Origin of the sequence: Aeromonas sp. s7(2024) (genome assembly GCF_040907825.1) — a bacterium.
GTDB classification, from domain to species: domain Bacteria; phylum Pseudomonadota; class Gammaproteobacteria; order Enterobacterales; family Aeromonadaceae; genus Aeromonas; species Aeromonas veronii.
This window is the reverse complement of record NZ_JBFOCM010000025.1, coordinates 56,183-113,853: the sequence shown is the minus strand read 5'-3', so window position 1 is coordinate 113,853 and position 57,671 is coordinate 56,183. Positions and strand designations below refer to the sequence as shown.

At 59.4% G+C, this 57,671-nt stretch carries 49 protein-coding genes and 1 riboswitch; of the genes, 41 read left to right on the top strand and 8 right to left on the bottom strand.

From position 1 onward, the window contains the following. Positions 1 to 20 precede the first annotated feature (20 nt). From mshL to tldD, 22 genes are all read left to right on the top strand, one after another. Complete coding sequence (mshL, locus tag AB5Y73_RS11830) at positions 21 to 1,760, top strand: pilus (MSHA type) biogenesis protein MshL (RefSeq protein WP_107682233.1); 1,740 nt, start codon at positions 21 to 23, stop codon at positions 1,758 to 1,760. 92 nt (positions 1,761 to 1,852) lie between these two features. Next, on the top strand, positions 1,853 to 2,743 hold the full coding sequence (locus tag AB5Y73_RS11825) for an ExeA family protein (RefSeq protein WP_107682232.1): 891 nt from the start codon (positions 1,853 to 1,855) through the stop codon (positions 2,741 to 2,743). Next, positions 2,740 to 3,834 carry a tetratricopeptide repeat protein gene (locus tag AB5Y73_RS11820; RefSeq protein WP_162895413.1) on the top strand — a complete coding sequence of 365 codons (1,095 nt, stop codon included), beginning with the start codon at positions 2,740 to 2,742 and terminating at the stop codon, positions 3,832 to 3,834. Before AB5Y73_RS11825 ends, AB5Y73_RS11820 begins: the two co-directional genes overlap by 4 nt. Before the next feature lie 74 nt (positions 3,835 to 3,908). Then, positions 3,909 to 5,618 carry an MSHA fimbrial ATPase MshE gene (gene mshE, locus AB5Y73_RS11815; protein WP_005340025.1) on the top strand — a complete coding sequence of 570 codons (1,710 nt, stop codon included), beginning with the start codon at positions 3,909 to 3,911 and terminating at the stop codon, positions 5,616 to 5,618. A 3-nt stretch (positions 5,619 to 5,621) separates the two neighbouring features. Continuing rightward, on the top strand, positions 5,622 to 6,842 hold the full coding sequence (locus tag AB5Y73_RS11810) for a type II secretion system F family protein (RefSeq protein ID WP_107682231.1): 1,221 nt from the start codon (positions 5,622 to 5,624) through the stop codon (positions 6,840 to 6,842). Between the two features lie 88 nt (positions 6,843 to 6,930). Further along, positions 6,931 to 7,392 carry a hypothetical protein gene (locus AB5Y73_RS11805; protein WP_107682230.1) on the top strand — a complete coding sequence of 154 codons (462 nt, stop codon included), beginning with the start codon at positions 6,931 to 6,933 and terminating at the stop codon, positions 7,390 to 7,392. A 77-nt stretch (positions 7,393 to 7,469) separates the two neighbouring features. Continuing rightward, a complete protein-coding gene (locus tag AB5Y73_RS11800; RefSeq protein WP_005348617.1) occupies positions 7,470 to 8,141 on the top strand; it encodes a prepilin-type N-terminal cleavage/methylation domain-containing protein in 672 nt (223 codons plus the stop codon). Between the two features lie 14 nt (positions 8,142 to 8,155). After that, on the top strand, positions 8,156 to 8,656 hold the full coding sequence (locus tag AB5Y73_RS11795; protein ID WP_107682229.1) for a prepilin-type N-terminal cleavage/methylation domain-containing protein: 501 nt from the start codon (positions 8,156 to 8,158) through the stop codon (positions 8,654 to 8,656). A gap of 48 nt (positions 8,657 to 8,704) precedes the next feature. Then, entirely contained in the window at positions 8,705 to 9,205 is a 501-nt protein-coding gene (locus AB5Y73_RS11790; protein ID WP_107682228.1) for a prepilin-type N-terminal cleavage/methylation domain-containing protein, read from the top strand. After that, complete coding sequence (locus AB5Y73_RS11785) at positions 9,192 to 9,752, top strand: prepilin-type N-terminal cleavage/methylation domain-containing protein (RefSeq protein WP_107682227.1); 561 nt, start codon at positions 9,192 to 9,194, stop codon at positions 9,750 to 9,752. Before AB5Y73_RS11790 ends, AB5Y73_RS11785 begins: the two co-directional genes overlap by 14 nt. Beyond that, positions 9,752 to 10,681 carry a PilW family protein gene (locus AB5Y73_RS11780; protein ID WP_181294840.1) on the top strand — a complete coding sequence of 310 codons (930 nt, stop codon included), beginning with the start codon at positions 9,752 to 9,754 and terminating at the stop codon, positions 10,679 to 10,681. Before AB5Y73_RS11785 ends, AB5Y73_RS11780 begins: the two co-directional genes overlap by 1 nt. A 37-nt stretch (positions 10,682 to 10,718) precedes the next feature. Continuing rightward, positions 10,719 to 11,144 (top strand): MSHA biogenesis protein MshP, encoded by a 426-nt coding sequence (locus AB5Y73_RS11775; protein ID WP_107682265.1) that lies wholly within the window; start codon positions 10,719 to 10,721, stop codon positions 11,142 to 11,144. Positions 11,145 to 11,281: 137 nt separating this feature from the next. Then, entirely contained in the window at positions 11,282 to 15,703 is a 4,422-nt protein-coding gene (locus AB5Y73_RS11770; protein WP_185900091.1) for a DUF6701 domain-containing protein, read from the top strand. Positions 15,704 to 15,907: 204 nt separating this feature from the next. Beyond that, on the top strand, positions 15,908 to 16,948 hold the full coding sequence (locus AB5Y73_RS11765) for a rod shape-determining protein (RefSeq protein ID WP_005340051.1): 1,041 nt from the start codon (positions 15,908 to 15,910) through the stop codon (positions 16,946 to 16,948). 42 nt (positions 16,949 to 16,990) lie between these two features. After that, positions 16,991 to 17,881 carry a rod shape-determining protein MreC gene (gene mreC, locus AB5Y73_RS11760; protein WP_005340053.1) on the top strand — a complete coding sequence of 297 codons (891 nt, stop codon included), beginning with the start codon at positions 16,991 to 16,993 and terminating at the stop codon, positions 17,879 to 17,881. Beyond that, positions 17,881 to 18,366: a rod shape-determining protein MreD gene (mreD, locus tag AB5Y73_RS11755; RefSeq protein WP_005340054.1), complete on the top strand. Its 486-nt coding sequence runs from the start codon at positions 17,881 to 17,883 to the stop codon at positions 18,364 to 18,366. Before mreC ends, mreD begins: the two co-directional genes overlap by 1 nt. Before the next feature lie 2 nt (positions 18,367 to 18,368). After that, positions 18,369 to 18,956 (top strand): nucleoside triphosphate pyrophosphatase, encoded by a 588-nt coding sequence (locus AB5Y73_RS11750; RefSeq protein ID WP_005340055.1) that lies wholly within the window; start codon positions 18,369 to 18,371, stop codon positions 18,954 to 18,956. A gap of 95 nt (positions 18,957 to 19,051) precedes the next feature. Beyond that, complete coding sequence (gene rng / locus AB5Y73_RS11745; protein WP_005340056.1) at positions 19,052 to 20,521, top strand: ribonuclease G; 1,470 nt, start codon at positions 19,052 to 19,054, stop codon at positions 20,519 to 20,521. Beyond that, on the top strand, positions 20,522 to 24,415 hold the full coding sequence (locus AB5Y73_RS11740; RefSeq protein ID WP_162895412.1) for a YhdP family protein: 3,894 nt from the start codon (positions 20,522 to 20,524) through the stop codon (positions 24,413 to 24,415). Positions 24,416 to 24,449: 34 nt separating this feature from the next. Continuing rightward, a complete protein-coding gene (locus AB5Y73_RS11735) occupies positions 24,450 to 24,770 on the top strand; it encodes a Dabb family protein (protein WP_107682225.1) in 321 nt (106 codons plus the stop codon). A gap of 25 nt (positions 24,771 to 24,795) precedes the next feature. After that, positions 24,796 to 25,602, top strand: a complete 807-nt coding sequence (locus tag AB5Y73_RS11730; protein ID WP_107682224.1) for a carbon-nitrogen hydrolase family protein — start codon at positions 24,796 to 24,798, stop codon at positions 25,600 to 25,602. A gap of 133 nt (positions 25,603 to 25,735) precedes the next feature. Next, complete coding sequence (gene tldD, locus AB5Y73_RS11725) at positions 25,736 to 27,184, top strand: metalloprotease TldD (protein WP_026035085.1); 1,449 nt, start codon at positions 25,736 to 25,738, stop codon at positions 27,182 to 27,184. A 132-nt stretch (positions 27,185 to 27,316) separates the two neighbouring features. On the opposite strand, the gene AB5Y73_RS11720 is transcribed toward tldD, so the two are convergent. The 3 genes from AB5Y73_RS11720 to AB5Y73_RS11710 all read right to left on the bottom strand — a co-directional run bounded on the left by AB5Y73_RS11720 (position 27,317) and on the right by AB5Y73_RS11710 (position 29,860). Then, positions 27,317 to 27,520 carry a hypothetical protein gene (locus tag AB5Y73_RS11720; RefSeq protein ID WP_005340062.1) on the bottom strand — a complete coding sequence of 68 codons (204 nt, stop codon included), beginning with the start codon at positions 27,518 to 27,520 and terminating at the stop codon, positions 27,317 to 27,319. A gap of 159 nt (positions 27,521 to 27,679) precedes the next feature. Next, a complete protein-coding gene (locus AB5Y73_RS11715) occupies positions 27,680 to 28,402 on the bottom strand; it encodes a MarC family NAAT transporter (RefSeq protein ID WP_040069466.1) in 723 nt (240 codons plus the stop codon). Positions 28,403 to 28,540: 138 nt separating this feature from the next. Next, a complete protein-coding gene (locus AB5Y73_RS11710; protein ID WP_101531384.1) occupies positions 28,541 to 29,860 on the bottom strand; it encodes an MFS transporter in 1,320 nt (439 codons plus the stop codon). A gap of 166 nt (positions 29,861 to 30,026) precedes the next feature. Here AB5Y73_RS11710 and AB5Y73_RS11705 point away from each other — a divergent pair, with 166 nt between their 5' ends. Together AB5Y73_RS11705 and aphA are read left to right on the top strand one after the other, a co-directional pair. After that, the gene (locus tag AB5Y73_RS11705) at positions 30,027 to 30,701 is read left to right on the top strand and encodes an ATP-binding protein (protein ID WP_107682223.1); all 675 of its coding nucleotides are present in this window, start codon (positions 30,027 to 30,029) and stop codon (positions 30,699 to 30,701) included. A 106-nt stretch (positions 30,702 to 30,807) separates the two neighbouring features. Then, entirely contained in the window at positions 30,808 to 31,527 is a 720-nt protein-coding gene (aphA, locus tag AB5Y73_RS11700; RefSeq protein WP_005348672.1) for an acid phosphatase AphA, read from the top strand. 72 nt (positions 31,528 to 31,599) lie between these two features. Here aphA and AB5Y73_RS11695 read toward each other — a convergent pair whose 3' ends face one another. After that, entirely contained in the window at positions 31,600 to 31,866 is a 267-nt protein-coding gene (locus AB5Y73_RS11695) for a hypothetical protein (protein WP_005348674.1), read from the bottom strand. A gap of 169 nt (positions 31,867 to 32,035) precedes the next feature. Here AB5Y73_RS11695 and AB5Y73_RS11690 point away from each other — a divergent pair, with 169 nt between their 5' ends. Further along, entirely contained in the window at positions 32,036 to 32,857 is an 822-nt protein-coding gene (locus AB5Y73_RS11690; RefSeq protein ID WP_019446506.1) for an HDOD domain-containing protein, read from the top strand. 128 nt (positions 32,858 to 32,985) lie between these two features. Continuing rightward, positions 32,986 to 33,483: a GNAT family N-acetyltransferase gene (locus AB5Y73_RS11685; protein ID WP_107682222.1), complete on the top strand. Its 498-nt coding sequence runs from the start codon at positions 32,986 to 32,988 to the stop codon at positions 33,481 to 33,483. 156 nt (positions 33,484 to 33,639) lie between these two features. Here AB5Y73_RS11685 and AB5Y73_RS11680 read toward each other — a convergent pair whose 3' ends face one another. Beyond that, positions 33,640 to 33,816, bottom strand: coding sequence for a hypothetical protein (locus AB5Y73_RS11680; protein WP_005340085.1), 177 nt, complete (start codon positions 33,814 to 33,816; stop codon positions 33,640 to 33,642). Positions 33,817 to 34,322: 506 nt separating this feature from the next. Next, a complete protein-coding gene (locus tag AB5Y73_RS11675) occupies positions 34,323 to 35,600 on the bottom strand; it encodes a sodium:proton antiporter (protein ID WP_118854341.1) in 1,278 nt (425 codons plus the stop codon). A gap of 216 nt (positions 35,601 to 35,816) precedes the next feature. Between AB5Y73_RS11675 and metH the strand changes: the two genes are divergently transcribed. Further along, positions 35,817 to 39,512, top strand: a complete 3,696-nt coding sequence (gene metH, locus AB5Y73_RS11670; protein ID WP_118854340.1) for a methionine synthase — start codon at positions 35,817 to 35,819, stop codon at positions 39,510 to 39,512. A gap of 231 nt (positions 39,513 to 39,743) precedes the next feature. After that, positions 39,744 to 40,640, top strand: a complete 897-nt coding sequence (rimK, locus tag AB5Y73_RS11665) for a 30S ribosomal protein S6--L-glutamate ligase (RefSeq protein ID WP_005340088.1) — start codon at positions 39,744 to 39,746, stop codon at positions 40,638 to 40,640. Positions 40,641 to 40,735: 95 nt separating this feature from the next. Here the strand turns inward: rimK and AB5Y73_RS11660 are convergent, their stop codons facing one another. After that, on the bottom strand, positions 40,736 to 41,980 hold the full coding sequence (locus AB5Y73_RS11660) for a HAMP domain-containing sensor histidine kinase (RefSeq protein WP_107682220.1): 1,245 nt from the start codon (positions 41,978 to 41,980) through the stop codon (positions 40,736 to 40,738). Next, complete coding sequence (locus AB5Y73_RS11655; protein ID WP_005340090.1) at positions 41,977 to 42,645, bottom strand: response regulator transcription factor; 669 nt, start codon at positions 42,643 to 42,645, stop codon at positions 41,977 to 41,979. Before AB5Y73_RS11655 ends, AB5Y73_RS11660 begins: the two co-directional genes overlap by 4 nt. Before the next feature lie 88 nt (positions 42,646 to 42,733). Here AB5Y73_RS11655 and AB5Y73_RS11650 point away from each other — a divergent pair, with 88 nt between their 5' ends. From AB5Y73_RS11650 to AB5Y73_RS11590, 13 genes are all read left to right on the top strand, one after another. Then, entirely contained in the window at positions 42,734 to 43,156 is a 423-nt protein-coding gene (locus tag AB5Y73_RS11650) for a hypothetical protein (protein ID WP_005340092.1), read from the top strand. An 86-nt stretch (positions 43,157 to 43,242) separates the two neighbouring features. After that, on the top strand, positions 43,243 to 43,728 hold the full coding sequence (locus AB5Y73_RS11645) for a hypothetical protein (RefSeq protein ID WP_107682218.1): 486 nt from the start codon (positions 43,243 to 43,245) through the stop codon (positions 43,726 to 43,728). A gap of 260 nt (positions 43,729 to 43,988) precedes the next feature. Continuing rightward, a complete protein-coding gene (aerA, locus tag AB5Y73_RS11640) occupies positions 43,989 to 45,452 on the top strand; it encodes an aerolysin AerA (RefSeq protein ID WP_162850489.1) in 1,464 nt (487 codons plus the stop codon). A 124-nt stretch (positions 45,453 to 45,576) separates the two neighbouring features. Beyond that, positions 45,577 to 45,990, top strand: a complete 414-nt coding sequence (locus tag AB5Y73_RS11635) for a DUF350 domain-containing protein (protein ID WP_088870288.1) — start codon at positions 45,577 to 45,579, stop codon at positions 45,988 to 45,990. A 7-nt stretch (positions 45,991 to 45,997) separates the two neighbouring features. Further along, positions 45,998 to 46,546: a DUF1190 domain-containing protein gene (locus tag AB5Y73_RS11630; protein ID WP_107682217.1), complete on the top strand. Its 549-nt coding sequence runs from the start codon at positions 45,998 to 46,000 to the stop codon at positions 46,544 to 46,546. A gap of 2 nt (positions 46,547 to 46,548) precedes the next feature. Beyond that, positions 46,549 to 47,703: a glutathionylspermidine synthase family protein gene (locus AB5Y73_RS11625; RefSeq protein WP_069529740.1), complete on the top strand. Its 1,155-nt coding sequence runs from the start codon at positions 46,549 to 46,551 to the stop codon at positions 47,701 to 47,703. Positions 47,704 to 47,777: 74 nt separating this feature from the next. After that, positions 47,778 to 47,890, top strand: a riboswitch (TPP riboswitch). Positions 47,891 to 48,169: 279 nt separating this feature from the next. Further along, complete coding sequence (thiC, locus tag AB5Y73_RS11620) at positions 48,170 to 50,161, top strand: phosphomethylpyrimidine synthase ThiC (protein ID WP_107682216.1); 1,992 nt, start codon at positions 48,170 to 48,172, stop codon at positions 50,159 to 50,161. After that, entirely contained in the window at positions 50,158 to 51,765 is a 1,608-nt protein-coding gene (gene thiE, locus AB5Y73_RS11615; RefSeq protein WP_118854338.1) for a thiamine phosphate synthase, read from the top strand. The genes thiC and thiE overlap by 4 nt, the downstream gene beginning before the upstream one ends. Then, positions 51,755 to 52,531, top strand: a complete 777-nt coding sequence (locus AB5Y73_RS11610) for a HesA/MoeB/ThiF family protein (RefSeq protein ID WP_118854337.1) — start codon at positions 51,755 to 51,757, stop codon at positions 52,529 to 52,531. The genes thiE and AB5Y73_RS11610 overlap by 11 nt, the downstream gene beginning before the upstream one ends. Beyond that, positions 52,528 to 52,734: a sulfur carrier protein ThiS gene (gene thiS, locus AB5Y73_RS11605; protein ID WP_005357774.1), complete on the top strand. Its 207-nt coding sequence runs from the start codon at positions 52,528 to 52,530 to the stop codon at positions 52,732 to 52,734. The genes AB5Y73_RS11610 and thiS overlap by 4 nt, the downstream gene beginning before the upstream one ends. Position 52,735: 1 nt before the next feature. Beyond that, a complete protein-coding gene (locus tag AB5Y73_RS11600) occupies positions 52,736 to 53,503 on the top strand; it encodes a thiazole synthase (RefSeq protein WP_118854336.1) in 768 nt (255 codons plus the stop codon). A gap of 20 nt (positions 53,504 to 53,523) precedes the next feature. Then, entirely contained in the window at positions 53,524 to 54,744 is a 1,221-nt protein-coding gene (gene thiH / locus AB5Y73_RS11595) for a 2-iminoacetate synthase ThiH (RefSeq protein ID WP_162895474.1), read from the top strand. Between the two features lie 1,085 nt (positions 54,745 to 55,829). Then, on the top strand, positions 55,830 to 56,243 hold the full coding sequence (locus tag AB5Y73_RS11590) for a hypothetical protein (protein ID WP_107682212.1): 414 nt from the start codon (positions 55,830 to 55,832) through the stop codon (positions 56,241 to 56,243). Positions 56,244 to 57,671 lie beyond the last annotated feature (1,428 nt).

Genomic DNA, 57,671 nt, shown 5'->3' with positions numbered 1-57,671 from the left:
AGTCAGGGTGCCCTAATTACATGAAAAAACACCGTCTCTGTCTGATCACCGTGGCCATGATGGCTGCAGGCTGTACCACGTATCAGCACCCCGAGCCGACCCAGGCGAAGGATGCCCTCAAACAGGCCATGAACGAACAGCAGAAACAGGCTGCCCCTCTGACCGCGTTGCCCAAATCGGTGCAAAGTGAATTGCTGCAGCTGAACCGGCCGCAGATGCCGGTCGGCATGCCGGAGAAGCGGCTGCGTATCGCGGCTCACGACGTGGAGGCGGTGGAGTTTTTCGGTTCCCTGTTCAAGGGCTCCCGCTACAGCGTGGCGGTTCACCCCGGGGTGGCCGGGCTGGTCTCCGTCGAGCTCAAGGATGTGACTCTGCCAGAGGTGCTGGCGGTGGTGGGCGACATGTACGGCTTCGACGTGCAGCGCAAGGGCAATGTCTTCCATATCTATCCGGCGGGTCTGCGCACCGAAACCATCCCGGTCAATTACCTGATGATGTCCCGTCGTGGCCTCTCCCGCACCTCGGTCAGCACCGGCGGGGTGACTTCTAGTGAGAACAACTCAAACAACAGCGGGTTGAATTCCAACAGCAATACCGAAATATCATCTAGCCAGAATGGCACAGGTATTTCGAGTAATACCAATACTCAAACCACATCGAATGGTACCCAGATTGAGACTGATACCAACAGTGATTATTGGACCGACCTACGTGACACTTTGCAAACACTGATTGGAAATGGTGATGGTCGGGCTGTCATTACCAGCCCACAGGCAGGCTTGGTCACTATTCGTGCCTATCCGAAAGAGCTAAAAGCAGTCCGTGAATTCCTGACTCAATCCGAAAGCCATTTAAAACGTCAGGTCGTACTCGAAGCGCGAATTATGGAAGTAGCTCTTAGTGAAGGTTATGAGCAGGGGGTAGATTGGAGCGGTTTGACAGCTAGTTGGGATGGAAATAAAGGTATTCCCAAGGTTGCTCAACCTAAGCTGGTGGCTCCGGGGGCTACTCCAGAGTACAACTTGCTGAATGGAGGAGGATCCCTTGGCGAGAGTCTGGTTGGTGCAGTAAATCCCATCTTTAACGCAATTGGTGGAGGGGCTGGTTTCACTATTACTGACGGCAACTTTAACGTGGCGGTCAACTTGCTCAAGACTCAGGGGGATGTGAATACCCTCTCCAGCCCCCGCGTCACTGCGACCAACAACCAGAAGGCTGTGATCAAGGTCGGGACGGACGAGTACTTCGTCACCAATGCGACGACGACGATTACCTCAACCACAACAGGGACTGAGCGGACGCCAAATGTTGAGTTGACCCCCTTCTTCTCAGGTATCGCGCTGGACGTAACGCCACAGATCGATGAAGAGGGCAAGGTGTTGCTTCATATCCATCCGTCAGTGATTGATACCGAAGAACAAAACAAAACCATCGATCTGGGCACCACGGGAGGCAAGATGACCCTGCCGCTCGCCAAGAGCTCGATCCGCGAGTCGGATACCGTGGTGCAGGCCAATAACGGTGACATCATCGTTATCGGCGGCCTGATGAAGACCGACAAGCAGGAGATCGTCAGCAAGGTGCCGTTGCTGGGGGATATTCCCTGGGTGGGCGAAGCCTTTACCAACCGTCGCGAGAGCACCAAGAAGGTGGAGCTGGTGATCATGCTCAAACCGACCGTGGTGGAGAAAGATACCTGGCAAAACGAGCTGCAACGCTCCTCCGAGCTGCTCGACAAGTGGTATCCGGCCAAGGGCTGACCCATGACACCAGATGCGGTCACCCTTATCCCGAACGGCCTGTGCTGCCTTGCCAGCACAAGCTGCTTGCTTGCCGTGGCAGGTGAGGTCTCATGTACCTGACCCACTTCGGCCTGCAGGAGGCACCGTTCAGCCTCACTCCCAATACCGGCTTCTACTACGGCCTGCCGCCTCACGAAGAGGCGCTGCAGGTGCTCAACTGGGCGCTGGCGCAGGGGGAGGGCTTTATCAAGGTGACCGGCGAGGTGGGTACCGGCAAGACCCTGCTCTGCCGCAAGTTGCTCAGCGAGCTGGGTTCGGAAGCGCGTCCGGTGCGGCTTGCCTGGTTGCCCAATCCCCATCTCACTCCGGCCGAGCTGCGCATCGCGCTGGCGCTGGAGTTGGGGTTGGCGGTACAGGATCAGAGCGAGCTGGATCTGACCGATCGTATCCATCGTCACCTGATCAGCCTGCACCAGCAGGGCAGCAGGGTGGTGGTGCTGATCGACGAGGCGCAAGCGCTGCCGGACGAGACGCTGGAGGCGATCCGCCTGTTCGGCAATCTCGAGACCGAATCGAGCAAGCTGCTGCAGATCGTGCTGTTCGGCCAGCCGGAGCTGGATACCAGACTGGCCAAGCCGCATCTGCGCCAATTGCGCCAGCGGATTGGCTTCTCCTACTGCCTGCGGCCGCTGCGTTTTGACGAGACTCGCGCCTATCTGGAGCACAGATTGCAGGTCTCCGGTTACCGCGGGGCACCGCTGTTTGCTGGTCGCGCCATGCGTCTGTTGTGGCGCGCATCGCGAGGGATCCCGAGACTTATCAATATCCTGGCGCAGAAGTGCCTGATGCTGGCCTATGGTCAGGGTGTGCGTCAGGTCGATAGCCGTCTGGTACGGCTCGCCATTCGCGATACCGACGATGCCAGCCGCTTTGCGCCACGGCGCTGGTGGCCCCTGTTACTGTTGCTGGGGTGCGCCCTGGCTTATGGAGTCTGGCCATGAGCGTTATCAACCAGATGCTGAAAGATCTGGATCGGCGCCAGCAAGGATCCGAAGGTGCTGCCGTCTATATTGCCCCTGCGCGCCAGCAGGGATGGTGGATGTTGCTGCTGACCCTGATCTGCGGTCTGGCACTGGGGATCCTCGGTTGGCGAACCTGGATCTACTGGCAGCAGACCCATACCGTGACGGCTGCCAGTGAAGTGCTAGCTCCCGATGCGGTGACTCCCGATGTGGTGGCAAGGGCCGCCGCACCAGTCAGCCCGCCCGAGCCGGTCGAGGTGGCGGCAGCACTGCCGCTGCCAAGTCAGGATGAGGTGAATGATGAGGCAGGCGAGAGTGACTCGGATGGCATGGCCGACGGTGCGCCCTTTGATGCCTCCAGCGAGGTCGATGAGCGGACCCCTAGCGATGAAGAGCTGCAGCCCGAGCTCTACGCCGAACTGGCGGCAGAGCAGCAGGCCGTCGCCAGCGCGCCTCGCAAACCGAGCGTATTGAAGATCGAGACGGTGGAGCTTTCGGCCAAGGAGCTGGCGGCGCTGGCGGAGCGCAAGGCGACTACCGCCATGGCCAAGGGAAGCCTGCGGGATGCGCAGGACAACTACTATCAGGTGCTGGCCCACGATCCCTACAATCAGGGGGCGCGCGAGCAGCTGGCGGGGCTGCTCTACGGCGAGGGCCGTCTGACCGAGGCGCGTCAGCTGCTGGAGGAGGGGATCCGGCTCGATCCCCAGCAGGCCGATTTTCGTCTGCTACTGGCCCGCCTTGCCATCAGCGAGGGGCAGCAGCAGCAGGCGCTTGGCTGGCTGTCCGGCTATCAGCCGGATCTCGCCAGCAACATGGACTACTACGCCACCTGGGCCGGACTGACTCAGGAGCTGGGCCAGAATGCCGATGCTGCGGCGCTCTATGTGAAGCTGCTGCGTCAGCAGCCGGATCAGGGCCGCTGGTGGCTTGGCCTCGGCGTGGCCGAGGATGGTCAGGGTCACAGCCAGCGGGCGCTCGATGCCTATCGCAACGCCCTGCTGCACGGCAATCTCGGCGAGGCATCGACCAACTGGCTGGAACAACGAATTGGCCAACTAACCCCTTGATAAACCGCAGGTTCGATTAGCGAAGCGGAATCGGATGCGGCAACGGGTGTGAAGTAACAGAGATCGGAGCAAACATGGCACAACCCAGACTGAAAATGCGCCTCGGCGACCTGCTGGTACAAGAGCAGATCATCTCTGATGATCAGCTGCAGCTTGCCCTGCAGCAGCAGCGTCAGACCGGCCGCAAGCTGGGCACCACTCTCATCGACCTCGGCTTTATCAGCGAGGTGCAGTTGTTGCAGTTCCTCGCCCGCCAGCTGGATGTGCCCTTCTTCGATCTTAACAACCTCACCATCGACGCCGCCGCGGTGCCGCTGCTGCCTGAAGTGCAGGCGCGCCGCTATCGGGCGCTGGCGGTCAACCTCACCGACGACAAGGTGACGGTGGCGATGTCGGATCCTGCCGATCTGAGCGCACTGGATGCCATCGCTGCTCTCCTCAGCCCGCGCATCATGGTGCTGGCGGTGGCGCGGGAAGGGCAGCTGCTGGAGTATTTCGACCGCCTCTATCGCCGTACCCGCGAGATTGAGAGCTTCGCCGAACAGCTGCAAGAGGAGTATCAGGACTCCGGCTTCGAGCTGGGCTCCAGCAATCTGGGGGCCAATGACGAGGGGGAGGCGACGGTGGCCAAGTTGCTGCGCTCCCTGTTCGAGGATGCGGTGCAGGTGGGGGCGTCAGATATCCACATCGAGCCGGACGAGAAGGTGCTGCGCATTCGCCAGCGGATCGACGGCATCCTCCACGAGAACATCCTCAACGAGGTGCGGATCGCCCAGGCGTTGGTGCTGCGCCTCAAGCTGGTGGCGGGGCTCGATATCTCCGAGAAGCGCTTGCCGCAGGATGGCCGTTTCAACATGAAGGTGCGTGGTCGCGATGTGGATGTGCGGATGTCCACCATGCCGGTGCAGTATGGCGAGTCGGTGGTGATGCGTCTGCTGGATCAATCCTCCGGCATCCTGTCGCTGACCGAGACCGGGATGCCGCCTGAGATCCTGACCCGTTTCCGTCGTCAGCTCAAACGGCCACACGGGATGATCCTGGTGACCGGTCCGACCGGTAGCGGCAAGACCACCACCCTTTATGGCGCACTCTCCGAGCTCAACCAGTCCAGCAACAAGATCATCACGGTAGAAGACCCGGTGGAGTATCGTCTCTCCCGCGTCAATCAGGTGCAGGTCAACCCAAAGATCGGCCTCACCTTCTCCAACGTGTTGCGCTCCACCCTGCGTCAGGATCCGGACATCCTGCTGGTGGGTGAGATGCGGGACAACGAAACGGTGGAGATCGGTCTGCGTGGCGCCATCACAGGCCACCTGGTGCTGACCACCTTGCACACCAACGATGCGGTGACCAGTGCCTTGCGTCTTATCGACATGGGGGCGCCCGGCTATCTGGTGGCGAGCGCTCTGCGAGCGGTGGTCGCCCAGCGGCTGGTGCGGCGGGTATGTGAGCACTGCGTCGAGGAGAAGGCGCCGGACGAAGGGCAGGCCACCTGGCTTACCGTGCTCTCCGGCGAGGCGCCTGGCCAACACACCTATCACAAGGGCCGAGGTTGCCAGAGCTGCAACTTTACCGGTTATTCCGGCCGGATCGGGGTCTACGAGCTGCTTGAGCTGGATCAACCGATGATGGATGCCCTGCGCCGCAACGATGCGGAAGGGTTCGCCAAGGCGGCCCGTCAACACGAACACTACCGGCCGCTTGCCCTCACTGCCCTCGATTATGCCCGTCAGGGGATCACCTCGGTGGATGAGGTGCTGCGACTGGCCGAGGATCTGGGGTAAGCGATGGCTAACTTTGCCTACAAGGGGCGTGACAGCCAGGGTAACGCGACCAGTGGCGTGGTCGAAGCGGCCAACGAGATGGCGGCCGCCGAGCAGCTGATGCGCCGCGGCGTGATGCCCACCGAGCTCAAACCGGGCAAGGCCAAATCCGCTGCCATCGACTGGTCACTGTTGCTGGAAGGGGGCGTCAAGCTGGACGAGCTGGTGATCTTCAGCCGCCAGATGTATGCCCTGACCCGGGCCGGGATCCCGATCCTGCGCGCCATCGCCGGGCTGGAGGAGAGCACTCACAGCAAGCCGCTCAAGCGGGCGCTGCACTCGCTGGGGGAAGATCTCGGCAATGGTCGCCCGCTCTCCAGCTCGATGCAGGCGCACCCCAAGGTATTCAGCAGCCTGTTTGTCGCCATCATCCATGTGGGTGAGAACACAGGTCAGCTGGAAGAGGCTTTTTTGCAGCTCGCCAACTATTTCGAGCTGGAGCTGGAGACTCGCAAGCGGATCAAGACCGCGATGCGCTACCCCAGCTTCGTGATGATCGCCATCGGTATCGCCATGGTGATCCTCAATATCATGGTGATCCCGGTGTTTGCCGGCATGTTCGCCAAATTCGGGGTGGAGTTGCCGCTGGCGACCCGCATTCTGCTCGCTACCTCACACTTTTTTGTCAACTATTGGTGGCTGCTGCTCGCTATTCTGGCGGGGATGGTGTTCGGTTGGCGCCGCTGGGTTGCCACCACCAAGGGCAAGCTGACCTGGCACCGTTGGCAGCTCAAGTTGCCGATCGTCGGCACTATCATAGAGCGCTCCCTGCTGGCCCGTTTTGCTCGCAGTTTTTCCATGATGCTCAAGGCCGGCGTGCCGCTGAACACGGCGCTGACCCTGGTGGCCGATGCGGTGGATAACGCCTATATGGCGGGGCGGGTACGGGATATGCGCGCCGGTATCGAGCGGGGCGAGAGCCTGCTTCGCACAGCCAGCAGCAGCGGCCTGTTTACCCCGCTGGTGACGCAGATGATCGCTGTGGGTGAGGAGACCGGTCAGGTCGATGACCTGCTACACGAAGCGGCCGAGTATTACGAGCGGGAGGTGGATTATGACCTCAAGAGTCTCACCGCCCGCATCGAGCCGATTCTGATCGGGATCGTGGCAGTAATGGTGTTGATCCTGGCGCTGGGTATCTTCACGCCTATGTGGGACATGATGCGCGCAGTTCGCGGCAAGTAATCTTGCTGGAACTGGATATCTTCACGCCTGGGTGGTGGGACATGATGCAAGCCGTAAGAGACAAGTGAGCGGTGGAGTCGAGGGCTGGATGAACAGACAGACGCAGCAGGATGATCGCTGGCTGACCGGATATCGGCGGATCGCCGTGATCATCCTGTTGATGGTGATTGTGGCGACCCTGGTGCGCAGCTATCAGGGCCACCGGGAAGAGGCGCAGCAGCTCACTCTCACCTTGCTGGGGGAACAATTTGCCGAGCGGGCACAGCGTTTGCACGGCATTTGGCTCGATGAGCGGCGCCCGCAGACACTGCATGCCGCCGGCAAGGGGTGGCAGTTTGATGCCCGAGGGTGGCCCTTGGGGCTGGTGCCGCTGCAATCTCCTTCGGAAAATTGCCGTCAGTTGTGGCTGGCACTGATGGGTGAGACGAAGGGGGGCATGCCTCCCCTGCAGGTTCTGGCCCGCCCCGATGGCAGTGGTTGCGAGATGGGGTGGGATGGTTATTGGCTGATTTATCAGTTTTCTGACGGGCGGGTGATGAAAAAGCCTTGAATGAAACTAATCATATGACCCAACTACATGATTTTTTTGGGCCTGCATGAAATAATGTGGGGCATTACGGAGGGAGCATGACAATGAAACCAATGGCACCAACAATGCCGGAAAACGGGATGAGAAGACGGTCTGCCGGCTTTTCCCTCATTGAGCTGGTGATCGTTATCGTGATCCTAGGGATCCTGGCGGTGACTGCACTGCCGCGCTTTCTCGATGTGACTGACGAAGCGAAGAAGGCCAGCGTGGAAGGGGTCTCTGGCGGTTTTGCTACCGGCGTTTCGCTGGTGCGGGCGCAATGGGAGGCGGAAGGTCGCGCCAAACAGGACAGCCTCAATACCGTGCTCTATGACGGCAGCCGCTTCTATCTGACCACTCCGACCGATACCCAGATCAGCAACGGCGAGCTGTCGCCTGGCTATCCCATGGATACCGTTGCAAGCGGTAATCCCGATGTGGATCCCGCTAATCTGACCGCCGAACGTTGTCTCAATATTTGGGAGGGGTTACTGCAAAACCCGCCCAAGGCTACGGCCAGCTTCAATGAAGTGCGCGGTAGCGGCAATGACCTGAAATACTATGCCACAGTGAGCAGTAATGGACTGGATTCGGTCTGCCGTTACTATTTGGTCAATAGTTTGAGTAAGGGCAGTGATGGCAAGTATCAGGATCCGCAAGGCAAGACTGATGCATTTATGAGTTTCAGTTACCGTCCGGCGTCCGGTCAGGTGACCACAAATATTAATTAACAGAGGAAAGTGAAATGAAAAAACAGGCGGGTTTTACCCTGATCGAACTGGTTATCGTGATCATCATTCTGGGTATTCTGGCGGTCACCGCTGCACCCAAGTTCCTGAATCTGCAGGATGATGCCAAGAAGGCCGCTGCAGATGGTGTACTTTCGGGTATCAGTAGTGCAATGCAACTGGTTTACAGTAAATCTGCTCTTGAAGGGGAAGAGAAGGCTGAGAAAACAGATAATCCAGCGCCTTCAGTAGAATCTGCAGGGGGAGTTGTCGCCACTCACTTTGGGTATCCGACTGCAGCCTCGGCTGGCATTGAAAAGGCAATTAGCCTTGATGGAGCTTGGAAAGGTGAGATTCTTGATGATAAATCTACACCACCTACCTATCAATTCTATTCAACAGATAAGGATGGTAATGCAGTTAATAGTTCCCCTTGTGTAATCTACACCGAGGCCAGTAGTGCAACGGCTGCTGCCATGGTCAAAAAAGGTGAGGTTACTGGCGGTAAGTGTGCTTAAGCGGTTGATCAAAAGCGAGGCTTAAGCCTCGCTTTTACTATGACGGGCATGAATAATCCAAAACCTGCCACCAAAGGCTTTACCCTGATTGAACTGGTACTGGTGATCCTGTTACTCGGGATTCTGGCCGCCTTTGCCGTGCCCAAATGGCTGGGCAAAGGCGGCTTTGAAACTCAAACCGTACGTGACGAGCTGCTGACCCGCTTGCGGCTGGTGCAGACCGTCAATATGCATGAGCCCGCCAACCGCTGCACCCAGCTGGTGCTTGCCTCCCCCCATTTTGCCCACCGTACTTATGCAGCGTGTCCCGCCAGCGATGATCTGAGCAGTGGCTGGACCGACAATCTGCGCAGCCGTGGTCGGCTGGTGACCCCCTCTGCCGGTATGTCTATCTCCCTCAAGAACAGCAACAACTTCGTGTTGCGCTTCGATCAGATGGGCAGACCGCTAGGCAGCTGCGCCACCGGTTGTACCTTGCTGGTGAGTGATGGTCGCGAAACCAGCCGTATCCAGATTGAGTCAGAGGGATATATCCATGAGATCCCTTAAGCGTGGTTTCACCCTGATTGAGCTGATCGTTGGCATCGTGCTGCTGGCGGTGGCCTTGACCGGCATTTTGGGGTTGCTTATTAATCAGGCGCCGCAGGCGGTAGACCCGGTGCAGCAGGTACGCGCCGCCCAGCTGGCCCAGCGCCTCTCCGGCGAGATCTTGCAAAAGTCGTTTGATGAACATTCGGATCATAACGGTGGTCGTTATCGTTGTGGCGAGCAGGTGGCAGGGGTGACCATCTCTTCCTGCTCCACCAGTTATGGTCCGGATGGCGAGCCCGCATCCTATGCCTATAACGATGTGGATGATTTCGATACCGTAGGTAACTGGGTGGATGCCAACACGCTGACTCAGACTGCGATGGGAGTCAGCAGCGAGGAGTATCGCAACTATCAGGTGAAAATTGCGGTGAGTGGAGCCGATTTCAGCGACGGCACCTTCAAGAGTTGTGTCGCCCCCTGCTCTGTGGGCAAGCGTATTGATCTGCAGATCAAGCTACCGGATCAGAGTGTGTTCGACTTCTCCTTCTACCGGGGGAACTACTGATGGATCGCTCTGCTGTTGGGGGTTGCCTCTCTACCAGAATATCCGCGCCCCTAGCCAACTCCGGCGCCAGATTAAGCCTGGCGGCCAATCGAACCGACCGCAAACCTCGGGGTAACCGTGGCTTTACCCTGGTCGAGCTGGTGATGGTCATCCTGCTGCTCGGGATTATGGCGACCTTTACCAGCCAGTTTATCGGTATCGGTACCCAGATTTATGGCGATGCCAGCAGCCGTGAGCAACTGATGAGCGATGCCCGCTTCGCCATGGAGCGGCTTAACCGCGAATTGCGTGATGCGGTGCCGGGCTCGGAGCGGATCGAGACTACTGGCGGGACATGGGACGACACCGGTGCCTGTTTGCGGTTCTGGCCCATCAGCACCTCCAGCCGCTATCTGGCACTTAACCGCGCCATGTCTGGGAGCACGGCCACCCTTGAGCTGGTAATGGCGACCCCGGCTTCTGCTGCCAATCCGCTGGATGTGGATGCCACCGCCGTTAAAAAAGACGATCAGCTGATTGTATTCCCCGTGCCGGACAAAAATGTCAGTTCTCTTACGGCAGGCTGCGATTATGGCCGTTGTGTAGCCAGGGTTACCGATGTTCTGACACCCGTATCCGGAGCACAAACTATCCGCTATACCAGCACCGAGAGTCTGACTGGCCTCTCTCCCGGCAGCCGGGTCTACTTTGCCAACCAGCAGGTTCGCTACTGTGTGGAAGGAAACACGCTGACCCGTGCCACAGCCCCCATTGGAGCACCCTTACCTGCACAGGGCGTGTTGATGGCGGATTCCCTTCGTATTGGCACCTTCTATCGGGAAACCTCGGCGTTTAACGCCGAAGGGGAGTTTGGCATGCGCTTTGTCTTCGAGCGCAAGGGGGAGTCGGTCACCTTCAACCACAAGATAGAGGTGTTCAATGTGCCCTGATCCACAGGCTTTCGGACGGATGCGAGGCAGTGCCTTGATGATCGCCCTGTTTGTGATTGTGGTGATGGCACTGCTGGCGGCTGCCATGGGCCGTTTTCTGGTCGATAGCGGCGAGAAAAATACGGTGGAGGTGCGCAGCGTGCGGGCTCTGCTGGCCGCCCAGAGCGGGCTGGAAGTGGCTCTCTATCGGTTGTTCCCCAAGCGCACGCTTGCCCAACCGATCCCACCTGCGGTCTGTCTGGCAAGCAGCCCACTGAGCTTTGCCGGCAATCCAGGGCTGACCAACTGTCAGGCTGTGGTTCGTTGCGCCACGGTGCCGGTGACCTATAACGGATCTGTGACCAATGGCTATCGTCTCGAGAGTGTCGGAACCTGTGGCAGCTCGGACCTTAACAGTGCCAACCCGGATTTTGCCGTGAGCCGAACCCTGATGGTCGAAGCTTATGATGGAGGAGCGCCATGAATCGTGATGGCGATGATGTCGGTTGTGTTAGTCACTTCTGGCTGGAGTGGTTATCGCTGTTTCAGTGCAAGTCATTCGCCTGCACTTTGTACTGACGATCGATATTGCGGCAGATGATACAAGTGGAGAGGAAAGTGATGGATTTTAAATGGCTGGTTGGTTTATTACTTTTCTGCGGTACAGCTGTGGCGCAACAATATAATTTATCCATCAATCAATACCCACCATGTAATACCACATGGCAAAAGTCAGGAAATGTTTACACCTGTACTGGTGGTAATGGTCAGGTAACATTAAACGACGGTGATGTGATTGTCGCTAGTCAAGATTCAACGCTGAGTGCAGATGCCGGGATTTCTCTCACGAATAACAAGATTGGCAGTGCCTCAAGTAGAATAAACCTTAAGGCTAGTTTTGGTGGAATTGTATCCCAAGGATATCAAAACACCATATATGGTGATGTTTTAGCTGGTAGCTCAAATATTACACTGAACAATATCTACTTATACGGAAGTATTACTACCAGTGGGAACGTGTCACTAAACTCTGGAGTTGTTCAGGGAGATATCACCAGTAGTAGTAACTCTGTCAGTGTGACTAATGTGCAGTTATCAGGAGATATCAGTGCAAATAGTTCGTTGACGATATCTGGCGGAACTTATAGTGGTAATATTACCATGCGCTCAAATAATCCAGTGACGTTCAACTCAGTTAATATGACTAGTGGAAGTGTCTCTGGGGCTAGCTCTTTTAATGCAACAGGTAGCCAACTGGGATCTCAGGGAAGTCCTGTCATTATCTCGACCACATCAAATAATATCACTGTTACCAATTCTACGGTTTATGGCAATCTGACTGCTGCAACAAATAATGCCGGTGGGGTGGTGAATGTCAACAATAGCTCTGTGACCGGTACTTGCCTACCAGTGTCAAATCCGGTAAATGCTTGTGTCCCGGCACCTGTTGCCTTGTATCAGCTTGAAGAGAGTAAGTGGACTGGTGTTGCAGGAGAAGTCAAAAACGCTGTTGCTGATGTGCTACATGGTCGCGCCATGAGGGGCGCGAAAACCAATACTGTGTCGCCTGCATTACCTGCAAACGCGAATAATCTTGGCACTTGTGGTTATGGTGAGTTTACTGGCAGCAGTAATCAATATATTGAAGTGCCACATGACGCTCGCCTGTCATTTTTAAATCAGTTAACTGTTTCTGCTTGGGTATATCCGGTAAGTCTGCCATCGGCTGGAAATTTGTATTCTATCGTGTCAAAAGATGGCAACTATGAGTTTCATCTAGATAGTCAAGGCAGAGTGTTCTGGTATTGGGAAAGAAGTTCTGGCGTGAACCAGACACTGACAACAAACACCAGAATACCGTTAAATACATGGTCCCATATAGTCATTCGCTATGATGCAATGGCTGCTAACAATCAACGTCAAAAAATATATATCAATGGCGTCGCTGATACGGTTAAAGGTAATGATGCAAACTCATTAAGAACAAATACACAAAATTTGGAGATTGGCCGCGATTATATCGATAGTCGCAGCTTTAATGGACGAATTGATGAGGTTGCTATTTATGGTTTGGCCTTGTCTGACTCTCAGATAGCTGAGTTATATAGTCAACGTCATCCCTGTGGTGGCTCGACATTGATTTGTGAGACCGATAACTTCTCCCAGCCGCTCGGTGATAGGTGGGCCGTCAAGCAGAGTGCTGGCGGATTTATACCATCCATTACGGCAGACCGACGTTTACGGATGACCCAAGCCAGCACGGGACAAGCAACCTCCGCGACTTATCAGCGGTTATTTCCTGCTGCTGGCAATCTGGTGACGCTGACATTTAATCACTACGCCTATGGTGGCACGAGCACTGGTGCAGATGGCATGACAGTTGTGCTTTCTGACGCGTCGGTGACGCCACAGCCAGGTGCTGCTGGGGGGCCCTTGGGTTATGGCCATTATCAACCGAGTAACTCACCTGGATTTGCTGGTGGTTGGCTCGGATTTGGTTTGGATGAATATGGCAACTTCTCATCCTTTGGGGGGGGGGGAAGTGTGGGCTATCGCCCGCAATCGGTTGTCGTGCGTGGCTCGGGATCCAATTTTTCCGGATATAACTATCTGCGAGGCACCTGTAATAACGGAACTACCAATGTTAATACCAGTTGCTTGAGTCCAAAGGTAGATGGTAACGGTAGCGCCAACCATCGTTACCGTCTGACGATTGATTCACGAACCAGTGGGCGAGCGATGGTCAAAGTAGAGCGTGATACGGGAAACGGGTTTACCTCTCTTATCGATTCGTTTGATGCGCTGGATCCTGCATTGGGCCAAAGTCCATTACCGCAAGACTTTTATGTGTCATTGACAGGTTCTACAGGTGCCCTGACCAATATTCACGAACTCGATAACGTAGAAATATGTGCGCTGAAATCAAGAGAGGTAGGCGTTCAGGTAGATCATTTCGAGTTGCAGTACTCGGGTCAACCTCTGACCTGCAATCCGGAAGAGATCACTATCAAGGCGTGTGCAAATCCAGATTGCAGTCTGCTGATTACCGAACAAGTTGCTGTTTCCTTGTTGCCACAGAGTCTCCAGGATGGTGGTTGGTACCCATTGTCTGGTGCCAGCAATGTGAATGGCAATACGGTGACCTTTACCGGTGGAACGGGCAAAGTTTTGTTGCGTAACAATACTCAGACCCAAGTGACGTTGGGCGTGAACAATTCCGTTCCTGCTGTCAAACCACTGAGTGAAACCTTGTGCAAAGCTGGGGCCGGGACTCCCAGTACCGCAGCCTGTACCCTGAACTTTGCCGATAGCGGTTTCTTCTTTGATGTGCCTGATACTTATTCCAACCAGCCTCAGGATGTGACTATCAGTGCGGTCAAAAAAGACGACATTACCAAGCAATGTGTGCCCGGATTTACCGGCGTGAGGTCTGTCGGCTTTTGGGGAACGTACAACAATCCAAATACCAATAGCTTTGGTAGCAAGATCTCCATCGATGGCAACGCCATTGCAACTTATGCCGGCAGTGTTTCTTCACCAACACCAACCACCCTCAACCTGACTTTTGATACTCAGGGTAAAGCGACCTTGAAAAAAGTGACCTACCCGGATGCGGGTCAGATGCAGCTTTCAGCCAGTCATAATGGCAGTGGTGAGACGGCAGGTCTGGTTATGACGGGGTCCGACACGTTTGTGACACGTCCTGTCGGCTTGTGTATAACCCCTCCGCAAGGGGTCTGCGCGGCTGGTGACAGCAGTTGTCCAGTATTCAAAAAAGCAGGGGAAACGTTCCTGGTAGATATCAAGGCGATGGCCTGGGAGTCGGCCAATGATGGGGATATCTGCGTAGGGAATCAGACTACGCCCAACTTTGCCCTGCCCAATATTGCTCTGGGCAGTACGCTGGTGGCACCCAATCCGGGCACCAATGCAACGCTGGGTACTACCACCTATAGCCATGTGGCTGCGGCCAACAGTGCCAATAACGTTAGCCAGACTGTGAGCGAGGTGGGAGTGTTCCGGATGACGGCGACGCCACCAGCCAATGGCTACTTCAATTACACCATCCCATCAGCCCAGAGCCAGCCGGTGGGTCGCTTCATACCCTGGGATTACAGTTTGAGTAATGGTTTTATCACGCCTGCCTGCAATGCCTTTACATACATGAGCCAGCCCTTTGCCAGCGGTTTTGTCCTCACTGCACGCAATCTGCAGAAAGGGACGACACAGAACTATAAGGGGGCATTCGCTAAAGGTGTGGCTGAGATGGTGGCGGCTAATGCTTTGGATGGCATCGCGCGTGACAAGCGTATTACACTATCTCCCTCGCTCAGCTGGGCAAGTGGTATTGCGAGCGTTAATCAGCAGTCACCTTTCGGGCTGAATACCCGCTTTGATCGTGCAGCGAGTCCAGAAGCACCTTTCGCCACGTTGAGCTTTGGTATCAAAGTCGATGATAAGGATGGCGGCAATACACTGTTGGCTAATCCAAATATGAATACTGCTGTCGCTGGGACATGTTCCGGATCGGGATGTAATGCGGTGCTGCTGGGTACTCAAAAGCTGTTGTACGGCCGCCTGCAGGCTGGTACGGCGGCCGGCCTGGCCTCGGCGCCGCTGGCCATTCCACTGCAGATGCAATATTACGAAGGGGGCAACTGGCTGCAAAACAAGGAAGATAAATGTACCCAGCTCTCTTTGGCCAATCAGGGGTTCATTTTCCTCAATCCGAGTCACACCTTTGATGCGGCGACTCGCGAGCTGAATCTGGGAGCAGGTCGCAAGATAAAGCTGGGGTTGGGCAGTTCGGCACCGGGTGGGGATGCTGCACTGGCGAAAGATGGGGAGATCCTGTTCCACTTTGCCAAGCCGGACATCTCGGTGCGCATCCCCTACAAGGTCGAATTGGCAAAACAGCCGTCGCAGCCCCTCTGGTTGTCTGACCCAACGAGTGCCAATGACGGCAACCTGCAAGGTGAGGCCATTTTCGGCTCCAGCCGGGGTAATGACAGAATTATTTATCGGCGCGAAGTATTGCAGTAATTGATGTGTAAGGGGGGTTGGCTCAACAGCATCCCCCTAAATCCTTGTTTATTAGTGTTTGCAAGCGTGTGCGAGTGAGTGATGACTCGCATTTTTGTCGCGCCTGATTGATTGGCGACAGTTTGAGCGCTTGCCCATTGGGGTGGGCATTGGTAAAGTTAGCCGGTTTTCTGCACCTCCAAATTCTTAGGATTTCCCGTAGCCATGTTCAAAAAGCTCAGAGGCGTCTTTTCCAACGATCTGTCGATCGATTTGGGAACTGCCAACACCCTGATCTATGTAAAAGATCAAGGGATCGTCCTTAACGAACCCTCAGTTGTCGCCATTCGCCAAGAGCGCGGGAACGCCAAATCGGTCGCTGCTGTCGGTCATGCCGCCAAGCAGATGCTGGGCCGTACCCCGGGCAACATTTCCGCAATCCGCCCGATGAAAGATGGCGTGATCGCCGATTTCTACGTGACCGAGAAGATGCTGCAGCACTTCATCAAGCAGGTTCACGACAACAACTATTTCCGCCCCAGCCCGCGCGTGCTGGTGTGTGTACCGTGCGGTTCAACCCAGGTTGAGCGTCGCGCCATCAAGGAGTCCGCACTGGGCGCCGGTGCCCGTGAGGTCTACCTGATCGACGAGCCTATGGCTGCTGCCATCGGTGCCGGCCTGCCGGTGTCCGAAGCGACCGGCTCCATGGTGGTTGATATCGGTGGTGGTACCACTGAAGTGGCCATCATCTCCCTGAACGGTGTGGTCTACTCCCAGTCCGTCCGTATCGGTGGCGACAAGTTTGACGAGGCGATCATCAGCTACGTTCGTCGCAACTACGGCAGCCTGATCGGTGAAGCCACTGCCGAGCGCATCAAGCACGAGATCGGCTCCGCCTATCCGGGCGAAGAGGTGCGCGAGATTGAAGTCCGTGGCCGCAACCTGGCTGAAGGTGTACCGCGCAGCTTCACTCTCAACTCCAACGAAATCCTGGAAGCGCTGCAAGAGCCGCTGTCCGGTATCGTGGCTGCCGTCATGGTGGCGCTGGAGCAGTCTCCGCCGGAGCTGGCTTCCGACATCTCCGAGCGCGGCATGGTGCTGACCGGTGGTGGCGCACTGCTGAAAGATATCGACCGTCTGCTGATGGAAGAGACCGGCATTCCTGTCGTCGTGGCCGAAGATCCCCTCACCTGTGTGGCCCGTGGCGGCGGCAAGGCGCTGGAGCTGATCGATATGCACGGTGGCGATCTGTTCCACTACGAATAAGACCCAAAGCCGGCCAGCGTGCCGGCTCTTTTTTGACGACCCATGAAACCCATTTTTGGTAGAGGCCCTTCGCTTCAGTTACGGTTGTTTCTCGCCGTCATCATCTCCATCGCTGCCATCGTCGCGGATTCCCGCTTCGGTGTGTTTACCCACGTCCGCGTCTACCTCAGTTCGTTAGTCAGTCCCCTGCAATACATGGCCAATGCGCCGGGTACCCTGCTCGACACCATGTCGACCCAGGTGCAGACCCGCGCCGATCTCATCGAGCAGACCAAACAGCAGGAGCAACAGCTGTTTACCCTGCGTGCCCGTCTGCTCAAAATGGATCAGCTGGAACACGAGAACCAGCGGCTGCGTGAGCTGCTGGGTTCGCCGGTGCACAAGGAGTCCCGCAAGATGGTAGCCGAGCTGCTGTCGGTGGATTCCGACCCCTTCAGCCATCAGGTGCTGATCAACAAGGGGGCGCTGGATGGCGTCTACAACGGTCAGGCGGTGATCAACGATCAGGGTGTGATTGGTCAGGTGCTCCACGTGGGCTCCACCACCAGTCGCGTGCTGCTGATCACCGACTCCAGCCACGGCATTCCGGTGCGGGTACTGCGCAACGACTTGCGCGCCATTGCCTCCGGCAGTGGCGAGCTCGACAAGCTTGAGCTGCGCAACCTGCCGCGCAACACCGATATTCAGGTGGGTGACCTGCTGGTTACCTCGGGTCTGGGTGGCCGTTTCCCGGAAGGCTATCCGGTGGCGACTGTGACCCGCTCCGAGTATGTGGAAGGCAAGCCCTTCGCCCAGGTCGAGGCCAAGCCGCTGGTGGAGCTGGACAGACTGCGTTATCTGCTGCTGCTGTGGACCGACAAGAAGCCTGAGGTACATGATGAGGATGGCGAACGGGCGGCTCCCGCTGCGTCCGCCGCAGGAGCCACCCGCTAATGCTAGAACCCGCCAGCGGCAGGATCTGGATCTGGATCTCGATCCTGCTGGCCTTGAGCCTGTCGATCCTGCCGCTTCCTTTTGAATTTGACCCCTTCCGCCCGGACTGGCTGGCCATGGTGCTCATCTACTGGGCGCTGGCCTTGCCGCACCGGACCAACGTCGGCACCGCCTGGGTGGCGGGCCTGCTGCTGGATGTGCTGCTTGGCAGCACCCTCGGCGTGCGGGCGATGGCGATGGCCATCACCACCTATCTGGCGGCCTTCCAGTTCCAGAAGATCCGCAACTTCTCCCTCTGGCAGCAGGCGCTGATCATCGGTGGCCTCTCGCTGGTGGGTAAAATGACGGTATTCTGGGCCGAGCATCTGTTCAGCCAGGCCAGTCTCAACTTCTCCTACTTTTGGTCGACGTTGACGACGATGCTAATATGGCCCTGGGTGTTTCTGGTGCTGCGCAAGGTGCGGCGCCGCTTCAATATCAGGTAAATATGAACAAAAACAACGAACCACAACTCTATCTCGCCTCGGCTTCTCCCCGTCGCCGTGAACTGCTGACCCAGATTGGCTACCGCTTCGAGGTGCTGAAACTGGATGTGCCCGAGCAGCGGGAAGAGGGTGAAAAGGCGCAGGATTATGTCTGCCGCCTCGCCCGTGACAAGGCGATGGCGGGCGTGGCGTGTGCGCCGACGGCGTTGCCGGTGCTGGGTGCCGACACCATAGTGGTGCTGGGCGACCGGGTACTGGAGAAACCGTCCGACCTGCTGGATGCCAAAGATATGCTGGAGTCCCTCTCCGGCAAAGTGCATCAGGTGATGACGGCGGTGGCGCTGGCCAGCAAGGATCGTTGTGACGTGCGTCTGGTCACCACCAACGTGGCGTTTCGCAAGCTGGACGAGGCCGAGATCGAGGCCTACTGGCAGACCGGTGAGCCCTGTGACAAGGCCGGGGCTTATGGCATTCAGGGTATTGCCGGCAAGTTTGTCAGCCGCATCGAAGGGAGCTATAGCGCCGTGGTCGGCCTGCCCCTGCTGGAGACAGACTTGCTGATCAAGCATCATCTGGAACAGCTCAAATAATTTCCCGTCAGCTGTGCTCTGCTGCGTTTCTCCCTTGCGCGCGTTGTACCGGATTGGCTCTATAGAATTCAAAACTGGAACAGGCAAGGTTACTTATGTCGGTAGAACTGCTGGTTAACGTTACCCCCTCCGAAACCCGGGTCGCTCTGGTCGAAAACGGTCTGCTGCAGGAAGTGCATGTAGAGCGTCAGGCCAAACGCGGCATCGTGGGCAATATCTACAAAGGCAAGATCAGCCGGGTACTCCCGGGCATGCAGGCGGCCTTCGTCGATATCGGCATGGACAAGGCGGCCTTTTTGCATGCCTCCGATATCGTCCCCCACACCGAGTGTGTGGCGGTGAAGGAGAAGGAGCAGTTCCAGGTCGGCAACATCGCCGAGCTGGTGCGTCAGGGGCAGGACATCATGGTGCAGGTGGTGAAAGATCCGCTGGGCACCAAGGGGGCCCGTCTCACCACCGACATCACCCTGCCATCCCGCTATCTGGTCTTTATGCCGGGCAGTGCCCACGTCGGCGTCTCCCAGCGTATCGAGTCGGAAGCCGAGCGCGAGCGCCTCAAGCGCACCGTGGCCGGTTATGTGGACGAGCTGGGTGGCTACATCATTCGCACCGCCGCCGAAGGGGTGGGGGAGCAGGAGCTGGAGCAGGATGCAGCCTTCCTTAAGCGTCTGTGGCGCAAGATCCTCGAGCGCAAGCAGAAGTATCCACCCTGCAAGATCCTCTACGAGGATCCCAGCCTGGCATTCCGGGTGGTGCGCGACTTCGTCGGTGCCGAGCTCGACAAGATCCGCGTTGACTCCCGCCAGAGCTTCGATCAGCTCAAGCGCTTCACCGAAGAGTACGTGCCGGAGCTGGCCAGCAAGCTGGAGTACTACCCCGGCGAGTCGCCCATCTTCGATCTTTACGACGTGGAGAACGAGATCCAGCGGGCGCTGGAGCGCAAGGTGGAGCTGAAATCCGGCGGCTACCTCATCATCGACCAGACTGAAGCCATGACCACGGTGGATATCAACACCGGCGCCTTTGTCGGCCATCGCAATCTGGAAGAGACCATCTTCAACACCAACGTCGAGGCGACGGCGGCCATCGCCCGCCATCTGCGCCTGCGCAACCTCGGTGGCATCATCATCATCGACTTCATCGACATGCAGTCGGAAGATCACCGCCGTCGGGTGCTGCACAGCCTGGAGCAGGCGTTGTCCAAGGATCGCGCCAAGACCAACGTTAATGGCTTCTCCCAGCTCGGCCTGGTGGAGATGACCCGCAAGCGCACCCGCGAGAGTCTGGAGCATGTGCTCTGCTCCGAGTGCCCCGAGTGCAAGGGGCGCGGCCGGGTCAAGACGGTGGAGTCGGTCTGCTTCGAGATCCTGCGGGAGATCATCCGGGTCAATCGTGCCTATGATGCGGATCAGTTCACCGTCTACGCAGCCCCGGCCGTGGCCGACTACCTCCATGGCGAGGAGTCCCACAGTCTGGCTGAGCTGGAAGTGTTCATCGGCAAGCAGGTGCGGGTAGTGAGCGAACCCCTCTGCGGTCAGGAGCAGTTCGACGTGGTGATGATGTAATTGGTCTATCGCTGGCTGAGTCGGGGCTGGTTGGCCCTGGGGGTCCTGTTCGTACTGATGGCCATGCTGGTCACCTTGGTACGGGTCGGGGGCCCTTTGCTGAATCAATACCGGGAGAGTCTGATCCACACTCTGCTGGGCAATTCACAACTCAAGGTCAGCGTGGAGCAAGTGGGGCTGGACTGGACACAGTCCGGGCCCGCCCTCGAACTGCAGCAACTCGCCATCGCCCCGGATTCGGGGCGTTTTGCCGTACAGCTCGGCAAAGCCTGGGTGCATCTCGACTTCTGGCGCACCATTAACGAGCTCAAGCCGGTGTTTGGCGAGCTGATCCTGAGCGATGGCGATATCACCATCGACTTGCGCCAACCGGCTGACGAGAGCCCCTCCGGCGATCCCCAGCAGGGCGCCCTGCTGCGCTTTCTGCTGACCCAGCTCTCTACCTTCGATGTGCACAACACCCGTCTCAGCGTCACCACGGCGTTAGGCGACATGCGGGCGCTCGATATCGCCCAACTGCGCTGGCAGAACCGTGGCAAGCGCCATCAGGGGGTCGGCAAGGCTTACCTCATCAACGGGGTGGGCGAGAGCACCCTCGATCTGATTCTGGATGTGGACGCCCCGACTGCCCGGCTCGATCGCCTCAAGGGGCAACTCTATCTGGGGGCCCGCCAGCTCGATATCACCCCGACCCTGGCCAAAATCCATGCGGGCGAACCCAAGGTTGCCGGTCAGCTCGACTTCCAGCTCTGGAGCGAGTTTGACAGCGGCAAGCTGGGCAATACCCTGCTGGCGTTTGGCAACAATTACCTGATCTGGAAGGATCCCAAGAAAGGGGAGATGCACCGCTTCGGCCTCGATGGCGGCAAGATCCAGCTGCGCCGTGAGGGCACCGACTGGCAACTGGCGAGCCATAACGTCACCTTCAAGCTGGATGGCAAGCCCTGGTTGCAGAGCCGCTTGCAGCTGGAGCGGATCGGGGATCGGGTGCAGGGCTATCTGCCCAGCATAGAGTTCGACAAGATCACCCAGATCAGTCAGCTGGTCTCGGCGCTCTACCCCACACTCTGCGAGACCCTGCGCCAGACCAATCCGCAGGGTTCGGTGCAGGAGCTGACGCTGCTGGCCAATGCCGATTGGCAGGATCTCTCCCTCAGTGGCCGCTTCAGCAAGGTGCGCCTCAAGGCGTGGCAGGATATACCCGGGATGCAGGATCTCAACGGCGAGTTCTGGCTTACCCCGACCGGCGGTAGCGCCAGATTGGCGCTGGCGAACGACAAGGTGGATCCCGCCCGTCACTTCAAGGAGCCAATCCCGGTCGACCACTTCTCGGCCCGCCTCGACTGGTGGCGCGAGGAACAGGGCTGGGTGCTCTACGGGCAGGATATCGCGCTGGATAACCCGGATCTGACCCTGGCCAGCCGTTTCCGCCTCGATTTGTTCGAGCACCCTTTCCTGGCCCTGACCGGCCGCATCGATGTGAAGAACGCGGGCCATGCGGATCGCTACTTCCCGCTGCAGGCGATGGACAAGGGGCTGGTGGATTACCTGAGCGGCGCCATCAAGGGGGGCAAGGCCAAGGGGGCCGACCTGCTCTGGTATGGCGAGTTCAGGGACTTTCCCTACGACAACGGCAAGGGCATCTTCCAGGTGGCTGTGCCCCTCGAGCGGGCCACCTACGAGTTCTTCCCCGGTTGGCAACCGCTCACCGACCTGCAGATCGACCTGTTGTTCCAGAATGCCGGTCTCGATATGCGCAGCCGATCCACCAAACTCGGCAAGGCGAGCTCCGACTCGGTGCATGCCTGGATCCCGGATCTCTCCCCCGGTGCCCACCTCTATGTGGATGCCAAGGTGCAGGGGGAGGGCAAGGCCATCAGCGACTACCTGCAGGACTCTCCGCTGGGCAGTTCGGTAGGTCAGGCGCTGCGAGAGATCGAGATCCGCGGCCCGATGGCAGGATCGGTCAAGCTCGATATTCCTCTCGATGGCGAGAGCGAGGTCAAGGCGAGCGGCGATGCCACCTTCAGCAACAACAAGGTGCGGGTCGCCAGTCTGGATCTGCCGCTGGAGAAGGTGCAGGGGCGGCTTGAATATGACAACCAGCAGACCCGTTTCAACAACCTCAAGGCGAGCCTGTGGAACCAGCCGCTGACCCTCGACTATCAGGGGCGCCAGCATCCGGATCACTATCAGGTCGACCTCGATTTCAAGGGGCAGTGGGATAGTCGCCGCCAACCCGCCGCCATCTCTTCATTCGGCATTCTCAACGGCCGCAGTAACTGGGGCGGCAAGCTCGGGTTGACCCTGCCCGACAGCAAGCCGTTCAGTTTCCAGCTGGCGCTCGACTCCAACCTGCAGGGGATGGCGCTGGATCTGCCGCTGCCGCTGGCCAAGAGTAGCGCCAGCCGGCTGCCGCTCAAGGTGATTGCCCGTGGCCGGGATGGCAGCGCCGACATTCGCGCCGTACTGGGGGCTGATGTGGATATGCAGACCCGGCTGGTCTACGGCGAAGGGGTGCCTTATCTCAGCCGGGTGCGGGTCGATGTGGGTCAGCCGGGCGCCCGGGTGCTGCGCGATGCCCCCATGCTGCTTGCCATCAACCAGCAGGAGGCCGATGTCGGCGGCTGGCTGGCGCGACTCAAGCAGTGGCTGCCAGCGCAGAACCAGACCGGCAATGCGGTGGTCGGCCCCGCCTTCCTGCCACAGGAGTGGTGGGTGGATGGGCAGCTGGCTCGCGCCTATATCGGCAGTGCCACCCTCAAGGCGGCGCGTTTCACCGTGGGGCCGACCAATCAGGCGACCGAGGTGATGATCGATAGCCCCGATGTGATGGGGGTGATCCGCCTGCCCGTAGTGGCCAATCGGCCGGTGGATGCCAAGTTTGCCCGCATCTACTGGTCCGGCAAGAGTTCGGATCTCAGCCCGGATCCCGATGCGAAGCAGGATAATGCCATCATGGCCTCCATCCCCTGGCTGACATTCAGCTGTGTCGATTGCCGCTTTGGCGCATTGCCGCTCGGCGAAGTGAAAGGGGAGCTGGTGCCCGGCGCCAACAAGGTGACCCTCAAGGGGCTGGATGTGCGGCTGGCGGGGAGTCAGCTCACCGGCAGCGTCGACTGGCTGGCCGATGGCAACCGGATGCAGACCCGCACCCGTGGCAAGCTGACCAGCAACAACAGCGAGCTGCTGCTCAAGCGGCTCGGCTACACCTCGCCCATCGGCGATGCCCCCGGCTCCCTCGCTTTTGATCTGAACTGGCAGGATGTGCCCTATCGCCCGAGCCTGCCGACTCTGGGGGGAAGTGCCAACTATCAGCTGGAGGGTGGCACCCTGCGGGAGGTCAACGACAAGGGAGCACGGCTGCTCTCCCTGCTCAGTCTCGACTCCCTGCTGCGCAAGCTGCGGCTCGATTTTCGCGATGTGTTCGACAAGGGCTTCTACTTCGAATCCATGTCCGCCTCTGCCACCATCAAGCAGGGGCAGGTCAGCAACGATGATTTCTATATGAAGGGGGCGGCAGGCAACCTGCGCGGCGAGGGGATCGCCGATCTGGTGCGCTGGCGGCTCGACTACGAGCTGAGTTTTTCCCCCAATCTGGGGGGCACCCTGCCGGTGGTGGCGGCTTTCTCCATCACGCCGGTCACGGGTCTCTATGTGCTGGCCCTCTCCAAACTGCTGGAGCCGGTAGTGGATGTGGTGACCCGCATCGATTTTCGCATCTCGGGCCCGCTCGACGCACCCAAGCTGATCGAGGCGGGGCGAGATCGCGCACGCATCAAGCTCAACCAGCAGCAGAAAGAGGCGGTTGACGCCGTTGCCCCCGGCCTGCCGACTCAAGAGGTGACCCCTTTCCTGCTGAGCCCCAAACACGCGGGGCCCGCTCAGCGCTGAACGAGCGGCACGACACCATCACAAGGAGTGAGCCATGATCCGACATATCCTGCTGATCGCCTTCAAGCCGGGCACCCAGCCTGCCCAGATAGATGCGGTGCGTAACGCTTTTCTCGCCATTCCCCATCAGGTCAGCGGCGTGACCGCCGTGGAGTGGGGGGAGAATGACAGCCCGGAGGGGAGGGATGGTGGCTTTACCCACAGCGTACTGATGACCTTCGCCGACGAAGCGGCCCGCCAGCGCTATCTGCCCCACCCGGATCACGATGCCCTCAAGGCCATCTTCCGCCCGGTGCTGGAGCGCATCATAGTGCTGGATTACACCCTGCAGCCCGGGGATGCTGTCACCGTCTGATGGCCCAAGCGACAAGGAGAACGTCATGTGGTTAGCCGCAATACAGTTGGTATCAGGTCGTCACTGGCAGGATAACCGGGAGCAGATCGTCGCCGAGCTGGCGGCCTTGCCCAAAGAGCGGCCGCTACTGGTGCTGTTGCCTGAGAACTTTGCCCTGTTTGGCGAACGGCAGGGTTATCTGGATGGGGCCGAGGCCATAGGTGAGGGCCCGCTCCAGCAGCAACTGGCTGAATGGGCCCGCGATTATGGCATCTGGCTGGTGGCCGGGGCTATGCCGACCACCATCGCAGATTCCGATCATATCCACACCAGCTCGCTGGTGTTTGACCCCAGCGGTGAGCTCAGGGGCCACTACCACAAGATCCACCTGTTCGACGTGGATGTGGCGGATAATCACGGTCGCTACCGTGAGTCCGAGACCTTCAGCCCGGGGGAGGCGCCTGTGTTGGTGGACTCTCCCTTTGGTCCCCTCGGCCTCTCGATCTGTTATGATTTGCGCTTTCCCGAGCTCTACCGCCAGTTGGCCCGTGCCGGTGCCCGCGTGCTGCTGGTACCCGCCGCCTTTACCGCCGTGACCGGCGAGGCGCACTGGGAGCCGCTGCTGCGGGCTCGCGCTATCGAAAACCAGTGCTACGTAGTCGCTGCCAATCAGGGCGGCACTCACGAGACAGGGCGCCAGACCTGGGGCCACAGCATGGTGATCGACCCCTGGGGTCGGGTGCTGGCGAGCAAAGAGTCTGGGCGCGGCACTGTGCTGGCGCAGATGGAGCCCGGGCTTATCGATGAATTGAAATGTACCATGCCAGTGCTGCAACACGCCCGTTTGCTCTGATGGTGTGGTGAAAAATTGAAACGCAGCCGTTTGCCCGTGCTGGAGCATGCCCGTTTGTTGTGATGGTGCGGCTTGTTGCCAACCCGTCGGCAAGACGATTTAAAACAGCTCGTTACGAGAGTGGAGAAAAAGATTGAGTCTATTGAGCCAGGTTAGTGCCTCCCTGTTGGCCCCGAACGACCTCGACGAAGGGCGCCTGCAGCAGCTGCTCGGCAGCCTGATGAGCCATCAGGTCGAGTTCGGCGATCTCTATTTCCAGCGCAGCTGGCACGAGTCCTGGATGCTGGAAGATGGCATCGTCAAGGATGGCAGCTACAACATCGATCAGGGGGTCGGGGTGCGTGCCGTCAGCGGCGAGAAGACCGGCTTCGCCTACTCGGACGAGCTGAGCCTGCTGGCGCTGCAACAGTCGGTGACTGCCGCTCGCGGCATCGCCGCTGCCGGTGCTCACGGCAAGGTGAAGGCATGGGCCCGCACCGAAGCGAACCTGCTCTATCCGGCCATGGATCCGCTGCAGACCCTCGACAAGCACCAGAAGATCGCCCTGCTGGAGCAGATGGACAAGTTCGCCAGAAGTCTGGATCCCGCTATCAATCAGGTGATGGCCTCCATCAGCGGCGTTTACGAAGAGGTGCTGGTGGCAGCCACCGACGGCACCCTGGCCGCGGATGTGCGCCCGCTGGTGCGTCTGTCGGTGACCGTGATCGCCGAGAAGGGTGATCGCCGCGAGCGTGGCAGTGCCGGTGGCGGCGGCCGCTTTGGTTACGACTGGTTCCTCGAACTGGACGGGCTGGAGAGCCGCGCCTTTGGCTATGTGCGTGAAGCTGTGCGTCAGGCGCTGGTCAATCTGGAAGCCATCGACGCGCCAGCCGGTACCATGCCGGTGGTGCTGGGCTCCGGCTGGCCCGGCGTGCTGCTGCACGAGGCGGTGGGCCACGGTCTGGAGGGGGATTTCAACCGCAAGGGATCTTCCGCATTTGCTGGCCGCATCGGCGAGCAGGTGGCCTCCAAGCACTGTACCATCGTCGATGATGGCACCCTGCCGGGTCGGCGCGGCTCCGTCTCCATCGATGACGAGGGGACACCGGGTGGCTACAACGTGCTGATCGAGAACGGTATCCTCAAGGGGTATCTGCAGGACAAGCAGAACGCCCGTCTGATGGGGGTGCCGCTGACCGGCAATGGGCGCCGCGAATCCTACGCCGCCATGCCGATGCCGCGCATGACCAACACCTACATGCTGGCGGGTCAGTACGATCCGGCCGAGATCATCGCCTCGGTGAAGAAGGGCATTTATGCCCCCAACTTCGGCGGCGGTCAGGTGGACATCACCTCCGGCAAGTTTGTCTTCTCCGCCTCCGAGGCCTACCTCATCGAGGATGGCAAGATCACCGCTCCCATCAAGGGGGCGACCCTGATCGGCAACGGCCCCGAAGCGATGAGCCAGGTCTCCATGGTGGGCAGCGATCTTGCGCTGGATCGCGGTGTCGGCATCTGCGGCAAGGAGGGACAGAGCGTGCCGGTCGGTGTCGGCCAGCCCACCCTCAAACTGGACCAGCTCACCGTGGGTGGCACTTCGTAGGTTTTGGTTAGCCGCGCAACGGCGTAACCCGACGCATTCAAACCCCGGCCCTTGCCGGGGTTTTGCTATTCAGGGGATCGCAGACAACAAAAAGCCCCGGTCGTTGGACCGGGGCTGGCGGGTTATTCGGTATCAGTTGACGGATATGGCGCGGGCGTCGATGAAATAGCGAGCGTTACCCTGTTTGTCGATCTGGATTTTGGCAACCAGCTGCTCTTGATCTTTATATTCCCAGCGTTGCTCGATCTTGGCGAGGGATGGGCTCGCAATCCCAACCACGTTCAGGTACTCGTGAAACAGGCTATGGCTCCCTATTTCGGTCAGCATCTTGTCCATCTGCATACTCTCCTGAAGTTGAGTGGGTATTCATCAACAAACCTATCAGCGTCCATCTGAATACAGTCTGTATGAAAAACAAACTAACTCATTTGTGTGTCAATAACATGATCAGGGACAAGATCAGTGCAGATCGTCAGGGACTTTTTGATACCGTTTTCAATCAGAGCCGGTGGGCTTCTGCGGCAACTGATCAAACGTGCCGGAAGCCTTCGGTAGCGCCGGTGCGGTTTGCACGGCTTGGCCGTTGTGGAAGACCGGATCCTGCGCCACTTCCTTGATGCCGTTGATGCAAAACTGCATACCCATGCAGACCAGCAGGAAGCCCATGATGCGGGTCATGGCATCGATGCCGGTGGCGCCCAGGATCTTGCAGACCGGATCCGCCAGCTTCAATACCCCCCAGCTGATCAGGCTCATCAGGGCAAACGCCGTTACTACACCGGCGTAGATGGTGAGGCGGTTGTACTCGTCAGGCAGCTCGGCAATCTGGGCTGCCCCGCTTATTACCAGTGCCATGGTACCTGGCCCGCACATGCTGGGCATGGTGAGCGGTACGAAGGCAATGCTCTGGTTGATATCGACCCCGCTCTGCTGGCTGGGGGCGGGGAACAGCATGCGAAAGCCGATAAAGCCGATGATGAGGCCACCGGCCAGACGCAAGCCCGGAATGGAGATCCCGAACAGATCCAGGATCGAGGATCCGATAAAGAAGGTGATGCAGAGGGTGCAGAACAGATAGATGGCGGCCAGATTGACCTGACGGCGCACGTGTTCGCGCGACATCCCCTTGCTCAGTCCCAGCAGCAGGGTGGCCGTGGTGGGCGGGTTGACCATGGGCAGCAGCGCCAGCAAGGTGAGTAATACGACCTGAAAGAACATCTTGAGCCTCGGATAAAGAGTTGGAAGCCATGGGGCGATGCGGGTGGCAGGCCCCAGAGGGAGGCTATCTTATGCTGGCGAAACTGAACATAAGCAGTACAAAAAAGCCCCGGCAGATGCCGGGGCGTGTTGTTCGGGTCAGGCCGCTTGCGGTGCTTGCTGTTGCCGGATGGCCCGTTGCTGGAACCAGAGCCAGAGACCGATGGCGAAACCCAGCACCGACAGGCTCACTACATAGTGGGAGGGGGCCAGCATGTCGCTCTTCATCCAGAGGGTCACCGCCATCGGGGTGAGGCCGCCGAAGATGGCGTAGGCCACGTTGTAGGAGAATGACAGACCGGAGAAGCGCACCACCGGCGGGAAGGCGTTGACCATCACGTAAGGCACGGCGCCGACAATCCCGACCGCAAAGCCCGCCAGCATATAGAGCGGCACCAGCTGGCTCGTACCGGCCGCCAGACCGTGATAGAAGGCGTAGCTGGAGCCCGCCAGCAGCAGGGAGCCGAACATGAAGGTGAGACCGCTGCCCAGCAGGTCGATCAGCCGACCATAGACGATGCAGCCGAGTGTCAGGGCCACGATGGCCAGCGAGTTGGCGGTCAGGGCGTCGGCCGGGCTGATGCCATAAACCTTCTGCAGATAGGTGGGGGTCATCAGGATCACCACCACGATACCGGCGGAGAGCAGCCAGGTGAGCAGCATGGAGACCACCACGCTGCTCTTGTGGTTGCGCAGTACCGACTTGAGGGGGAGTTCGTCAGCCAGGGTCTTGTTGGCTTTCATCTCGGCGAAGACCGGGGTCTCGTGCAACCAGCGACGCAGGTACATGGCGACGATGCCGAAGATACCGCCCAGCAGGAAGGGCACTCGCCAGCCCCACTCGCTCACTTCGGCCGGGGTCAGGCTCTTGTTGACCGCAGTGGCGATCAGGGAGCCGAGTAGGATGCCTGCCGTCAATCCCGCCGTGAGTGTGCCGCAGGCGACCCCGACTCGACGGGCAGGGACGTGCTCGGCGACAAATACCCAGGCGCCGGGCACTTCACCGCCGATGGCGGCGCCTTGCAGGATCCGCAGTCCCAGCAGGGCGATGGGGGCGCCGATGCCGAGCACCGCATAGGTGGGCAGCAGACCGATCAACAGGGTTGGCAGCGCCATCATGATGATGCTGAGGGTGAACATCCGCTTGCGACCGATGAGATCGCCAAAGTGGGCCATGATGATGCCGCCAAGCGGGCGGGCCAGATAACCGGCGGCGAAGATGCCGAAGGTCTGGAACTGGCGCAGCCACTCGGGAATGTCGGCCGGGAAGAACAGCTCGCCGATGACCACGGCGAAGAAGACGAAGATGATGAAGTCGTAAAACTCCAGCGCGCCGCCGAGGGCAGCCAGACTCAGGGTTTTGTAATCCTGTCGATTGAGGGGGCGGGCGTGATCGTGCTGTTGTATGGTCGTGGTCATATCCGTATGTTTCCCATCGGTTTTTTTAGTTATTGTCACCCCGTGCAAGGGGCATATACAGGTGATCGAGAGTATGCTGCCTGCCTCTTGTGTGTAAATCGCGCAATTCGCAACACTGTCTTGCATCTTTTTGGGGCAATCCGAATGCCCCGCTGGCGGAGGAATGATGGAAAAGAAACGGGTACTGCTCTCCTGGAGCAGCGGCAAGGATTGCGCATGGGCACTGCATCAGTTGCGGCAAGATCCCGCCATCGAGGTGGTGGGGCTGTTTACCACCCTCAATCAGGCATTCGAGCGGGTGGCGATGCACGGGGTGCGCAAGCAGCTGTTGACCGAGCAGGCCGCCTGCGTCGGGCTGCCCCTCATCACCATCGATCTGCCCTGGCCCTGCAGCAACGAGGATTACGCCCGCATCATGACCGGCTTTATCGCCGATGTGGTGGCACAGGGGATCCGCCATATGGCCTTTGGCGACTTGTTCCTCGAGGATGTGCGCGCCTACCGTGAAAAGCAGCTGGCAGGCACCGGCATCGAACCACTGTTCCCGCTGTGGGGCAGCAATACCCGTGAACTGGCACCGCAGATGGTGGCCGCTGGGTTGAAGGCGCGGATCAGTGCTCTCGACCCGAACAAGCTGGATGCCAGCCTGGGTGGTCACGATTTTGACGAGGCACTGCTGGCGGCACTGCCGGAGGGCGTTGACCCATGCGGTGAGAACGGCGAGTTTCACACCCTGGCCTATGATGGCCCCATGTTCTCCCGTTCGCTCGGCATTCGGGTCGGCGAGACAGTGCTGCGTGATGGCTTTGTCTTTACCGATTTGCTGCCAATCAAGGATTAATTATCGGGCGTCAAATGCTCCCTTTTGCAGGAGTATTCACAGATTTGAGGGGCGGGATGGGGGCACTATTGGCCCCCTCTTTTGATTGAAGATGACAAACTGCCTTATGAAACATTTCTCTCGTCCGGCGCTGCTTGCCTCCTTGCTGGCTGCCGCCCTCTCTCTGCCTGCTGTGGCGGGTCAAGCCGCTACCGTTCAGCCAATCCCTGCCGGTGTCACCACCGTCACCTTGGCCCAGCAGGCGCCGATCCACTGGGTGTCGGTGGAGCAGATTGCCAAGAGTCTTGATGGATTGCCCCCGATGGCGGTCGGGTTTGATATCGACGATACCCTGCTCTTCTCCAGCCCGGGCTTCTATCGCGGCAAACAGGAGTTCTCGCCCAACGACGAGAGCTATCTGAAGAACCCCGCCTTCTGGGAGAAGATGAACAATGGCTGGGATGCGTTCAGCATGCCGAAAGAGGTGGGCAAGGCGCTCATCGCCATGCATCTCAAGCGCGGTGACCACATCTATTTCGTCACCGGCCGCTCGGCCACCAAGACCGAAACCGTGAGCCAGACCCTGCAGCAGACCATGAATATTCCGGCCGACCAGCTCAATCCGGTGATCTTCGCCGGTGATCAGCCGGGCCAGAACACCAAGGTGCAGTGGCTCAAGGATAAGCAGATGAAGCTCTTCTACGGCGACGCCGATGGGGATATCAAGGCGGCGCAGGAGGTCGGCATTCGCGGCATTCGTCTGCTGCGGGCCGCCAACTCCAGCTATCGGCCACTGCCGTTGGCAGGGGCGCTGGGGGAAGAGGTGATCATCAACTCCCAGTTCTGATCCGGAGCGGATCCATGCAAAAGGGCGGGGCCATTGGCACCCGCCCTTTTTGCATCCGTCATCCAGCTCGGGTCAGTCGTCTGCCCACGGCATCTCGGGCAGGCTGTCGAGGAACTCGCCGTAACGGGTCAGATTGAAGGGGCCCTGATCGGCCTCCATCGCCATCAGCTCGGCACCGAGGGCGCAGGCGATATATTGCAGCGCCTCTTCCCGCGGGGTGCCCTTCATCACCAGTCTCATCAAGGTAGCTTTCACGTGGGGCGGGTGACCGTCGTTGAGCTGGTTCTCCACCATCTCCAGCAGCGCGTCTTCGTCAAAAAATTCCTGAGTGTCGTTCATGGGATATCCGCAACAGTGAATGTGGCGGCCAGTATAGCCTGAATGGGGCTAACACCTTGAACGGCCTGCGAATAAACAATCCGATGGGGAGGCCATTTGTTACCCATAATTAGGAGGAGTTTGCCAAGGCAAACAGGTTGGAACACAGATAACATGGATGGACACGCCTATGCCCACGATAGATTCCCTGCTGGCCGAGCCCAAGCTACTGCCCCAGATCCCGGAAGTGATGCGCGATTTGATCCAGACCTTCAATGAAAAGGATCCGGATCTGCTCAAGATCAGCAAGTTGATCAACAAGGACCCTGTCATCTCCGCCAAGTTGCTGCGGCTGGCCAACTCGGCCAAATTCGGCAGTAGTCGTCAGATCGGCACCGTCAATGAAGCCGCGGTGCGGCTGGGGTTGGCGATGGTGCGCAACATGGTGCTGGCCTGCGGGCTCACCGAGTCGGTCACTGCGGTGCCCGGCATTGACCTCAAACATTTCTGGGGCTGCGTCTTCAACGTGGCGGAGCTGGCGCGTCGTCTGGCGGTGAAGAAGGGGATGAAAGGGGATGAGGTCTTTACCTGCGCCCTGCTCTACGATCTCGGCCGCTTGGTGATGCACGTAGGCTTGCCGGAAAACACAGTCCACCACATTCACGATCTGGAGTTGCACAAGGGACGGGCCAAGGCGGAAGAGCTGGTGGTCGGCTTCAACTATGCCCAGGTCGGGGCGGCCATGGCACGTTACTGGAAGTTCCCCGAGACCATCAGCAATGCGGTGGAGTATCACTACAACCCCATGCTGGCCAAGGAGTTCTCTCCCGAGGCCGGGTTGATCCATCTGGCGATCGTGCTGGCTGCGCAATCCGATGTGGGGGAAGAGGCGCCACCCGAGTGGCCCCACAAGGTGGCAGATGCACTGGGGCTGAGCTGGGCCGATTGTGCCGCCCAGTTCACTGCACTGCGCGAGCAGGGTAATGGCTACGCCGGGTTGCTGGCTGCCTGAGCCCGTTTATCCCATCTCATCAGGGGCCAACGCGGCCCCTTTTTCATGGCCGATGGCGCCACAGGCTTGCCAGCCCGGGAGTGACGGGGCACTCTTTGCCCTTCACTTTCCGTTTGAGAGCCCTTGCCATGATTGCCTCCTCCCGCCTGATCCTGCGCGAAATGATCGCCACCGACGCCCCCTTCATCCTTGAGCTGCTCAATGACGGCGACTTTTATCGTTACATCGGTGATCGGGGCATTCGCACCCTGGAGCAGGCGCAGGAGTATATCCAGCAGGGGCCGGCGGTCAGCTATGCCCGTTATGGTCACGGACTCTATCTGGTGGAGCGCAAGGAGGACGGTGCCAGCCTCGGTATCTGCGGTCTGATCAAGCGCGACACCCTGGAGCGGGTCGATATCGGTTACGCCTTCCTGCCGCAATATCGCGGTCAGGGCTACGCTATTGAAGCGGCGCAGGCCGCCCTTGCCGATGGCAAAAGCCGGTTGGGGATTGGGCAGGTAGTTGCCATCGTCACTCCGGGCAACGAGCGATCCATCGGCCTGCTGGCCAAGCTGGGGCTGGTGCGCAGTCGGCTGGTCAAGCTGAGCGAAGATGCCGATGAGTGCCTGCTGCTGGAGCAGTGATCAAGGTCAGAGAGCTGAAAAGCGAATGGCGAGGTAGCGGTCAGGCTGAGTGACAAGCAAGAGACTGGAGCTGGCTAAAGGCGGAGGGGGATAAGCAAAGAGGCCGCCGTGAGTTGCGGCCTATCTGCATCGGGCGCTGCCGGAGGGCAGGCAGGATCAGTTGAGGTCTTCGATGGAGAACTCGCCAGCGATACCATCACAGGAGATGGCGAAACCGCCGCTGAAGCGGGTGCTGAACTGGATCAGAAACGCATCATTGTCGTGCTCTTGCACAGGCAGGTTGATGGGTTTGCTGCGACGCAGGGGCTTGTGTGTTTGTACTGCTTTCATCATGGTATTTCTCTATATAAATTAGGTGTTTGCTCCTTGTATTGGCAAATGTCAGGTCAATGGGCGCGGTCGATTGGGTGAACGACAAGCGCGCAGGAATACCCAGCCCGGTTAAAGGGCGTCTGCACTTTCAAGGAATATGCTGATGCATAAATCAAATTGGGTGGGCAGATCGGGTCTGCACCGTGAGAGCCGGGCAACGCAGGCAGACAGCCTGACGGTTCTCAAGGCGAGTAAATCAGAAGAAGGTTATGCGGGTACTGGCAGGATTCATCGTGAGGTGAAGCATTGCAGGATAAACATAAACAGGGCTGATTAACTAGCCGGCGCGCATTCTCTCCTCGAAATGAATAAAAAGCAAACAATAATTTGCCGATGTTGAAGTCAGTACGCTTTTCCTCTGTGTAATCAAGGGGCTATCAGCAGCAAATATTCGCATCTATCCGCCATAAAAAGAGGGCTCCCGACGGGAGCCCTCTCTCATTCTGCAATCAGCCCGGTGGGCCGACTCAGTAGTCGCCACAGGCCTTCTTGGCGGCCGTGATCATCGGGGTGATGGTCATGCCTTGCACCACGATGGAGAACATCACCACCGAGTAGGTCATCACCAGGATGACCTCCCGCAGATCGACGCCGTGTTCCGGGATCATCATGACGCCGGAGGGGAGTGCCAGTGCCATCGCCATCGCCAGACCACCGCGCAGGCCACCCCAGGTGAGGATCCGTACCGAGAAGGTGTTGTAATTGCGGAATCGGCGGAAAGCCACATAGGGCAGCGACACACTGATAAAGCGGGCGCCCAGGCAGAGCGGCACCGCAATGACCAGCAGGATCCAGTCACGCCAGGCGAGATCCAGCAGTACCAGCGCCAGACCGATCAGCAGGAACAGCAGGGCGTTGAGGAACTGGTCCATCAACTCCCAGAAGTGATCCAGGTGATGGCTGCTCTGCTCGGAGAAGCCGGAGTGACGGGTCCAGTTGCCGATCATGATGCCGGTGACCACCATGGCCAGTGCGCCGGAGACGCCGATCATGTTGGCAAAAGCAAAGCCGGCGGTCGGGATGCAGAGGGTCAGCAGCAGCTCCAATGAACCGTCATCGGTGGCGCTGATCATCACGTGGGCGATGAGGCCCAGCACGGCGCCAAACAGGATGCCGCCGAGGGCTTCGTGCAGGAACAGACCGGCCACGCTACCGAAGGTGGGCTCGACACCGCCAAAGGCGACGGCAAACACGGTAGCGAAGATGACGAGGCCAACACCGTCGTTGAACAGGGATTCCCCTTCGATCTGGATGGAGATCTGGGGTGGCGCTTTCATCTTCTTGACGATGGCCAGTACGGCAATCGGGTCAGTGGGGGAGATCAGCGCGCCAAACAGCATGCAGTAGACCAGCGGCAACTCCCAGCCCAGCAGCTTGGCGATAAACCAGAAGCCGTAGCCGATGAGGAAGGTGGAGAGCAGGGTGGCAATGATGGCCAGAATGGTGATCTCCCACTTCTGGCTACGCAGCGCCTTGAGGTTGATGCCGAGGCCACCGGCGAACAGCAGGAAGCCCAGAATCCCCTTCAGCAGGAAGTTCTGGAAGTCGATGCTCTCCATGGTCTTGACGGCAAGAGGTTCCAGGTTGAACCAGCCCAGTTTGCCAAACAGCACCAGCAGTGCGGAGATCAGCATGGAGCCCGCAGTAATGGCGATGGTGGTCTGGATCTTCACAACATACTGGTTGGCAAAGGCGATAAAAATCGCCAACGCTGCCAGAAAACAGAGTGTGTAGTAGACGCTCATAGTTATTTTTTTCTCGTTGGTAGACAGCAAGCACGTATCCCTATGCAGGACGGGCATAGGTTACTCTCGGGCCCTATGTTACTCATTACCCATAAATGAGTATATGGTGGCGCATTTGGACTGATAGACGGCTAGATTTCCATTTTATTTGTTTGCTGTTAGGATGCTGTTTACGCAGTTGCATGGATGTAAGAGGAACACGCGGTGTCGAACGTAATGTCGAGCAGAGAGCCGAGCAAGCAGTCGGACGTAACAAAGAAGCTGGAAGCCTGCCTCAGGGAGCGGATCCTGATCATCGACGGGGCCATGGGCACCATGATCCAGGGCTACAAGCTGGGGGAGGCGGATTATCGGGGTGAGCGGTTTGCCGACTGGCATACCGACATCAAGGGCAACAACGATCTGCTGGTGCTGACCCGTCCGGCGGTGATCCGCGAGATCCACGAGCAGTATTGCGCTGCCGGGGCCGACATTCTCGAGACCAACACCTTCAACGCCACTCGCATCGCCATGGCCGATTACGAGATGGAGGCGTTTTCCGCCGAGATCAACCGTGAAGCCGCCCGTCTGGCCCGCGCCGTGGCCGACGAGTGGACGGCAAAAGATCCCGCCAAGCCGCGTTTCGTGGCTGGGGTCTTGGGCCCCACCAACCGCACCGCCTCCATCTCGCCGGATGTGAACGATCCCGGCAAGCGCAACGTCACCTATGACCAGCTGGTGGCCGCCTACACCGAATCTACCTACGCCCTGATCGAGGGCGGCGCCGACATCATCCTGATCGAGACCATCTTCGATACCCTCAACGCCAAGGCCGCCGCCTTCGCGGTGGAAGGGGTGTTCGAGGCGCTGGGTTACAGCCTGCCGGTGATGATCTCGGGCACCATTACCGATGCTTCCGGCCGTACCCTCTCCGGCCAGACCACCGAAGCCTTCTACCATTCGCTGCGCCACGTCAAACCGGTATCGTTTGGCCTCAACTGTGCGCTTGGCCCGGACGAGCTTCGCCAGTATGTGGAGGAGCTGTCGCGCATCAGCGAATCCTGCGTCAGCGCCCACCCCAACGCCGGTCTGCCCAATGCGTTTGGCGAGTACGACCTCGACGCGGTCGAGATGGCGGAGCATATCCGCGAGTGGGCCCAGAGCGGCTTCCTCAACCTGGTCGGCGGTTGCTGCGGCACCACCCCGACCCATATCCGCGCCATGGCCGACGCCGTGGCGGGCATCAAGCCGCGTGTGCTGCCCGAGCTGCCGGTAGCCTGCCGTCTGTCGGGCCTCGAGCCGCTGATCATCACCCCTGAATCCATGTTCGTGAACGTGGGGGAGCGCACCAACGTCACCGGTTCGGCCAAGTTCAAACGGCTGATCAAAGAGGGGCTCTACGACGAGGCGCTCGATGTTGCCAAACAGCAGGTGGAGAACGGCGCCCAGATCATCGACATCAACATGGACGAGGGGATGCTGGACGCCGAAGCGGCCATGGTGCGCTTCCTCAACCTCATCGCCGGTGAGCCGGATATCGCCCGGGTGCCTGTGATGATCGACTCCTCCAAGTGGGAGGTGCTGGAAGCGGGCCTCAAGTGCGTGCAGGGCAAGCCGGTGGTCAACTCCATCTCCATGAAAGAGGGGGAGGAGAAGTTTATCCAGCAGGCCAGATTGCTGCGTCGCTACGGTGCTGCCGTTATCGTGATGGCGTTCGATGAAGCGGGTCAGGCCGATACCCGCGCCCGCAAGTTCGAGATCTGCCAGCGTGCCTACCGCATTCTGGTGGAGCAGGTCGGTTTCCCGCCGGAAGACATCATCTTCGACCCCAACATCTTCGCGGTAGCGACCGGCATCGACGAGCACAACAACTACGCGGTGGACTTCATCGAGGCGGTGAAGGACATCAAGACGCACCTGCCCCACGCCATGATCTCCGGCGGCGTCTCCAACGTCTCGTTTTCGTTTCGCGGCAACGAGCCGGTGCGCGAAGCCATTCACGCCGTCTTCCTCTACCACGCCATCAAGAACGGCATGGACATGGGGATCGTCAACGCCGGTCAGCTCGCCATCTATGAAGACATTCCGGCGGAGCTGAAAGAGAAGGTCGAGGCGGTGGTGCTCAACCTGAATGACAACGCTACCGAAGAGCTGCTGGCCATCGCTGAGAAGTATCGCGGTGCCGGTGCCCAGGCTGAGGATCCGCGGGATCAGGAGTGGCGCAGCTGGCCGGTGGGCAAGCGGCTGGAGCACGCGCTGGTCAAGGGGATCACCGACTTTATCGAAGAGGATACCGAAGAGGCACGCGCTGGTGCCGAGAAGCCGCTGCACGTCATCGAAGGGCCGCTGATGGATGGCATGAACGTGGTGGGCGACCTGTTCGGAGCGGGCAAGATGTTCCTGCCGCAGGTGGTGAAATCGGCGCGGGTGATGAAGCGGGCGGTGGCCTATCTGCAGCCCTATATCGAGGCGGAAAAGTCGGGCGGCTCCAGCAACGGCAAAATCGTGCTGGCCACCGTGAAGGGGGACGTGCACGACATCGGCAAGAACATCGTCGGGGTGGTGCTGCAGTGCAACAACTTCGAGATTGTCGACCTCGGGGTCATGGTCTCCTGCGAGACGATTCTCAAGACTGCGCGGGAGGTCGGCGCTGATATCATCGGGTTGTCGGGTCTCATCACCCCATCGCTGGACGAGATGGTGCACGTGGCCAAGGAGATGGAGCGTCAGGGCTTCAAGCTGCCGCTGCTGATCGGCGGTGCCACCACCTCCAAGGCCCACACTGCGGTGAAGATCGAGCAGAACTACTCGGAGCCTGTGGTCTATGTCTCCAACGCCTCCCGCGCGGTGGGGGTGGCCCAGAGCCTGCTTAGTCCGGATCTCAAGGAGGCGTTTGTCGCCCGCATCGACAAGGAGTACGAGATCGCCCGGGATCAGCATGCCCGCAAGCAGCCGCGCTCCCGCCCGGTCAGTCTGGCTCATGCCCGCGCCAACCGACACCAGCTGGACTGGGTTGGCTACCAGCCCCCCAAGCCCCGCGAGCTCGGGGTGCAGAAGTTCGAAGATGTGGCCATTTCGGTGCTGCGCCCCTACATCGACTGGACGCCGTTCTTCCTCAGCTGGGAGCTGGCGGGCAAGTATCCGCGCATCCTCGAGGACGAGATCATTGGCGAGGAGGCAACTAGGCTGTTTGCCGATGCCAACGCCATGCTGGATCAGCTGGAAAAGGATCAGAGCGTGCGCTGCGCCGGGGTGATCGGTCTGTTCCCGGCCAACGCGGTGGGGGACAGCATCGAGGTCTACAGCGACGAGTCGCGCACCGAGGTCATCAAGGTGCTGCACCACCTGCGCCAGCAGAGCGAGAAGCAGGGCTTCCCCAACTACTGTCTGGCGGACTATGTGGCGCCGAAAGAGAGCGGCAAGTCCGACTGGATCGGCGCCTTCGCGGTGACCGGCGGCATCGGTGAGGAGGTCATCGCCAAGGCCTACAAGGCGCAGCACGATGACTACAACGCCATCCTTATTCAGGCGGTGTGCGACCGTCTGGCCGAAGCCTTTGCCGAGTATCTGCACGAGCAGGTGCGCAAGGTACATTGGGGTTATGCTCCCGACGAGGCCCTCAGCAACGAGGAGCTCATTCGCGAGAACTATCAGGGTATCCGCCCGGCCCCCGGTTATCCGGCCTGCCCGGAGCACACCGAGAAGGGGAGCATCTGGGAACTGCTGAAGGTGGAGCAGGCTATCGGCATGCAGCTGACCGAATCCTACGCCATGTGGCCGGGGGCGGCGGTATCGGGTTGGTACTTCTCTCATCCCGAGAGCAAATACTTCGCGGTGGCGCAGATCCAGCAAGATCAGGTGGAAGATTACGCTGTTCGCAAGGGGATGACGCTGGCAGAGGCCGAGCGCTGGTTGGGGCCAAACCTGAACTGACTCCCGCGTGACATCGGTTGATCTTTAACGAGAAACGGCGGCATCCTTGCTCGGGTTGAACAACCTGCGCAGAGCCGCCGTTTAACCTGTTGGTCACAGTGATGTGGTAGCGTGCGGTTTGGTGTGGTTTGTCTTGTTGTCAGGATAAACAATTGGCGTTGTCTTGGCGCTGTGGCACCTTATACTCTCCCGCCCCATCCTGCCCAGGCATAGCCTTCTAGCGGAATTGTCATGAAGATCGCCATTTTATCCCGTGAGCCGAAAAACTACTCCACCCGCCGTCTGGTCGAGGTGGCACAGGCGCGCGGTCATCAGGTAGAGGTGCTCGACACCCTGCGCTGCTATATGAATATCGCTTCCCACAACCCCTCCATTCACTACGAGGGTGGGGAGCTGGGAAGCTATGACGCCGTGATCCCCCGGATCGGTGCCAGCATTACCGCCTACGGCACCGCCGTGCTGCGCCAGTTCGAGATGATGAACACCATGGCCCTCAACAGCTCGGTGGCCATCAGCCGTTCCCGCGACAAGCTGCGGGCGATGCAACTGCTCTCCCGCCACGGCATCGGCCTGCCCATCACCGGCTATGCCCACAGCACCCACGACGTGCCCGACCTCATCACCATGGTGGGCGGGGCGCCGCTGGTGGTGAAACTGCTGGAGGGAACCCAGGGGATTGGCGTGGTGCTCTGCGAGACCCAGAAAGCCGCCGAGAGCGTGATCGAGGCCTTTATCCAGACCAACAACAACATTCTGGTGCAGGAGTATATCCGCGAGGCCAATGGCGCCGACATCCGCTGTCTGGTGGTCAATGGCAAGGTGGTTGCCGCCATGCGCCGCCAGGCCCAGCCGGGGGAGTTTCGCTCCAACCTGCACCGTGGCGGCACCGCCGAGGCGATCAAGATCACCCCGGAAGAGCGCGCGACCGCCGTGCAGGCCGCCAAGATCATGGGGCTGGATGTGGCGGGGGTGGATATCCTGCGTAGCGCCCGTGGCCCGCTGGTGCTGGAGGTCAACTCCTCCCCCGGCTTGCAAGGGGTGGAAGCCGCCTCCGGCAAGGATGTGGCTGGCAAGATCATCGAGTTCCTCGAACTCAAGGCGAGCCGCAAGAACAAACCGGCGGAGTGAGCAGCGGGCTTGCTGCTATCAGATAACAACAGGGCGCCCCCGGGCGCCTTGTTGCTATCTGGCTGGTGGGTTGGCGGTGCCACTGCGCCCTCACCCTAACCCTCTCCCAAAGGGAGAGGGAACTGTTCGGCAGTGATCATCGCCAGCCGGGCGCTAAATACGCCATCCTCGAGCCGGGTATCGATCTGCCAGCCCAGCTTCTCGCAGATGCGCTGGATGATGGTGAGGCCGCAGCCGTAGCCGAGGATCTGATCCGGCGCCGCCGCCGTCGGGTTGCTGATGGTGAGCACCGGGCCACACAGCTCGATGTCGATATGTCCTTCGGCATAGCTCAGGGCATTTTTCAGCAGGTTGCCGAGGGCAATGGCGAGCAGGGAGAGGGGGGCGTTTACTTCGCTGCTCTCGTCCAGGTTAAGCCGGATATCGAGGGCCTCCCGCTGCAACAGTGGGGCTAGGCGGGCCAGCTCCTGACGGATCAGCGGGGTCACCTGTTGCAGTGGCCGCTCCACCGCCTCCTTGCGGCCCAGCAGCAGGAAGGTCTCGGTGAGCAGCGCCATCTCGTCGGCGGCGGCGCGGATGCGGGTGGTGGCGCGGGCGGCTGGCGCGGGCAGATCCGTCACCTTGCCGAGCAGCGCGGCCGAGCCCTGGATCACCATGTTGGGGGTGCGCAGCTCGTGGCTGGCGAAGCGGCTGAACTCCTGCTCGCGGGCGAACACAGCGCTCACCTCCTGCTTGCCGGCCAGCAGCGCCAGCTCGATATCCCTGAGCTCCTGCCAGGGGGCGTCGGGCTCGAAATCCGCCTGATCCGGGGTGAGGTGGGCGACCCTCTGTTGCAGACGTTGCAGTGGCCCCGTGATATGGCGCACCAGCCAGATGCCGAAGCCGAGGCAGGCGAGCAGCAGGGTCACCCCGATCAGTCGGGTTGCCAGATGCAGCTTGTCTTCGTAGGGGTCGAGGTAGTCATCGGCGTCGTCGTTGAACACCAGATAGAGCAGTCCCTCGCCGGAGGGGTGACGGGCCACCAGAAAGTGTTTGTCCTCCTTGCCCAGCTGGTGCTCGAAAAAGCCGGGAGTCTGGTAGGGCTTCAGCCATTTCGGCAGGCGGCCTGCCTCGGTCCAGTAGCTGGAGAACTGTCTGGGGCTCGGGGCAGCGGCGGCCGGGCCGAGTCGCAGCCAGTCATCGCTGTAGCGGGTCACTTCCGCCTCCAGCCAGTGGCGCAGGCTCAGCTCCTCCATCTTGTCCTCGGCCACCAGCATCAGGCCGGAGAGCAGGATCAGCAGCACCACCCCGGCGCCGCCGAGCGCCATGATCAGGCGGCGGCGCAGGCTCGGCAGGCTCATGCGCTCACCAGTCGGTAACCCTGGCCGTGCAGGGTCTCCAGCATGGGAGTTGGGAAGGGTTTGTCCAGCGCGTTGCGCAGGGCGTAGATATGGCTGCGCAGGGCATCGGAGTCGGGCTCCTCATCCCCCCAGACGGTGTCGAGCACCTCCTGACGGCTGACGATGGCGGGGGCGCGGCGGGCCAGCAGCGCGAGGATCCGGAACGGGATCTTGCCGAGCTTGAGGGGCTCTCCGGCGCGGGTGGCGCGGCCGCTGGCGACATCGACCGTCAGATCGCCAAAGCTGATGGCCCCCACATCGCCGCGCGGGCCACGCAGGCTCAGAGCTTGCAGCCGTACCTCCAGCTCCTCCATGGCGAACGGCTTGACCAGATAGTCATCCCCTCCCGCCTTGAAGCCCGCCAGCTTGTCTTCCAGGCTGTCGCGGGCGGTGAGAAACAGCACGGGAGTGGCAATCCCCTGCTCGCGCAGGCGTGCTACCGTGCTGAGGCCATCGAGGCGCGGCATCATCACATCCATGATGATGACGTCGAAACGCTGCTCCTCCAGCAGTTGCAGCGCCGCCTGACCGTGATAGGCACAATCGAGGCGGTGACCGGCCAGCTCCAGATAATCCATGATGGTTTCTGCCACCTGAGGATTGTCTTCCACTACCAAAATCTTCATGCTTTGCTCTCCTGGTTGGCGAGCGTTTCACGCTCTTTTCACACCGGATTCGGCATCCTGTTTGCCAGTGTAACCCCGAGGATCCCTGATGAAGAAGTCTCTCTGCGCCCTCCTGTTGCTGATCTTGTTGCCACTTGGCACCGCACAGGCGACCGAATTCAAACTGACCGGCCGCACCACCTGGCAGCTTGGTCAGTTGATGGTCAACGGCATGCCGTTCGTGATCGACGACCAGACCCGCTTCAAGGATTGGCTCAACGAAGATGATCTCGGCGGTACCTGGGTCGAGATGAAAGGGGTGGTGGAGAACGGCGTGCGCTATGTGCGCAAGGTCGAGGCCCTCGACGAAGATGACAAGGACGAGATGGATCTGGAGGGGCCGGTCGAAGGGGGGCGGATCTGGGGCTACACCACCTCGGATAACAGTCTGGCGCCGTTCGAAGGGCGCTGGCTCGAGCTGGAGTGCAAGTTTGACGGCATGCGCCTGAGCCGTTGCCGCGAGGATGACTGATCCGATCTCTGCGTTCCGATTAGAAATGCTCCCGAATGAAGCCCATGCTTGTCCAGCATGGGCTTTTTGTTCAGGGACGAACGAAGATGGAACAATCGAGAAAGTGGTGTGCATGGATGCTGGGTGTGCCGCTCTGGGCGGCGCAGGCGGGAGCCGACGAATTGTGGCTGGTGGAGCTGGAGCACAGCGACGGCATCCGCCTGCAATTTCAGGGGGCCGAGGTGGAACAGGGCAGTGCCGCCGTTTGGCGGCAGGGGGAGATTTGGCCGCAGCCACTCAAGCCCGGCGACCAGCTCGCCCTGCTGGTGGCCGATGGCGTTGCCACCCGGATTGAGCTGCTGGCCGCCAGAGCCCCGCTGGCCAATCTGCCCTGGCAGCGGGCGCAAGATCGCCTGCAATCCTTCGATGACCGGCAGCTCACCCTGGCAACCCTGGGCACTGTGCCACTCAATCCGCAGGTGCGCTGGGTCAACGGTTCGGCCGCCGATCTGCATGCCGGGAGCGAGCTGGTATTGATCCGTTCGGCGGATGGAATATTGCAGGGAATTGAAGTGATCAATCCGGAAGAGTAATTCAGCATCTTCTTATTTAATATAGCCTCACCATATTGTGGCAGGCATTAAATAATGACTGTCACAATATTTATGATTTATTTCTCAATAAAGTCATCGCTCTAATTATTTTCCTGCATCACCATCATTTTATTTGTCATGGATGTTTTTTGGTGGTTTATTTTATTTGTGTCAGGTTTTGTCGGGGTCCATACCTGTCAAATGAAAAAGGATATTTCTACACAATAACAATTATCGTATGTCTGAAAGAGGGATAAATGATGAATAGAATAATTACCGCCAATCTGGCGTTTTTGGCGTCTTCATTGATGCTCGCTCAGGTGCAGGCGGCTGAACCTGTCTACCCTGATCAGGTCAAGTGGGCGGGCCTTGGCACGGGCGTCTGTGCCAGTGGTTACCGTCCTCTGACCCGTGATGAAGCCATGAGTATCAAGGGTAATCTGGTCAGCCGCATGGGGCAGTGGCAGATCACCGGGCTGGCGGATCGCTGGGTGATTATGGGGCCGGGATATAATGGCGAAATTAAACAGGGCACTGCCGGAGAAACCTGGTGTTATCCCAATTCACCTGTTTCCGGAGAAATACCAACACTCTCTGATTGGAATATTCCTGCGGGTGATGAGGTCGATGTGCAATGGCGGCTTGTCCATGATAATGATTATTTTATCAAACCGGTCAGTTATCTCGCCCATTATTTGGGATACGCTTGGGTGGGTGGAAATCATAGCCCCTATGTCGGGGAAGATATGGATGTTACCCGGGTTGGCGATGGCTGGCTGATAAAGGGAAATAATGACGGCGGCTGCTCCGGATATCGTTGCGGGGAGAAGAGCTCCATCAAGGTAAGCAACTTCTCATATACTCTGGAACCCGACTCCTTCAGCCATGGTCAGGTCACCGAGAGCGGCAAGCAGCTGGTCAAGACCATCACGGCCAATGCGACCAACTACACCGACCTGCCCCAGCAGGTGGTGGTGACCCTGAAGTACGACAAGGCCACCAACTGGTCGAAGACCGACACCTACAGCCTGAGCGAGAAGGTGACCACCAAGAACAAGTTTCAGTGGCCGTTGGTGGGGGAAACCGAACTGGCCATCGAGATCGCAGCGAGCCAGAGCTGGGCTTCCCAGAAAGGGGGCTCGACGACCGAGACAGTCTCGGTTGAAGCGCGCCCCACGGTACCGCCTCACTCCAGCCTGCCGGTGCGGGTTGCTCTCTACAAGTCCAACATCTCCTACCCCTACGAGTTCAAGGCCGAGGTCAATTATGACCTGACCATGAAGGGCTTCCTGCGTTGGGGCGGCAATGCCTGGTATACCCATCCTGAGAATCGCCCCACCTGGGAGCACACCTTTGCCGTCGGCCCGTTCCGCGACAAGGCGAGCAGCATCCGCTACCAGTGGGACAAGCGTTATATCCCGGGTGAAGTGAAGTGGTGGGACTGGAACTGGACCATCAGCGAGTATGGTTTGTCGACCATGCAAAATAACCTGGGTCGTGTGCTGCGCCCGATCCGTTCGGCGGTGACCGGTGACTTCTATGCCGAAAGCCAGTTCGCCGGCGATATAGAAATCGGTCAGCCCCAGACCCGTTCCGCGGCCTCTGCCCAGTTGCGTAACGCCTCTGCTGAAGGTGTGGCCCTGACCGGTGTGGATCTGGATCAGGAGGCCCTTGCCAACGAAGGGTTTGGCAATGTCAGTCTGACGGTGACTCCTGCCTATTGACCCAAGGGGTAAATCCCCTTGGCGGGGGGACCCTGTTTTCGTATCCGCCGTTCTCAAGGGGCCCATTGTGGTCCCTTTTTCCTTTCATTATGATGTCGCCTCTTTTTGTCACAGGAACTGTGAGATGCTCTCCCAATTGCTCGGCTCCTTGAGTGGGCTGCTCCCCTTTATCGCCTACTTTCTGCTGGCCATGGCGCTGCTGGCGACCTTCATTCGCCTCTATACCTGGCTGACGCCACACCACGAATTTGCCCTGATCCGTTCGGGTAATCCGGCTGCTGCCACCGCGTTTGGCGGCGCGCTGATTGGCTTTGCGCTGCCCTTGGCCAGTGCAATCAGTCACTCTCTCTCCCTGCTCGATTGCGCCATCTGGGGCGCGATTGCCCTGCTGGTGCAGGTTGCCGCGTTTCGGGTAATGCAACGCTGGCTCACCGACCTGAGCGAACGGATCTCCCGTGGGGAGATGGCTGGCGCCATTTTGCTGGCTGCTGCGTCCCTGTCGGTGGGGCTGCTCAACGCTGCCTGCATGACCTACTGAGGATCCCATGAAGAGCAGCAACAAGCGAAGTAGCCAGGTCGCACTGGTCATGATGGTGCCGACAGCCTCCCTCTGGCTGCAGGGGTGCAACGAACGCCCCGAGCTGGCCTATGTCTACACCTCGGTCGAGACATGTGTCGCTGTCCTAGGTAATGATCCGGCTCGGTGCCAGCTGGCCTTTGAAGAGGCCCGCAGTCGCCACCTCCTGCGGGCGCCCCGTTATCCTGACCGGGCGGAGTGTGAGGCGGATTTTGGCGCAGGAGGGTGTGAGGATAAGGTGCCGCGGATGAGGGGGATTCTGACCAGCGGCGTTGCCATCGGAACAGACCCTCTCCCCGGGATCCCGACCCAGCCGCTCTATCAACGTACAGATGAGCCTTATGCGCTGCGCACCGCTCAGGGAACACGCTTGCCCGCAGGCAGTAGCCTGGTTCGGGTCTGCCAGAGTGCGGTGACACTGGAGCCCGCCTTACAAGTACGGCGTGGTGGCTTCGGTGGAGAAGCTGCGCGGCGAGCCAACTTCTGCCATAGCAATAGCTACAGCAGCGGAGGTTAAAGATGGAGCGCATTTCCTTACCCGAACGTCCGGATTGGCGCGAACGGGCTGCCGAGCTTGGTTTCGAGTTTCACACCTTCGATGGGGAGCCCTATTGGGATGAGAGCGCTTGCTATCGCTTCACCCTTTCGCAGATAGAGGATGATCTGGAGGCGCCCACCGAGGAACTGCATCAGATGGCCCTCTCGCTGGTCTCAAAGATAGTGGGCAGCGAAGAGTTGCTGACCCGGCTCGATATTCCCGAATACTGCTGGCCCGCACTGGAGGCCTCATGGCGACGTCGGGATCCCCATCTCTATGGTCGGCTGGATCTCGCCTATAACGGGCATGGGCCCGCCAAGCTGCTGGAGCTTAACTACGACACCCCCACCTCCCTTTATGAGTCGGGTTTTTTTCAGTGGATCTGGCTGGAGGATCAGCTGCATCGCGGTGTGCTACCAGCCGGAGTCGATCAGTTCAACTCCCTGCAGGAGAAGCTGTACGGCGCCTTCGCGGCCCTTGGCAATCGTGGCCCTTTGCACTTCACCTGCGTGGGCGAGAACCTGGAAGACAGGGGGAACCTCGACTACCTCATCGATATTGCTCTGCAGGCTGGTTGTGATGCCCGTTTTGTGGATCTGGAGGATATCGGCGAGCTGCAGGGCCAGCTAGTGGATCTGGGCAACGAGCCGATCCACGAGATATTCAAGCTTTACCCTTGGGAGTTCATGGTGCGCGAGCCATTTGGCCAGACGCTGCTCACAAGCCAGACCCGCTTTATCGAGCCAGCCTGGAAGATGATTCTCTCCAACAAGGGGATGTTGCCCCTGTTGTGGCAGGCCTTTCCTGACCATCCCAACCTGCTGCCCGCTTTTTTTGATCCCGATCCCGCTAGTCAGATGGCGCCGGGTTGGGTACGTAAGCCTCTCTATTCACGAGAGGGGGCCAATATCGAGCTGATGGATTATCAGGGTATGCGCTTGCATGAGCCAGGCCCATACAACGACTCGGGTTATGTGCTTCAGGCCTTTCACCCCTTACCCTGCTTTGCTGGCAGTTACACCTTGATCGGCAGCTGGGTGGTCGGCGATGCGGCGGCTGGCATTGGCATTCGCGAGGATGCGACCCTGATCACCAAAGACAGCTCCCGTTTCCTGCCCCATATCATCCTCGACTAGCCGTAGACCCCAAGGGGAGCAAGAGGTCGACTTTGTTAACGGCTTGTGCTTTAAATTTTCCCCCTTATACTGGCGCCATCTTGTCGGAGTGCTGACCGTCGAACGACGCGAAGCTGAGACCGTTAATTCGGGATCCGTGGAACCTGATCAGGTTAAAACCTGCGAAGGGAACAAGGGTAACTTGCGGGTTACCGCGCCGGAGGAGGAACAAGCCTCTTCCGCTCATCGAAGGGGTAACCCTGATGGGTCAGGGCGCACAGGAGGGAGTCTGTCCCGTCCGGTTGTCCAGCACGTGGGGCGCCTTGCCCACTGCATGCAGAGAGCGGGAAGTGGCAGAACAGCAGCGCGGAGATCCATCCCGCGAGCACTCCCTCCCGAGATAAACACCCCGCCGCAAGTTCATCTTCTCCTCGAACTCCAGACAAGCAAATACCCATAACTTCAACCAGTTAATGTGAGTTTTGCTATGTCTACTTCTGTATCTGATACCACCAAATCCAGCCGCCGCGAGCAGCGCTCCAGCGCTCAGGCCTTTATCGACAGCCTCAAGGGGATGGCTCATCCCAACTCCCGCCGCATCTTTATCGAAGGCTCCCGCGCCGATATCCGGGTACCCCTGCGGGAGATCCAGCTGGCCGACACCTTCGTCGGCGGCACCAAAGAAAATCCCCAATTCGAGCCCAACGAGCCGATCCCGGTCTACGACACCTCGGGCCGTTACGGGGAGGAGGGGGTCGCCATCGACGTGCGCCGCGGCCTGCCGCGCCTGCGGGAGAACTGGGTGCTGGAGCGGGATGACACCGACGAACTGCCGGGGCTCAGCTCCACCTTCACTCAGGAGCGGCTGGCCGACGAGGGGCTGGATCATCTGCGCTTCGAGCACTTGCCAAAGCCGCGCCGCGCCAAGCTAGGTCGCCGGGTCACCCAGCTCCACTACGCCCGCGCCGGTATCGTCACTCCCGAGATGGAATTTATCGCCATTCGCGAGAACATGGGGCGCGAGCGGGTGCGCTCTGAACTGTTGCGCACCCAGCATCCGGGCCGCGATTTTGGTGCCCGCCTGCCCCAGAACATTACCCCCGAATTCGTGCGCGATGAGGTGGCCGCCGGTCGCGCCATCATCCCCAGCAACATCAACCACCCGGAAGCGGAGCCGATGATCATCGGCCGCAATTTTCTGGTGAAGATCAACGCCAACATTGGCAACTCGGCGGTCACCTCCAGCATTGAGGAGGAGGTCGAAAAGCTGGTCTGGTCCACCCGCTGGGGCGCCGACACCGTCATGGATCTCTCCACCGGCCGTTACATCCACGAGACCCGCGAGTGGATCCTGCGCAACAGCCCGGTGCCCATCGGTACCGTGCCCATCTATCAGGCGTTGGAGAAGACCAACGGCATCGCTGAAGACCTCACCTGGGAGCTGTTCCGCGATACCCTGCTGGAGCAGGCCGAGCAGGGGGTGGACTACTTCACCATCCACGCCGGCGTCTTGCTGCGCTTCGTACCGATGACCGCCAAGCGCCTCACCGGCATCGTGTCGCGCGGTGGCAGCATCATGGCCAAGTGGTGCCTCTCCCACCACAAGGAGAACTTCCTCTATCAGCACTTCCGCGAAATCTGCGAGATCTGCGCCGCCTATGACGTGGCCCTGTCGCTGGGCGATGGTCTGCGTCCGGGCTCAGTCTACGACGCCAACGACGAGGCTCAGTTCGCCGAGCTGCGCACCCTGGGCGAGCTGACCAAGATCGCGTGGGAGTACGACGTGCAGGTGATGATCGAGGGCCCCGGCCACGTGCCGATGCACATGATCGAGCGCAACATGACCGAGCAGCTGGAGCACTGCCACGAGGCGCCTTTCTATACCCTGGGCCCGCTCACCACCGATATCGCCCCCGGTTACGATCACTTCACCTCCGGCATCGGCGCCGCGCTCATCGGCTGGTACGGCTGCGCCATGCTCTGCTACGTCACCCCCAAGGAACATCTGGGGCTGCCCAACAAGGAGGATGTGAAGCAGGGGCTGATTACCTACAAGATCGCCGCCCACGCCGCCGATCTGGCAAAGGGTCACCCGGGTGCCCAGATCCGCGACAACGCCATGTCCAAGGCGCGCTTCGAGTTCCGCTGGGAGGATCAGTTCAATCTTGCGCTCGACCCCGACACAGCCCGCGCCTACCACGACGAGACCCTGCCGCAGGAGTCCGGCAAGGTGGCCCACTTCTGCTCCATGTGCGGGCCCAAGTTCTGCTCCATGAAGATCACTCAGGATGTGCGTGACTATGCCGCAAAGCTTGAAGCGGTGGAGATCAAGCTGGTCGGCATGGATGGCCAGCAGGAGCAGGTAGTGGCCGAGGTGGAGAGCGGCATGGCCCGCATGGCAGAGACCTTCAAGGAGACCGGTGGCGAGATCTACCATCAGGCGGCGGTGCTGAAACAGGCCGCAGGGGAGGAGGCGTGAGCAGCGCAAGCGGGGCTGTCAGCCCCGCCGATCTGCTGCCTGTGACGGACTCCCGCCCAGTTGTCTGGACCATCGCCGGTTCCGACTCCGGCGGTGGCGCCGGCATTCAGGCCGACTTGCACACATTGCACGACCTTGGCGTGCACGGCTGTTCGGTTATCTCCGCCATCACTGCCCAGAACTCGGTGGCGGTGAAGATGGTTGACCCCGTACTGATGCAGACCTTCACCGCCCAGATCGATGCCCTTGGCGTCGATCTGCCGCCCGCCGCCATCAAGATCGGCCTGCTGCCGACCCGGCTTCACGTCGAGGTGCTGACCCGCCGACTGGCGGCCATCGAGACCCCCTTCGTGGTCTACGACCCGGTGGCCATCGCCAGCACCGGCACCCCGATGGCGGAGCCCAATATGCTGGAAGCGGTGCGCGAACAGCTGTTGCCACGTCTGTCGCTCATCACCCCCAACGGCCCCGAACTGGAAGCCCTGACTGGCATCCCGACGACCAGCCCCGGGCTGTTGCGGGCGGGTGCCGCGCGGCTGCGCGAACTCGGCGCCCGCGCCGTGCTGGTCAAGGGCGGCCATCTTGCGTGGAGCGGGGAGCTGTGTCTGGACTACTACCAGGATGAGACCCGCGAATTCTGGTTGGCGGCGCCGCGCCTCGACACCCGCCATGGCCACGGCACCGGTTGCTGCTACGCCAGCGCCATCGCCGCCGTGGTGGCGCAGGATTATCCGGTGGAGGACGCCATCACCCTGGCGCGTGCCTACCTGCAACAGGGCTTGGCGGCGGCGCAAGGAGTGGGCGCAGGCCCGGGGCCTATCGCCCATCTTGGCTGGCCAGCCGATCTTGCTCACTTCCCCCGTGCCGTACTGGCAGGGTCTGCCCTCGACCGTCGTTTCGGACTTTATGAGACAAGCAGCGCCCGCCTGCCGGATGGCCCCTTCGCGCCGACCGAACACAACCTCGGTCTCTATCCGGTGGTCGATTCGGTCAAGTGGCTGCGCCGCCTGCTGGGGCAGGGGGTCAAGACCATCCAGCTGCGGATCAAGAATCTGCCTGCCGCTCAGGTGGCACCGGCCATTCGCGATGCGGTAGCGCTCGGTCGCCGCCATGGGGCGCGGCTCTTTATCAACGACTACTGGCAGCAGGCCATCGAGGCGGGCGCCTGGGGCGTGCATCTGGGGCAGGAGGATATGGAGACCGCCGATCTCGCCGCCATTCAGGCGGCCGGGCTGCGCCTTGGCATCTCCACCCACGGCTACTTCGAGCTGATGCGGGCCCGCGAGCTGGCCCCCTCCTATATGGCGCTGGGTCATATCTTCCCGACCAATACCAAGGCGATGCCTTCGCGCCCGCAGGGGCTGGTGCGGCTGCATCGCTACCGCGCCCTGATGTGTGACTGGCCGACGGTCGCCATCGGCGGCATCAACGAGGAGCGGGTGGCGGCGGTCAAGGCAAGCGGGGTCGGCAGTATCGCGCTGGTCTCGGCCATCACTGCCAGCGACGACTGGCAGGGGGTGACCGAACGGCTGCTTGCCGCCGTGGGGGCGGGGGATGAGCCGCGTTCGGCCACCGTGATACGGGAGGCTGAACATGCTCTCTGATGCTGAGTATTTGCGATACGGCCGCCAGCTGATGCTGGCGGAAGTGGGTGAGGCGGGGCAGGCACGGCTCAAGGATAAATCCGTGCTGATCGTGGGCTTGGGCGGGCTTGGCTCGCCGCTCGCCCTCTATCTGGCCGGGGCCGGGGTGGGCACCTTGTGGCTGGCCGATGGCGATACAGTCGATTCCAGCAACTTGCCGCGCCAGATCCTGTTCGATAGCGAGGCGGTCAACCACTCCAAGGCGGAGCTGGCCCGCGAGCGCTTGGCCGCCCACAACCCGCTGGTGGAGCTGATTGCCATCAACCAGCGGCTCGATGCCGCCAGCCTGCCGGAGTTTGTGGCCGAGGTAGATCTGGTGATCGACTGCTGCGACAACCTCGTCACCCGCCAAGCCATCAACGCCGCCTGCGTGGAGCAGGACAAACCCTGGATCTCCGCCGCCGCGGTGGGCTGGCAGGGGCAGCTGATGGCGCGTACCAGCAGTGAGCACGCCTGCTACACCTGCCTCTATCCGCTGGATACCAAGCTCGCCCAGAGCTGCGAGACCAGCGGCGTCACCGGCCCGCTGGTCGGAGTGATGGGCTCTTTGCAGGCGCTGGAGGCATTGAAGCTGCTGCTCGGAATGCCAAGCCCGGCCGCAGGCACATTGCGCCGTTTCGATGCGCTGGCCCATCAGTGGCAGACCCTCACTCTGGCCCCCGACCCCGATTGCCCGGTTTGCGGGCAGTGCCGATGGCCGACACACGATAAGGAGATCACCCCATGACCCTCACCATTCGACTCAACGATAAAGCCCAACCGCTGGCGGCAGGGCAGAGCGTGGCCGACCTGCTGGCGGCGCAAGACGTTAATCCACAGGGAGTGGCGGTAGCCCTTAACGGCGCCGTGCTGCCCCGTGGCCGCTGGGCCGAGACCCGTCTCAATGACGGGGACGAACTTCACCTCTTCACTGCCATTGCCGGAGGCTGACATGCTCAAGATTGCCGATCACACCTTCTCCTCGCGCCTCTTTACCGGCACCGGCAAGTTTGCCCGCCCGGAACTGATGGCCGCCGCCATCGAAGCGAGCGGCTCCCGGCTGGTCACCATGGCCATCAAGCGGCTTGAACCGGGCAAGGCCCACGACGATATCCTGAGCCCCTTGCTGCAACTCGGGGTCAAGCTGCTGCCCAACACCTCCGGCGCCAAGACCGCCGCCGAGGCGGTGTTTGCCGCCCATCTCGCCCGCGAGGCGCTGGGGACGAACTGGCTCAAGCTGGAGATCCACCCCGATCCTCGTTACCTCTTGCCCGATCCCATCGAGACGCTGAAAGCCGCCGAGCAGCTGGTGAAAGAGGGCTTTGTGGTGCTGCCCTACTGCGGCGCCGACCCCGTGCTCTGCAAGCGGCTGGAAGAGGTGGGCTGCGCCGCCGTGATGCCGCTCGGGGCACCCATCGGTTCCAATCAGGGGCTGGTGACCCGGGAGTTTCTCGCCATCATCGTCGAGCAGGCCAATGTGCCTGTGGTGGTGGATGCAGGGATCGGTGCACCAAGCCATGCCGCCGCCGCCTTTGAACTGGGTGCCGATGCCGTGCTGGTCAACACCGCCATCGCGGTGAGCGGCGACCCGGTCGCCATGGGCCGCGCCTTTGCGCTGGCCTGCACCGCCGGTCGCAGCGCCTATGAAGCCGGGCTCGGCGCCCGCGCCCTGCAGGCCCAAGCCTCCAGCCCGCTCACCGATTTTCTGGGGGCGTTATGAGTCATGAAACAGGGGCGACCATGAACATCTCCCCCTTGCCCCAAGGGCAGCCAGAGGTTTGCCCCCCTCTCCCTCTGGGAGAGGGGCTGGGGGTGAGGGCGCCGGGGGTGAGGGCTAAGGAGTCTACCTTTCTCGACCGATGGCAGGAGCTGGAGTGGGACGATATCGGCATGCAGATCCGCGCTAAAACTGCCGCCGATGTAGAGCGGGCGCTGGGTTCACCCCGCCGCACCCTGGCCGATTTTATGGCGCTGATCTCCCCTGCCGCCGAGGCGTATTTGCCGCAGATGGCAGCCGAGGCCGAGCGGCTGACCCGCCAGCGCTTTGGCAACACCATCGGCTTCTATGTGCCGCTCTATCTGTCGAACCTCTGCGCCAACGACTGCACCTACTGCGGCTTCTCCATGAGCAACCGCCTCAAGCGCAAGACCCTGAATGCAGAGGAGATTGAGCGCGAGTGTCTGGCCATCAAGGCGCGCGGTTTTGACAGCGTGCTGCTGGTGACCGGCGAGCACGAGCACAAGGTGGGGCTCGTCTATTTTCGCGAGGTGATGCCCATCATCCGCCGCCACTTCAGCACGGTAGGGATGGAGGTTCAGCCCCTCTCGCAGGCCGACTATGCCGAGCTGAAAAGCCTCGGCCTCGACGCCGTCATGGTCTATCAGGAGACCTACCACGCCCCCACCTACGCCCGCCACCACCTGCGCGGCAACAAGCGGGACATCGCATGGCGCCTCGCCACGCCGGATCGACTTGGCCGCGCCGGTATCGACAAAATCGGGCTGGGGGCGCTGATCGGCCTTTCTGCGGACTGGCGAGTCGACAGCTACTTTGTCGCCGAGCATCTGAGCTGGCTTGAGCGTCACCACTGGCAGAGCCGCTACTCGCTCTCCTTCCCGCGCCTGCGCCCCTGCACCGGTGGGCTGGAGCCTGCCGTGGTCATGTCGGATCGCCAATTGGCCCAACTTATCTGCGCCTGGCGCCTCTTCTCGCCCACGCTGGACTTGTCCCTCTCCACCCGCGAGTCGGCTACGTTTCGCAACGGCGCGGTGCGCCTTGGCATCACCCAGATGTCGGCCGAGTCGCGCACCCAGCCGGGTGGCTATGCCGAAGGGGATAAAGAGGAGCTGGAGCAGTTCGCCATCCACGACGACCGCCCGGTGGGGGAAGTGGCCGCCGCCGTGCGGCAGGCGGGTTTGCAGCCGGTGTTTAAAGACTGGGAACCGTTTTTGGGGAGATAGAGGGTGATTTCCCTTTGCCATACACAGATCGGAGAGAGGGATGCCGGAACACAATAGCTATTCGCGGTAAACGTTGGGCTTCGCAAGCTCAGCCGCAACCTACATCTGTGGTAGGTTGGTGCTGAGCGTAGCGAAGCCCAACATACGAGATAGCCAGACTCCGTGCCTGTGGCGAGCAGGCACGGCTGCGCCGTGTAATCGTAGGGTCGATTAGCCGTTAGGCGTAATCGTCCGCTCCGTGTGATGGGGAATGGCACGGCCTTGCCGTGCAGGACACGAGGCCGCTGGCCTCGAAGGGTGTTCGCCCGCCCTTCGGGCTTGGGCGAGTAACTTTTTTTGCGTGGCTAAAGAAAAGTCACCAAAAGAAAGGCCACCCCCACCAATCCGATCGCTACGCGGTTTCCCTCAGGGCAGGTGCAAGGTCGGACGGACCACCGCAGACGGCACTTTGACCTTCGCCATCCATGGCTTCGGCCAAAGTCCGCTTCGAACATCCTGTTCTCGCGCCAAATCGGGTCGAGCTGTGCTCGCCCTTTTCCGATCTGGCCCCTGTGCCGGCTGCGTCTGCGCCATCATCCCTGATGGCGCTCCTGACCTTGATCCTTCCCCTCGGCGGATTGGAGGGGGAATCAAAATCGTGCCCTTCTTAAGCTCTATCGGCGTTGTGATGTCTTCCCCAAGACTAATTAATTTATTGATCTAGCTCAGGAAACGACAATCTCATCCTTCCTTCCCTTGTTGTGCTCGCTAAGATAGCCGTTTGAGGATGGCCAGCTTGATGTCAGGGATGAATCATGCCAGAGCCTTGTAAGTTAAAAACAGCAGAACGGAGGCTGTTTTTAGAGGGGGAGCACTGCTGGCGATGGTTATAGTCAACTTCATTACTGTTTTTCTATACAGTCGTAATGGTTGATCAAAAATAGGAGGCAATCGAATACGTTCAGTTTCAGAGGTTGGAGTTTAATTTTTTGATTTAATAGAACATTTCTTCAAAGAATATAGGGCCGTAGCGGTGTTAGATGTAAGGTGGTATTGATGTGTTAGCACCGCCTTTCATCTAATCACTGTTAGGAAAAGGAGAACATATGCCCTATCAACCATACTGGAAGTCAGAGTTTCAGAATCACCTAACCTCAATGAAAGGAAAGGGAAATCTCACTTGGTGGGAAGAGGTCTCTGAAGAACTGGAGTCAGGCGGACATAAAATATGGGAATACGTTTATCGCTTCAATCTAGTTAATCCGGCTGCATCAATAATAATATTTTCCTCGGTTTATAAGGCAACTGACCGCTCACGAGAAATAAACAGTGACGCTGTCCGTATAGTTTACGAATGGAAAACAAGAAACGGACTCATCTATTCGAAAATTGCAAAAAAATATCGCGTCGACACGCTATTTGAGAATTTAGAAGGCGCGCTAATTAACGCCTCAAATGATAGCTTTGATTTAAATAAATACGTATGGGTAAACAGTATTCAGGAAACTGATGTACAGTAAGCCTAACAACTGGCTCAAGTAGTTCGCTTCGCTCACTGCGGGACCGGCTAAAGCCGGTCTCTTAACCAAACCTTAGGCGTATACCACATACCGCCGTCACCATCGAGAATCAATATGACAGATAAGAAAGAAATGGTCGTAGTTGATGCTGGTCACCTCGTTTCACCAATCGGTGAACTCAATACGTAATTAGAGGGGTATCTCGTAAACGTTGGGCTCCCCGTAAGTGATGTTGTTGCACCAATTGCTGAAAGGAAAAAGGTCATAGCACAACTCGCTGATGCTCTGGAAATCCTTCCGCACGCCGAACGTGGCAAAGCCCACTACTTATCGCGCTTTACGATTGCAATCGCTGCTGGGCTATTTGATGGCGCATTAAATTATCTTTGGGACGAAACTGTCAGGGCTCTTCGCTACCAAGTGATTAGCTTTGATATTCAATATTTTTATTCGGTTGCCGAGAAAATTAGCTCCCGCTACAAGTCGCTTTCAAAGCCGGAAGAAATCGATCAAGTTAGCGAACACGATCTATTGGAGGGATGTCGCCGAATTGGGTTGGTAACGGATGTTAACTACCAACGATTGGAGCATGTTAATTACATGCGCAATCATGCCAGTGCTGCACATCCAAACGACAACGAAATCGATGGCTACGAGATGCTTGGGTGGTTGACGGTTTGTCTTAAACATGCGATCACTGCGGAGCCAGACCATTCTCTAATTTCCATAAAGCAACTTCTCCAAAACATCCGTACGGTAGCCATCCCAAGTAGTGACTTCTCCGTAATCGGTTCTGATTTGGCAAAACAACCGCAAGAGCGGATTGATGACTTCCTCTGGACTTTATTTGGTATCTACACGGATGATAAATCTGCTCAGCATGCAAGAGACAATATTGAAGGCATTAGTCCGGCCGTCTGGGCTGCGGCAACCGAAGACAGAAAATACGAAATCGGGGCCCGATTCGGAATACTCAGAAAAAATGGTGAGGTTGCGAAGAAGGATGCTTGCCAGAAATTCTTGGAAGTGGTGAGTGGTCTCGCATACAAAGATGAAGACAGCCTTGCCGGAGAACTAATAGAGAAGCTTGAGAACCTCTATCGTGCACATTTTGGATCAAACAATTTTTATAACGAATATCCTCATGCACAAGCACTGAATGATAGCTTACCCGCGACAGGGAAGATTCCCCGTGCGGCGCGGGCAATGTGGGTCAAGGTAATTTCCATTTGCTATGTCGGCAACGGATATGGATACCAGCAAGGAGTCGACGAACAAGCCCTTCCGTATTATCAAAACTACGTAAATAATTTCACCGAAGGAGAAGCAGTCGAATTCATCAAGCTCTTCTTAGAACCCGAGTTTGCCAGCCCGCTATCACGAAACATCCCAGATAAACGAGCCCGTGATTTGGCAACGATCCTGAAG

Excerpts from the sequence above, each read along its gene's own strand:
- AB5Y73_RS11765 (WP_005340051.1), top strand. The coding sequence starts at position 15,908 with ATGTTCAAAAAGCTCAGAGGCGTCTTTTCCAACGATCTGTCGATCGAT.
- mreC (WP_005340053.1), top strand. The coding sequence starts at position 16,991 with ATGAAACCCATTTTTGGTAGAGGCCCTTCGCTTCAGTTACGGTTGTTT.
- AB5Y73_RS11655 (WP_005340090.1), bottom strand. The coding sequence starts at position 42,645 with ATGAAGATTTTGGTAGTGGAAGACAATCCTCAGGTGGCAGAAACCATC.
- AB5Y73_RS11775 (WP_107682265.1), top strand. The coding sequence starts at position 10,719 with ATGATCGCCCTGTTTGTGATTGTGGTGATGGCACTGCTGGCGGCTGCC.
- AB5Y73_RS11810 (WP_107682231.1), top strand. The coding sequence starts at position 5,622 with ATGGCTAACTTTGCCTACAAGGGGCGTGACAGCCAGGGTAACGCGACC.
- AB5Y73_RS11660 (WP_107682220.1), bottom strand. The coding sequence starts at position 41,980 with ATGAGCCTGCCGAGCCTGCGCCGCCGCCTGATCATGGCGCTCGGCGGC.
- rng (WP_005340056.1), top strand. The coding sequence starts at position 19,052 with ATGTCGGTAGAACTGCTGGTTAACGTTACCCCCTCCGAAACCCGGGTC.
- AB5Y73_RS11690 (WP_019446506.1), top strand. The coding sequence starts at position 32,036 with ATGCCCACGATAGATTCCCTGCTGGCCGAGCCCAAGCTACTGCCCCAG.
- AB5Y73_RS11780 (WP_181294840.1), top strand. The coding sequence starts at position 9,752 with ATGGATCGCTCTGCTGTTGGGGGTTGCCTCTCTACCAGAATATCCGCG.
- AB5Y73_RS11770 (WP_185900091.1), top strand. The coding sequence starts at position 11,282 with ATGGATTTTAAATGGCTGGTTGGTTTATTACTTTTCTGCGGTACAGCT.
- mreD (WP_005340054.1), top strand. The coding sequence starts at position 17,881 with ATGCTAGAACCCGCCAGCGGCAGGATCTGGATCTGGATCTCGATCCTG.
- thiC (WP_107682216.1), top strand. The coding sequence starts at position 48,170 with ATGTCTACTTCTGTATCTGATACCACCAAATCCAGCCGCCGCGAGCAG.
- thiH (WP_162895474.1), top strand. The coding sequence starts at position 53,524 with ATGAACATCTCCCCCTTGCCCCAAGGGCAGCCAGAGGTTTGCCCCCCT.
- AB5Y73_RS11795 (WP_107682229.1), top strand. The coding sequence starts at position 8,156 with ATGAAAAAACAGGCGGGTTTTACCCTGATCGAACTGGTTATCGTGATC.
- AB5Y73_RS11645 (WP_107682218.1), top strand. The coding sequence starts at position 43,243 with ATGGAACAATCGAGAAAGTGGTGTGCATGGATGCTGGGTGTGCCGCTC.
- rimK (WP_005340088.1), top strand. The coding sequence starts at position 39,744 with ATGAAGATCGCCATTTTATCCCGTGAGCCGAAAAACTACTCCACCCGC.
- metH (WP_118854340.1), top strand. The coding sequence starts at position 35,817 with ATGTCGAGCAGAGAGCCGAGCAAGCAGTCGGACGTAACAAAGAAGCTG.
- AB5Y73_RS11820 (WP_162895413.1), top strand. The coding sequence starts at position 2,740 with ATGAGCGTTATCAACCAGATGCTGAAAGATCTGGATCGGCGCCAGCAA.
- AB5Y73_RS11650 (WP_005340092.1), top strand. The coding sequence starts at position 42,734 with ATGAAGAAGTCTCTCTGCGCCCTCCTGTTGCTGATCTTGTTGCCACTT.
- AB5Y73_RS11675 (WP_118854341.1), bottom strand. The coding sequence starts at position 35,600 with ATGAGCGTCTACTACACACTCTGTTTTCTGGCAGCGTTGGCGATTTTT.
- AB5Y73_RS11590 (WP_107682212.1), top strand. The coding sequence starts at position 55,830 with ATGCCCTATCAACCATACTGGAAGTCAGAGTTTCAGAATCACCTAACC.
- mshE (WP_005340025.1), top strand. The coding sequence starts at position 3,909 with ATGGCACAACCCAGACTGAAAATGCGCCTCGGCGACCTGCTGGTACAA.
- AB5Y73_RS11685 (WP_107682222.1), top strand. The coding sequence starts at position 32,986 with ATGATTGCCTCCTCCCGCCTGATCCTGCGCGAAATGATCGCCACCGAC.
- AB5Y73_RS11680 (WP_005340085.1), bottom strand. The coding sequence starts at position 33,816 with ATGATGAAAGCAGTACAAACACACAAGCCCCTGCGTCGCAGCAAACCC.
- AB5Y73_RS11750 (WP_005340055.1), top strand. The coding sequence starts at position 18,369 with ATGAACAAAAACAACGAACCACAACTCTATCTCGCCTCGGCTTCTCCC.
- AB5Y73_RS11805 (WP_107682230.1), top strand. The coding sequence starts at position 6,931 with ATGAACAGACAGACGCAGCAGGATGATCGCTGGCTGACCGGATATCGG.
- AB5Y73_RS11785 (WP_107682227.1), top strand. The coding sequence starts at position 9,192 with ATGAGATCCCTTAAGCGTGGTTTCACCCTGATTGAGCTGATCGTTGGC.
- AB5Y73_RS11610 (WP_118854337.1), top strand. The coding sequence starts at position 51,755 with ATGCTCTCTGATGCTGAGTATTTGCGATACGGCCGCCAGCTGATGCTG.
- mshL (WP_107682233.1), top strand. The coding sequence starts at position 21 with ATGAAAAAACACCGTCTCTGTCTGATCACCGTGGCCATGATGGCTGCA.
- AB5Y73_RS11715 (WP_040069466.1), bottom strand. The coding sequence starts at position 28,402 with ATGTTCTTTCAGGTCGTATTACTCACCTTGCTGGCGCTGCTGCCCATG.
- AB5Y73_RS11710 (WP_101531384.1), bottom strand. The coding sequence starts at position 29,860 with ATGACCACGACCATACAACAGCACGATCACGCCCGCCCCCTCAATCGA.
- AB5Y73_RS11635 (WP_088870288.1), top strand. The coding sequence starts at position 45,577 with ATGCTCTCCCAATTGCTCGGCTCCTTGAGTGGGCTGCTCCCCTTTATC.
- aerA (WP_162850489.1), top strand. The coding sequence starts at position 43,989 with ATGAATAGAATAATTACCGCCAATCTGGCGTTTTTGGCGTCTTCATTG.
- aphA (WP_005348672.1), top strand. The coding sequence starts at position 30,808 with ATGAAACATTTCTCTCGTCCGGCGCTGCTTGCCTCCTTGCTGGCTGCC.
- AB5Y73_RS11600 (WP_118854336.1), top strand. The coding sequence starts at position 52,736 with ATGCTCAAGATTGCCGATCACACCTTCTCCTCGCGCCTCTTTACCGGC.
- AB5Y73_RS11735 (WP_107682225.1), top strand. The coding sequence starts at position 24,450 with ATGATCCGACATATCCTGCTGATCGCCTTCAAGCCGGGCACCCAGCCT.
- AB5Y73_RS11630 (WP_107682217.1), top strand. The coding sequence starts at position 45,998 with ATGAAGAGCAGCAACAAGCGAAGTAGCCAGGTCGCACTGGTCATGATG.
- AB5Y73_RS11705 (WP_107682223.1), top strand. The coding sequence starts at position 30,027 with ATGGAAAAGAAACGGGTACTGCTCTCCTGGAGCAGCGGCAAGGATTGC.
- AB5Y73_RS11730 (WP_107682224.1), top strand. The coding sequence starts at position 24,796 with ATGTGGTTAGCCGCAATACAGTTGGTATCAGGTCGTCACTGGCAGGAT.
- AB5Y73_RS11825 (WP_107682232.1), top strand. The coding sequence starts at position 1,853 with ATGTACCTGACCCACTTCGGCCTGCAGGAGGCACCGTTCAGCCTCACT.
- AB5Y73_RS11720 (WP_005340062.1), bottom strand. The coding sequence starts at position 27,520 with ATGGACAAGATGCTGACCGAAATAGGGAGCCATAGCCTGTTTCACGAG.
- AB5Y73_RS11625 (WP_069529740.1), top strand. The coding sequence starts at position 46,549 with ATGGAGCGCATTTCCTTACCCGAACGTCCGGATTGGCGCGAACGGGCT.
- AB5Y73_RS11695 (WP_005348674.1), bottom strand. The coding sequence starts at position 31,866 with ATGAACGACACTCAGGAATTTTTTGACGAAGACGCGCTGCTGGAGATG.
- thiS (WP_005357774.1), top strand. The coding sequence starts at position 52,528 with ATGACCCTCACCATTCGACTCAACGATAAAGCCCAACCGCTGGCGGCA.
- AB5Y73_RS11790 (WP_107682228.1), top strand. The coding sequence starts at position 8,705 with ATGAATAATCCAAAACCTGCCACCAAAGGCTTTACCCTGATTGAACTG.
- AB5Y73_RS11800 (WP_005348617.1), top strand. The coding sequence starts at position 7,470 with ATGACAATGAAACCAATGGCACCAACAATGCCGGAAAACGGGATGAGA.